We start from the raw sequence: 57,671 nt of genomic DNA on the forward strand, positions 1-57,671 counted from the left end.
ACGTGGCCGTCCGGCGAAGCCTCGGCGGGCAGCCACGCCTCATACTCGTCACGTCCCTCGATCACCACCTCGACACCGCCCCGCGATCCAAGCTCCTCTGCCTGGCGCCGGAATTCACTGGTGGCGACCAGAATTCGAGCGCCCGAGTGGCCGACGATGTACTCCATCTCCGGAATCGACAGTCGGGTGTTGATCGGGACGAGGACGGCGCCGCGCGCGGGAACCGCCTGGTGCAGTTCGAGCATGACGTGGCTGTTGGTGCACAGTGCGGCCACCCTGTCCCCGCGTTGTACACCGGAGGCGGCCAGTGCCGAGGTGAGCCTGCGGCACCGGTCCGCGAACTCGGCGTAGGTCAGTCTCACCCCGCCGTCGACGACGGCGAGGCGGTCCGCGAATGCCTGGGCGGACCGCTGCAGCAGGCTGCTCGGTGTCAGCGGTGCGAAGGTGAAGTCAGCCATGTCGAGTCCCGCCTCTTTCAGTGCCGGCCGGTGTGTGGGCCGCACTGAGGACCATCTTGCCCCCACGGCGGGGTCGTCACGCCGTTTGCTTCCAAGTTGCGAACAGGGGCCGGGCGCTTCTGCGCCCGGCCCCTGGTGATGATCGAGAACTACACCTGGTGGATCACTGCCGCCCGATCCGGGCGTAGATGTCGGGGCGCTTGTTCTTGAGCACCTGGGCGACGACCACACCGATGAGGAAGACGACGTAGATGCAGCCCATGACGACGTAGGCGAAGCCGTCGGAGGACCCGAGCAGCAGCGCGAAGTTCGTCGTCGTCAGGTACAGCGCCGCGAGCAGACCCACGATCGCCAGGCCCGGCGCGATCGTCGTGTGCCACACGGTCAGCCCCGGAATCTTCTGGCGTCGCAGCCACAGCGGGACCGCGAAGCTCGTGATGACGAGCAGCAGGATGAACGCGTACCCGAACACGCCGGACAGCTGGGCATAGAGGATGTTCGGATCGATATCGATGAACACGAACGGCGCCAGACCCAGCAGAGCTGCGAGGGAGACGGCCACCGATGCCTGGTGCGGCGAACCGTGGTCACCGTGCACCGACGCCAACCGCTTGGGCAGGATGCGGTCGACACTGAGGTTGTACGCGTAGCGCGCAGTGATGTTGTGGCTGGCCAGGATTGCCGCGAACACACCGCTGACCACCAGCACCGACACCAGAAGCTGGGCCCAGTTGCCGACGAACTGGCCGACGGTCACCGGAACGACACCGGCCGGATCGGCCGCGGCGGCTTCCACCGCCTTGGACGCGCCGAGGGCCTGAACGATCACCCAGGCGGCCAGGCCGTAGAGCGCTGTGACGGTGAAGATGAAGATGGTCGAGGCGAGCGGAATGGTGCGATCGGGATCCTTGACCTCTTCGCGGTAGATCGCGGTGGCCTCGAAGCCGCCGAAGTTCATGATCGCGAACAGCAGGGCCAAACCAATTGAGCCGGACAGGAAGTTGCTCGGCTCGAAGGAGGCCATCGACAGCCCCTCGGCGCCCCCCTGGAAGGTGACAGCCGCCGCGTACACCAGGGTCACCAGGATCTCGGTGGCCAACACCCAGGACAGGACACGCGCCGACAGTTCGACCTTGAGGTAGCCCAGCACACCGGTGATGACCATCAGGATCGCAACCCAGAACCACCACGGGATGTCGGGGCCGTTGAGGGTGTCGTGCACCAGGGAGTTCATCAACACGCCGTTGAACGCGTAGACGCCCAGCAGGATGAAGTAGTAGCAGATCAGCGCGACGAATGAGGCGCCGAGGCCGGGCAGCTTGCCCAGACCCGCCGTGATGAAGGCGTAGAAGCCACCGGGATTGGGAAGATGTCCGGCCATCTTGATGAACCCGACTGAGAACAGCCAGATCAGCACGCCGGTGGCGATGTAGGCCACCGGTGCGCCGAGGCCGTTGCCCATGCCGATGACGACCGTGATGTAACCGACCACGATGGTCAGCGGCCCGTTGAACGCCAACACGGTGAACAGGAGGCCGAACAGGCCCATTGATCTCCGAAGTGCGGGCTGTTCAGCGACTTCGCCCTCTGGCGCCAATCCAGGCGTGTTGTTCAACTCTTGCGTCACGTTCCTTCTCCGATTGATCTGACCCCACAACGACGATCCATAGTCGGTTGACATGATCATCTGACCAACTAGTGATGCGGATCATGGAACAACGGCGTCGGGTGCGCGTCAAGCCGAAACGCGAAATTGGCTGTTTTGGGATGCGGCGAAGGGGTGCGCGGTCAGCCCTGGGGCGGGGTCTCGGTCCGGTACACCCCGGCCTCAACTGCCGCGACCAATGCGGCCGCCGCCAGGTCCATGTTCGCGGCCAACCGGCTCTCGCCCGCGAATTGGACCTGCAGTGAGAAGCCGTCCGTGATCGCCAGGATGGCACGACTCAGCGCTTCGACATCGATATGACGATCGACGTCATCGTCGGTACCGGCGCATGCCAGTGTCAGGTACCCGGCCAAGCGCGAGATCCACAGGGCATAAACACCTTTTGAGGCTCGGTGCCGCTCTGGCGACCGCATGGCCCACGCATAGAACTCGAACTCGCCGATCTGCGCCTCGTCGCTCTCCGCGACGAACTCCGAGAACGACCGGAGAATCTCCTGGACGGCTTTGAGGACTCCCATGCCGGCGACGACATTGCGGCCGACATACGCTGTGCCGCCCTCGCCGAAAGTCTGCGACACCGCGACGAACAGATCCTCTTTGTTCCGGAAGCAGTAGTGCAGGCTCGCCAGCGGTGCGTCCGCCTCCTGCGCTATCCGGCGGGTCGTCGCTTTGGCCAGTCCCTCTTCACGGATCACCTTCGCGGCGGCGTCGATGAACTGCCGGCGCCGCTCATCCGAGGGCACATACGCCATTCATTCCACCTTCCGCGATCGGGCATATAAGGCCTGCGCACATCGGATATTACTCGGCCGTCGCCGACGTGCCGGGTCGGCGACGGCGGCCGCGGCCCCCCGATTGGGTCAATTGACCATCTTCTGCGCATGGGATCAGCGATCCAGACGCGTGCGCGCGACCTCGGCGGCACCGTTGCCGGTCAGCAGCCACAGCGTGGTGAGACTCTCGATGAGTTCGTCGACAGAGACCTCAGCCCGACCGTCGATGAAGGCCAGGATCGCGTCCGCGGTGCCACCGACAAGGAATGCCGGCGCAATCTGGGCCAGCGGATCCTTCTCCAGCGCAACGCCGTGCACCATACGCGCCTGGGAGACCAGCGCCCGAGTCAGACCGCGCATGACACCGGCTCGATGCTGTTGCAGGGTAACCGAACTCGGCACTCCCCCGAATATCACACGGCCGCGCCGGCCTGCTGTTCCAGCGCCGCGGTGGCGGTCCCGGCCACGGCAGTCAGTGCCGCGGTCCGCACCTCGTCGGCGATGTCGTCGACGACCGCGGCCGCGACGTCGTCGAGGTTCGTGAAGTTCTCGTAGAAGTAGCGCTTGTTCAGACCCGCGGCGGCGCACAGCTTGTCCACGGTGACGGCACGCCACTGGTTGCCCGCCATCGCGTCGAGGGCCGCGTCCAGGAGGCTGGGACACCGGGCCAACTCCGGCCGACGGCCTCCCCGTCAGGTTGGGCCGGTTGACCTGAGGTCCGCAGACGCCGATACTTTGGGCTGATTACTCCGCAAATGCGGTCCGACTGGCCTGGAGGAAGCGCATGTCCGCGATACGGATCAAGGATGCTGCCGCAGTCCTGGGGGTCAGTGACGACACCGTGCGCCGGTGGATCGACAGCGGGACCCTGCCGTCATTCAAAGACGAATCCGGGCGGAAGGTGATCGCCGGTGAGGTGCTCGCCGAGTTCGCCCGCGAACATGCGACACCGCCGCCGGACCCCACCGGCGTCGGGAGTTCGGCACGCAACCGCCTCGTCGGCCTGGTCACCAAGGTCACTTCCGATCAGGTGATGAGTGAAGTGCAGATGCAGTGCGGGCCGTTCACCATGGTCTCGCTCATGAGCACCGAATCCGTCCGGCAACTCGGCCTGCAACCCGGCGTCCTGGCGGTGGCCGTTGTCAAGGCCACCAACGTGGTCGTCGAAACCGGACGGCCATGAAGTCGATCGTCGCCCTCGTGGCGCTGAGCCTCGCGATGCTTGTCGCGGGATGCTCTTCCTCACAGCAGGATTCGTCGTCGATCACGGTGTTCGCGGCCGCGTCGCTCAAGTCCACCTTCACTGAACTCGGCAGCAGGTTCGAGAAGGACAATCCGGGCACGGCGGTAATCTTCAACTTCGCCGGCTCCTCGGATCTCGTCACCCAACTCACGCAGGGCGCACCTGCCGACGTCTTCGCCTCCGCAGACACCAAGAACATGACCAGGGCCGCCGAACTCGTGGACGGCGAACCCGTGGACTTCGCGACCAACACGCTGACCATCGTCACCGCACCCGGAAACCCGAAGGGCATCAAGGATTTCAGCGACCTGTCCAAGCCCGGCACCCACGTCGTGGTGTGCGCACCTCAGGTGCCGTGCGGATCGGCCACCGAGAAGGCCGAGGAGGCCACGGGAGTCACCCTCACCCCGGTCAGTGAGGAGTCGGCGGTCACCGACGTGCTGGGCAAGGTCACCTCGGGCCAGGCCGACGCCGGACTGGTGTACGTCACCGACGCCGCAGCTGCCGGGGGCAAGGTCACCGCCATCGCCTTCCCCGAGTCCGCCGACGCGGTGAACACCTACCCCATCGCCGTCCTGAGGGATTCGACGAATCCCGAGGCGGCGAGGAGGTTCGTCGACCTCGTGACGGGGCCTGCCGGTCGGGAAGTGCTGGCAGCAGCGGGTTTCGCGGCACCATGACGAGTGCGCGCCGACCCATCCAGGTGGGGATGCCCGCCTGGGTCTACGGGCCTGCCCTGCTCGGCGCACTGTTTGTCATCGTGCCGCTGATCGCGATCCTGCTGAGAATCGACTGGGCCCACTTCATTCCACTCGTCACCTCCGAATCTTCGCGGGCTGCACTGGTTCTCAGTCTCAAGACCGCAGCCGCGAGCACGGTGGTGTGCGTCCTGTTGGGCGTCCCGATGGCACTTGTACTGGCACGCGGTCAATTTCGGGGACTGCCCGTCCTGCGCGCACTGGTCCTGCTACCGCTGGTGCTGCCGCCCGTCGTCGGCGGCATCGCCCTGCTCTACACCTTCGGGCGCCAGGGCCTGATCGGTCAGGAACTGGACCTGCTGGGCATCCGAATCGCGTTCTCCACCACTGCAGTCGTGCTCGCGCAGTCTTTCGTCTCGCTGCCCTTTCTGGTGCTCAGCCTCGAGGGTGCCCTGCGTTCGGCTGGAACCGGTTACGAGCACATCGCGGCAACCCTCGGCGCCCGCCCGACGACCGTGCTGCGGACCGTCACGCTGCCGTTGGTGCTTCCCGGTCTGCTGTCGGGTGCGGTGCTGGCGTTCGCGCGCTCGCTCGGTGAATTCGGGGCGACGCTGACGTTCGCCGGGTCCCTGCAGGGTGTGACACGCACGCTGCCGCTGGAGATCTACCTGCAGCGCGAAACGGACGCCGACGCCGCGGTGGCGCTGTCCCTCGTGCTCATCGTGGTTGCGGCAGCGATCGTCATCCTCTCGGCCAGCAGGCGTTTGACGGGACCGCTGTGAGCAGCCTGCGGGTGCGGGCCCGACTCGCACAACGCGGTGTGGACCTCGACATGGCACTGGCCGACGGCGAGGTTCTCGCCGTACTGGGCCCCAACGGCGTCGGCAAGTCCACCCTGCTGATGTTGATCGCCGGACTGCTGTGTCCCGACGACGGCCGGATCGACCTCGGTGACACGGTGGTCACCGACACCGCCGCCGGGACGTTCGTGCCCCCACATGCGCGCGGGGTGGCCATGCTGTCCCAGCAGGCCATGCTGTTCCCGCACATGACCGCCCTGGCCAATGTCGCGTACGCACCGCGCTGCCGGGGCCAGTCCCGGCCACAGGCGAGAGCCACCGCACGACGCTGGCTCGACGCCGTCGGCGCCACAGACCTCGCCGACCGCAGGCCAGCCCAGTTGTCCGGCGGTCAGGCTCAGCGGGTGGCCGTCGCCCGCGCCCTGGCCGCCGAGCCCCAGGTGCTACTGCTGGATGAACCCATGGCGGCCCTTGACGTCACCGCCGCCCCAGCGTTGCGGCGACTGCTGCGTGAAGTGCTGCGCGAGGCGGGCCGCACCGCCATCATCGTCACCCACGACCTGCTCGACGCCCTGGCGATCGCCGACCAGGCCGTCGTGATCGACGACGGCCGCGTCGTGGAGAGCGGACCGGTGCGCGACGTCCTGGCCGCCCCGCGCAGCGAGTTCGCCGCACGGATCGCCGGCATCAACCTGATCCCGGGTCTCGTCTCCGAGCCGGGGGCGCTCCGAACCGATTGGGGTGAATCGATTTCCGGTGTCGGCGATGTCACGGTGGGCAGCGGCGCGGTCGCACTGTTTCGCCCCGCCGCCGTCGCCGTGCACCTGTCGCCCCCGCAGGGCAGCCCTCGCAATGTCCTTCCGGTGACCATCGCCGAACTCGACATCCACGGCGGAGGAGTGCGGATCCGCGGTGCCGAGCAGCCTGACGGCGGTGTCGGCCTGGCCGCGGACATCACCGCAGCGTCAGCGGCCGATCTGGACCTCGAACCCGGTCAGACCGTGTACTTCGCGGTCAAGGCACAGGAGGTGCAGCTGCATCCGGCATTGCCCGCGGGCACATAGCGTCAGCGCCGGAACAGCGGATTGCGTTTCGGCGTCGGCGGTTCGGCCCGGTCCGAGCAGGTGCACCAGTCCGAGGCGGGCACCGAACGCCGGACGTCCGCGACGTGTTGGCCGCAGCCGTCCCAGGTGGTCTTGCCGCATCGGTGACAGGTGGTGGGGTAGCACATAACGAATCCCAACTGGTGTGAATGTTCTGGTGTGAATGTTTACGCCGTGGCGGCTTCTCGGGCGGCGATCGTGGCGCGCACAGATTCCATGTCGAGCCCCTTCACCCGCGTGATGAGGTCCTCGAGCGCTGCGGGGTGCATCGCTCCGGGCTGGCTGTGGACCAGGACGCCGTCGCGGAAGGCCATCACGGTCGGAATCGATCGGATCTGCAGAGCCGAGGCGAGGTCGCGCTCATGCTCGGTGTTGACCTTGGCGTGCACGACGTCGGGATGCACGGTCGAGGAGCGTTCATAGACCGGACCGAAGGCCCGACATGGTCCGCACCATGACGCCCAGAAGTCGACGAGGACGACTGAGTTGTCGGCGATCGTGGACTCGAAATCGTCGTAGGTCAGGTTGATCGTGCTCATGGTGCGTTCCTCCGCTTCCCTCTCTTGGGGTCCCGGCCGGGTGATTGCCCGGCGCTGCAGGCCACAACAAATATACCCCCTAGGGTATTCCACTGGCCCGAGTCAGGCCAGGCCTCGACGGCGGGATGGACGCGCATCGTTGGCAGCAGGCCCTTGGCCGCGACGACTGAAGCGGTCTACCGTCAAACCAGGGACATGGAGGTTCTCATGATCGAAGAACTGCAGGACATGCCCGCCGGCGTCGTCGGCATCCGGGTGTCGGGCCGGGTCACCGCCGAGGACTTCCACCAGTTCAAACCCACCCTCGATCGGATGCTGGACGCTGATGAGATCCGCTTCGTCGAGGTGGTGGCCGCTGATTACGAAGGCTTCGGCCAGGGCGGGCTGATCGCCGACGTCAAACAGGGCTTCAGCACCATCAAGCACCTCCACGCGTTCAAACGCACCGCCGTGGTCACCGACAAGGAGTGGATCGGCCACGCCATGCACGCGCTGGCCTGGATGATCCCCGGCGAGGTGTCCCTGTTCGGCCTCGACGAGTTGGACGCCGCCAAGCAGTGGGCGGCGAGCTGAGGCGTTTCGCGCGTACTGCACTGTGACGCGGCGCACCTTTTCGGTATGAAATCGACTGAGCTGTACCCAATCTCACACCCACGTTTTTTGCGTTACACGGAATTAACATAGACACTTGTTGTGTTGCACACATCGGGTGATCCTCGATCCGTGGATGCCACCAAACAATGAGCTCCCCCGCGACCCGGGGGTCTACAGAGGAGTGAGAGAAATGTCCTTCGCGCAGTTCCGCGACAAACAGAAGCGCGCCATCGGACGTCGGCGCCTCTACGCCCGCATCAACTCGATGCCCGCCTCGACCGTGCGCGAAGAGCTGATCGCCATCGCGCAGCGTTATGAGCGTGAGAACGCCTGACGCGACGCCTCCCATTTTCAGAGCCGGCGGCCCCTAGGGTCCCGGCTCTGTTGTTTTCTGGGCCGAGGTCAGAGGCCGACGGCCTGCCCGTCCCGACGCGGGTCACTGGCTCCCAGGTAGCCGTCGGGCAGACGCCAGATCGCCTGACAACTGCCGAAGGTGTCGGTGTCGCCGACGACGGCCACGTCGTGACCGCGTGTGCGCAACCCGTCGACCGTCGCCGCTGAGAACCCGGACTCGAGGCGCACCCGCATCCCGTGTTCCCACCGGAACCGCGGCCCGTCGCACGCGGCCTGAGGGTTCTGGCCGTGGTCGGCGATACGCACCACCATCTGCAGATGCCCCTGTGGCTGCATGAATCCGCCCATCACCCCGAAACTCATCACCGGAACGCCATGGCGGGTGAGGAAGGCGGGAACGATGGTGTGGTACGGGCGCTTTCGTGGCCCGACGACGTTCGGATGCCCTGGGACCGCGCTGAATCCGGTGCCGCGATTCTGCAGCGAGATCCCCGTGCCCGGCACCACCACACCCGACCCGAAACCGTCGTAGTTGGACTGGATCATCGACACCATCATTCCGGCGGCGTCGGCCGCGGTCAGATATACGGTGCCGCCCTTCGGGGGCCTGCCAGCCGTGACGGGCGTGGCTCGCGTCGGGTCGATCAGCGCCGACCGCTGTCGCAGATAGTCGGGGTCCAACAACCGGTGCGGCGGCACCGACATGTGGTCGATGTCGGCGACGCAGGCCTGCGCATCGGCGAAGGCCAGTTTGATCGCCTCGATCTGCAGGTGCACGCTGTCGGCGGAATCGACTGGGAGCGAGTCCATGTCGAAATGCGCCAGCATGCCGATCGCCATCAGCGCGACGATCCCCTGACCGTTGGGTGGGATCTCATGCAGCGTGTAGCCGCGGTAGTCGACGCTGATCGGGTCGACCCAGTCGGCACGGTGCGCGGCCAGGTCGGTGGCCTGCATCGCGCCACCGTTGGCGGTTGAGTGCGCCTCCATCTTCGCCGCCAACTCACCGCGATAGAAGTCCTGTCCGCCGGTCTCCGCGATGGTCGTCAGTGTGGCCGCATGCTCGGGCAGGCGGAACAACTCCCCCGGCGCCGGTGCTCGCCCACCGGGAAGGAACGCTTCGGCGAACCCGGGCTGTGAGCGCATCGCGGGCACCTGACGGGCCCACTGGGCGGCCACCGTCGGCGACACGAGAAAACCGTTGCGGCCATAGTCGATTGCGGGTTCGAAGATCGAAGTGAACGGCAGTCTGCCGAACCTGGCGTGCAGTTCGGCCCAGGCCGACACCGCGCCCGGCACGGTGACCGAGTTCCACCCTCGTGACGGGATCAGGCCGTCGTGGAAGTAGGACGGCGTCCACGCCTGTGGGGAGCGTCCCGAGGCATTCAGACCGTGCAGACGCTCGCCATCCCACACGAGGGCGAACGCGTCCGACCCGATGCCGTTGGACACCGGTTCCACCAGGGTCAGGGTGATCGCGGTGGCCAGCGCTGCATCGATCGCGTTTCCGCCCTGGGCCAGCATGGCCAGACCCGCCTGCGCCGCCAGCGGCTGGGACGTGCAGACGACGTTGCGCGCCAGAACGGGTGTGCGGGGCCACGCGTACGGCAGATCCCAGGTGAACGGCGGCCCCGTCATCGGTGCAATTCTAGAACCGGTCGCGGCTGGAGGCCTGGGCATCAGACCCACGGCAACCAGGGCTGCCACAACGGAACGCCGTAGAAGCCACGGGGATAGTCATGGAAACCGCCGTACCCGTGGAAACCACCGCCGTAACCGTGGAAACCACCGCCGTGGAAACCCCCATAGCCGTGACCGGCGGGCACGACGTCCCCGCCGGTGGCCGTGGTGACCACCGCAGGCTGGCCCGTGCCGGGGTCGGCCACGGCCACCGGTGCGGCAGCGATAGCGCACGCTGCGGCGCACGCCGCCAGTGCCGTTGTGATGTACCTGATTCCAGTACGCATGATCGAACTCCTTCGAGAATCCTTTGCAGGCTTGCTCTTTCCAGAGTTGCGCTCGCCCGTGGCAGCGCCATCACCGCTGGCCCCCATGGGGACTACCTGCTGGCAGGTACTAGGCGATGGCACGGGCTTCCTTCTCCACGTCGTAGTCGCGCACCCAGGAATGGTTCAGACTCACAGGTTGCGCGGAGTCGAAGAGATGCCCGTTGACCCGCGCGTCGTGCTGAACGCGCGCAGTGTGTTCGCGGCGCAGTGTCTGGTACCGCATCAGAGCGTCGGGGACGTCGGCGGCCGACACGCCGCGCAGCAGGATGGCCAGCGCCAGCGCATCCTCGATCGCCTGGTTGGCCCCCTGACCGAGGTGCGGCAGCATCGGATGGGCCGCATCGCCGAGCAGGGCCAATCTGCCGGTTGTCCAGCGAGGCAGCGGATCGCGGTCGTAGAGACCCCACCTGAACGTGGATTCGACGCGCGAAAGCAGGTGGGCGGTTTCCGGGGCCCAGTCGGCGAACTCGGCGGCCAACACCGCGGGATCACCTGGAGCGGACCATGATCCGAGCATCTCGTCGCCGGCCGGAACAAAGCCCACGTAGTTGACCAACTGACCGGCGCGCACAGGGTAGGTCAGCAGGTGCCGGCCCTCACCACCCCACGTCAGCAGCCCCGCAGGCCAGTTGTGCAGTCGCGCGGCCGGAATCAGGCCACGGTAGGCGACCATGCCGGAGAACACCGGGTCCGCGGGTTCCGCGACGTAGCGCTGCAGCGTGGAGTGAATCCCGTCGGCGCCGATCACGACGTCGGCATGCACGAGGGCGCCGTTGTCGAAGCCCACCACCGCCGAGTCCTCGTCCTGACCGAACAGCACGCAGCGATGTCCGGTGCAGACGGTGCCCGGAGGCAGGGCCGAGGCCAGGGCGGCCACCAGGTCAGCACGGCGAAGTGCGAGTGGCCAGGCACCGACGCTGTAGATCTCATGTGAAACGACGGTCCCGTCCGGGGTGAAGAACTGGAACTCGGGCAGCAGCGAGCCGAGGCGGCCGACCCGCTGGCCGACACCGAGTCGATCGAGAACCCGCTGGCTGTTGTGCTGCAGCGAGACGCCGGCCCCGATGTCACCGAGTCGATGCGCCCGTTCATAGACCCGTACGTTCGCCCCGGTCCGGTGCAACGCGAGGGCCGTCGACAATCCGCCGATCCCGCCGCCGATGATGGCTGCCTTCAGTCTCTTCGTCACGTTCGTCCACCTGCCCGTTCGACGGCTGCTGCCCTCTTCAGGATCAGCAGCCCGCGCAGTGGGTGTCATTGGTGCTGGCACCCATTGCTGCTTCCGGTGAGCCGGAACTGCTGCGGGTGACTCGGGTAGCGGACTACTCGCGACCGGTACCCGTCGCCGTGCCTAATCTCGGTCCACGAACACGCGACGCAGCCTGCGTCCCGGACCGGGGGGATCCGATGACATACATCAGTTGCAGCATCAAGACACTGCCGACCGAACTCGCGGAAGAGGCGGCGGCCAAGGCGATCGAACTCAACCCGGAGAATGCGCCGTCGGCGCAGGACCGGGCCGCGCTGGGCCCGGACCTGCCCTTGTCGGCGATCACCGCACGGCGCTGGCCGAAGTCCGGTGTCCGGTTGAGCGTCAGCTTTCTCGACAATCCCGGCGCCGACCTGCGCGCCCGCATCCTGTCCCACATGAACGCCTGGGGGGCCTGGGCGAACGTGCGGTTCACCGAGACCGCTGGCACCGGCCAGGTCCGCATCGCGCGGAAGGCCGGCGACGGCTATTGGTCCTATCTGGGCACCGACGTGCTGTCAATCGCGACCAACAAGCCGACGATGAACCTCGCCAGCTTCAGCATGAACACGCCGGAATCGGAATTCCACCGGGTGGTGCGGCACGAGACCGGGCACACGCTGGGCTTCCCCCATGAGCACCGCCGCAAGGCGATCGTCGACCGGATCGACCGGGAGAAGGCCATCGTCTACTTCATGCGCACTCAGGGCTGGACCCGGGCGGAGGTCATCGAGCAGGTGCTGACCCCGTTCGACAACTCGGCCCTGATCGCGAGCGCGGCCACCGACCCGACCTCGATCATGTGCTACGGCCTGCCCGCCGAGATCATGAAGGACGGCATCGCCGTCCCCGGCGGTCCCGACATCAACAACCTCGACGCCACCTTCGCCGGACAGTTGTACCCCGGCCCAGTGTCGCCGACGTCGATGTGGCCCAACGGCAAGGTGTATCTGTTCAAGGGATCTCAGTACGTGCGCTACAACGTCGCCGCAGACAAGGTCGACGCGGGTTACCCGCTGCCGATCGCGGGTAACTGGCCCGGGTTCCCAGCGGACTTCGCCAGTGGGATCGACTCCGGCGTGCTGTGGACGAACGGCAAGGCCTACTACTTCCGCGGCAACCAGTACATCCGCTATGACGTGGTCAACGACAGAGTGGACGCCGGCTACCCGCGGCCCATCTTCAACAACTGGCCTGGGTTGTGGGCCGGCGGCATCGACGCCGGTGTGGTGTGGCCCAACGGCAAGGCCTATCTGTTCAAGGGATCTCAGTACGTGCGCTACGACATCGCGGCCGACCGCGTGGATCCCGGCTATCCGAAGCCGATCGCCGGGAACTGGCCCGGCATGCCCGCGGCGTTCGCGCAGGGCATCGACGAGATCGTCGTGTGGCCCAACGGCAAGGCGTATGCGTTCAAGGGATCTCAGTACGTGCGCTACGACATCGCGGCCGACCGCGTGGATCCCGGTTATCCCCTGCCGATCGACCCGCACTGGCCCGGCCTGTGGAGCAGCGGAGTAGGGACACGATGAGCATTGAGCACATCAGCGGGCCCAGCCTGGAGACTCCGCGGCGACGTCGGTTGCGGACGTTCGCGTTCGACCCGATGTCCACGCGCCTGTCGGGCCGGCACCTGACGGTCAGCGTGCCCTACGAGACGGGGTTGGAACCCGGCCCGCGGGGTGAGGCGGTGGAGGTCGTCGACTACAACCCGGTGCACGACACCTGGGCGGCGATGATCGATCTCGACGATCCGTTCGTCCTGGCGCAGGACGGCATGGAACCCGCCGAAGGTGATCCGCGGACACATCAACAGATCGTCTATGCCGTCACCACCGGCGTCCTGGAGCGCTTCGAGCGCTATCTGGGACGCCGGTTCCGGTGGCGCGGGGAGAAGCAACTCCGCCTGGTGCCGCATGCGTTCGAGGGACGCAACGCCTTCTTCGACCCGAAACGGAAAGCCGTGCTGTTCGGCTACTTCCGGGCCGATGCGAACGATCCCGGGGCGAACCTGCCCGATCAGATGATCTTCACATGCCTGTCCTCGGACATCATCGCCCATGAGGTGACGCACGCGATCGTGCACCGGTTGCGGAGGTACTTCTCCGAACCCACCAACCGGGACGTGTTGGCGTCACACGAGGCCTTCGCCGACCTCATCGCCCTGTTCCAGCACTTCAGTCATCGCGACGTGGTGTTCGACGCGGTGACCACCACCGCGGGCGCCCTCGACAAGGGCGGTGTGCTCTTCGACCTGGCCGACGAGTTCGGCAAGTCGACGGGTCGCGGCGCCGCGCTGCGCAGGGCCATCGATCCCGCCGTCCCGCGTGAGGAGCAGCGAACCCCCGAGAGGTTCCGTGCCGCAACCGAACCACACGAGCGCGGGGCATGTTTCGTGGCCGCGGTGTTCGACGCCTTCCTGGATCATTTCGAGGCATCGGTGGCCGATCTGAAGCGGATCGCCAGTGGCGGCACCGGCATACTGCCGCCGGGACGTCTGCATCCGGACCTGGTGAACCGGGTGACCACCGAGGCCGTGCGCTCGGCAGACCGGCATCTGGCCATGGTGGTGCGCGCCTTCGACTACCTTCCGCCGCTGGACGTCACGTTCGGTGACATCGTCCGAGCGGTCGTCACCGCCGATCATGCGCTGTACCCAGAGGATTCACTGCGGTTGCGGGCCGGTCTGGTCGAGTCGCTGCGCCGGCGCGGAATCTGGCCGGCGCAGGTCGCCTCGCTCAGCGAGGAGGCGCTCGTGTGGCCGGGCCCGATCCAACCGCTGAGCCTGTCCCCCGACGTCCCGTTGGCAGATCTCGTCCTCGAGGCGACGATGAACCTCGACACCGACAGCAGACCCGGTAAGCGATGCCCGGACTTCTATCGCAGGCTCCATGCCTGGGCTGCGGGCAACGCGGTGGCATTGGGACTGGACCCGGATTCGGGAACACCCATTGCGGTCGAAAGCGTGCACGTCACATTTCGGCTCGCCGACGATCGGCAGCCCCGTCCCGAGGTGGTGATCCAATTGGTCCAGCGCCGTGAGGATCTCGAGGTTCAGCTGCAGCCGGGGCTGCCGGAGGATGCGCGCACTCCGCTGCGCGCCGGCACCACGCTGATCGCGCGTGTCAGCGGTGAGGTGATCCACGTGGTCAGCAAGCCGCTGCCGTTCACGGTCCCACCGACGGGCACCGACGCTCAGCTGTTCCACTACCTGGGCGCCGAGCGGTTGCACAACCTGCAGAACTGGTTCGGCCAGGTCGATGACGACGACCCGCTGGCCCCGTGGCTGGCCGAACCCGCGGTCAGTCGGCTGACCTTCGCCAACCTGCACGGCAACGACTGACGGGGGTGGGGATGATGGGGAGTAAGACAATCGAAATCCGGATGTACAACGTGGGTTTCGGCGACGCCTTCCGGATCACGGTCCGCGACGACACCGACGTGTGGCGGATGCTGGTCGACTGCGGCAAGCATGCGCACAGCAGTGAGGCACCGCCGATCGCCGACAGCGTCCGTGCCGTGATCGCGGACCTCACCGAGGACTGCGGCGGCACACCGCATCTCGACGTACTGGCCGCCACGCATCGGCACCAAGACCACATCTCCGGGTTCGCCTGCGACGAATGGGCGGACGTCTCCGTCGACACGGTGTGGCTGCCCTTCGTCGAGGACCTCGACGATCCGGACGCCACGGCACTGCGCACCAAGCAGGACAGGGCGGTGAATCAGTTGGAGGCGTTCATCTCCACGCGACTGGCTCTGGCCGTCGGGCGCTCCGGTGAGTCCCGTCGGCTGAAGGAAGCGCAGGCGTTCCTGGTGAACTCGCGGGGCAACGCCGCGGCCGCCGACCGGTTGTTGGGTTGCAACGGCAGCGGATTCGCGGGACCACACGAGGTGCGGTTCTTCCCGAAGCCGGACACCCGCGACGACGTCGTGGAGGTCGGGCGATGTGGGATCGTCGCGCATGTGCTGGGCCCGTCACGTGACCCGGCGATGCTCACACGGATGGACCCGCCCTCGAGCGCGGGTTGGCTGCGCCTGAATCTCGACGACGACACGACGCCTCCGGTGAACAACGGCCGCCCCCTGTTCGCATCCCAGTACACCGTTGCGCGCGAGAGCGTTCCGGCGGAACTGCTGGCCGCGCAGCAGTCCCTCAAGCTGTCCTCGGTCAGTGACGACATGGGCCTGCTGGCCGCGGCGTCGGTGCTGGAGCGGTCGGTCAACAACACCAGCCTGTTCTTCGTGCTCGACGTGGACGGGTTCCGCATGCTCTTCCCCGGCGACGCGCAGCACGGGGCCTGGGAGCACGTCCGCAGCGATCCCGACGCCGACGCGCTGATCAACAGCGTCGACTTCTACAAGGTGGGCCATCACGGCTCGCACAACGCCACCCCGAAGGATTTCGTGCTGGGCGACTGGCTCAACAAGGGTGACGCGATGGTGCCGTGGGGAATGGTCAAGCGTTGGCAGGACACCATTCCCAAGCGGGAACTGCTCACCGCGCTGAAGGACACCCACCACGCCGTCGTGCTGCCGACGCCCGTCGATCCCGCGGTCGACGACGTGCCGCCGCGAGGGAAGCTGGAGCGCAGCGAGCGCTGGGCTCAGTTGACGTTCACTGTGTAGCGGGTTCCTGAGCCTTCTCCGCCATCTCCGTGAATTCGCGCTGGACATCGTCGTCCTCGCGTGCGGTCATGAACGACACCGCGACAGCGAAGACCAAGCAGGCGATGAAGCCGGGGACGATCTCGTACATCGTGTCCGACAGCGCGTCGATCTGGCCCCAGAAGCCGACCACCACGGCACCGGCGATCATGCCGGCGATCGCGCCGGCGGAGGTGAGCCTGCGCCAGAACAGCGACAGGAGGATCAGCGGGCCGAACGCGGCGCCGAAACCGGCCCATGCGAAGCCGACAAGGTCGAGGATCGTGTCATCGGGGTTGAGCGCCAACAGGACCGCCACCACCGCGACCGTCAGCACCCCGAGCCGGCCGTAGGTGACCAATCTCTTCGGGCTGGCCTCTTTGCCGAACGCGCGGTAGATGTCCTCGACCAGAGCCGACGAGCACACGATCAGCTGCGACGAGATGGTCGACATGATGGCCGCCAGCACCGCGGCGAGCACGATTCCGGCGACAAAGGGATGGAACATGATCTGCGCCAGCTCGAGGAACACCGTCTCGGGGTTGTCCAGCGTCACGCCCTCGCGGAAGAAGTAGGCCAGACCCGCGAAACCGGTGGTGATCGCGCCTCCGGCGGTCAGCACCATCCAGCTGATGCCGATACGCCGACCGGCCTTGGCATCAGCCGAGGAGCGCATCGCCATGAACCGGACGATGATGTGCGGTTGGCCGAAGTAGCCGAGCCCCCAGGCGGCCGCCGACACGATGGCGAGGAAACTTCCGCCGAAGAACAGTGAGGTGCGCTGTATTTCGTCTCCGGGGTTGGCCGCGTTGTGTGCGGTGTCGGCGGCTTGGACCAGGTTGACCATCTCACCCGGTCCGCCGGTCGCGATGATGGTGACGACGGGAATCGTGACCAGTGCGGCGAACATCAGCAGTGCCTGCGCGACGTCGGTCAGCGACGCTCCCAGAAAACCACCGAACAGCGTGTAGCACAGGGTGACTCCGGCGATCAGCAGCATGCCCACCAGATACGACGAGCCGAACGACGACTCGAAGAACACGCCGCCGGCGACCATGCCGGACGACACGTAGAACGTGAAGAAGACCAGGATGATCGCGCCTGCCGCGATCCGCAGGACATGCGAGGAGTCCCGCAGCCGGTTCTCGAAAAAGCTCGGCACGGTGATCGAGTTGTTGGCGATCTCGGTGTAGGCCCGCAGACGCGGTGCGACGAACTTCCAGTTGAGCCAGGCGCCGATCACCAGGCCGATCACGATCCACGACTCGACCAGGCCGGAGGCGTAGATGGCGCCGGGGACGCCGAGCAGCAGCCATCCGGACATGTCTGATGCGCCCGCGGACAGCGCGGCGACGGTCGGGGTGAGCTTGCGGCCCCCGAGCATGTAGTCGTCGAGGTCGCTGGTTCGGCGAAAGGCGTAGAAGCCGATCGCGAGCATCCCGGCGAAGTACAGGCCGATCGCCACCAACTGAAACGCGGTGTCGGACATCGAGGTCTCGTTCCGTCGAAGGTTCCGGATGTGCTCGTCGGCTTCGGTATGAGAACGGGACGGCAATCAGGACTTCTGGGCCGATCGTAGGGGAAATGGGCTCGCGCTTTGTCCGGTTCGGCAGAGCGCCCTGTGAAGCCTGCTCAGCCAACGAAAACGGCTCCCGGAGTTGCCTCCGGGAGCCGTTTTACCTTAGTAGCGGGGACAGGATTCGAACCTGCGACCTCTGGGTTATGAGCCCAGCGAGCTACCGAGCTGCTCCACCCCGCGACGGGTGAACACTAGGTTACTGATGCCGCGCCAATGCTCCAAATCGTCTGGTCAGAGCCCTTTTCTGCCCGCGAGGGGCCGCATTTGTACGCACCCCTCGGTGTGTTTGCGTACAGACACGGCCTCTCGTGAGACAGGAATCACAGTGCTACAGCGGGTAGCGGGCCACCTGGCCGGTCCGCAGCACGCCGGCGGGGTCGTAGCGCTCGCCGAGGGCGGCCAACTGGTACAGCGTGTCCTCGTCGTAGCAGCGCGCCAGTCGGGCTGCGTCGGCTGCGGGCGCGAAGTTCGGCAGCTGCCCACCCGTGGACCACTGCCCCACCGAGGCGACCACCGCGGCCGCATGCGCGGCGCCGGGTTCGGCGATCTCGGGGACCGCGGCGCCGATCGTCGTCAGGGTGAACGCGGCGTCGCGGTGGCACAGTGCGCTGCGGTGCGGCGGCGTCTGCGCGAACGCCCCACCGAGTTGGCGCAGTTCCACGATCACCTGCATGCTGCCGGCGTCCGGACCCGCGACGGCCAGCAGCGCATCGACGGCCTCGGCGGGCAGTTCCCGCAGCAGCGCGTGATTCTCGTGCGTCGGCATCGGGTCCACTGGGTCGGCGTGCACCGCGGCGATCGCCGCATAGGGCATCACGCTGACGGCGTCGATCAGCGGATTGGCGGCCTCCCGCATGGGCATCAGCAGGCGCTGCGCCTCCTCGGTGTCCCCGAGGGCCACGTAGCGCACAGCGATGGTGAACCGACCGGCCAGCGGCGGGGGCACATCGGGCGCGTCGGGCAGTTGCAGCAGCGCCACCGAGGTGGTCACGGTCTGCGGGAGGTCGGCGCACCAGCGCCGCCACTGGTGAAGCACCGCGGCGGCATCGGTGCCGTCGAAATACAGTGCACCGCCATAGAACTGCGGGATGGGCAGCAGATCGAACTCGACTTCGGTGACTATGCCCAAGGTCGCCTTGCTGCCGCGCACACCCCAGAACAGGTCGCTGTGTTCCTCGGGCGTCACCCGCAGGATCTCGCCGGTGCCGGTGACCAGCTCGAAGGCCCGGATGTAGTCCGACGACGCCCCGACGCTGCGCACCAGCGGGCCGATCCCGCCGCCGGTGAGGAAGCCGACCACACCGACGCCCGGCGACGAGCCACACAGCGGCGCAAGACCATACGGCGTGGCCGCGTCGATCACCTGCTGCCAGCGCACCCCGGCGCCGACCCGGGCGTATCGGTTCAGGGCGTCGACGGTGCAACTGGTCAGCTCGCCCGTGAGCACCATGATCGCGTCCTGGCCAACGGGCAGCGCGCCGTGTCCGGTTGACTGCACCACCACCTTGAGGCCCTGCCTGGCGGCGAACCGCATCACTTCGGCCACGTCCTGGGCCGACTCGACGAACACCGCGGCGCGCGGTGTCACGGGCACCGCCACATTCCAGGGCTGGATGCGCTGATAGTCCGGGTCGCCGGGCACCGCGACGGTGCCGGCGACGCGGGTCCGCAGGTCGTCAGCGAGCGCGTCGTCGGTGACGGACGTGAGGGTCATTGGTCACTCCAGAAGTCGGGGGAACGAATTGCCCCCACTCTGGCGGTCAGGCCTTGGTGAACCCTTGGTCCGCGGGCGCCAAGAATTCTCCAAGTGCCTCTAAGCGAGGGCGCGGGCCAGCACGGCCACCGACTGCATCCCGATCCGGTCCGCCTCCGAGGCGATCTCCGCCAGCCGCCCGGCAACGGGCTCCCCGGCCACCGCATCCATTTCACAGAGCAGGAGTGCACAGCGCAGCAAAGTGGGTGCACCTCCGCTGAGTTCCGCGATCTGCTGGGCGCGCGCGACATCGGCGCGTGCCGCGGCGGTGTCACCGAGCAGGGCGTGCAGACGTGCGGTGGCCAACGCCACGGGCCCCACATTGCCGACCTGCCCGATGGCGGCGACGCGGCCGGCATAGGGACGCAGGGCATCGAGCAGTGTGGGCGCGAACTCCGGCAGTCGGTGGTCCGCACAAAGGTGCGCGAGCAGTGTGGTGTGACCCAGGTGGGTCCAGACGTGCGGACCGACGTCGACCCCTGCCGCGAGGATCTCGGCGGCCTCGGCGCGGGCGGCCTCATCGCGGCGCAGCGTCAGGAGCATGCCCCTGGCGACTCTGATCATGTCGTCGGACCCGAAGTCGGCGTACGGCGCGAGCAGGGCCCCCTCGTCGATGACCCCGCCGCGCTCCCGCAGCAGCGAGGTCGTCGCGATCAGGCCGCTGCCGGCCTCGTAGAGTTCGGTCTGCTCATGCACGTGCGCCGCGATGGTGTGGTGACGGTGCGCCTCGGTGAAATCCCCTCGCCACACCGCGAGCACAGCCTCCATCCACCGCAATTGGGCGCGCAGCACCGGAAGCCGAAGCTTCTCGCTGCCCTCGATACCGGCCCGCAGATGCCTCTCGACAGCGTCGACGTCGCCGAGGTTCATCGCCGCCATCGTGGCCACCGAATGGGCGATCACAGTGTCCTCGCGACTTCGGCTGTGCCGCAACGCGAGCAGCGTGTCGACCGCCTCCAGACTCGACGCACTGTGCTCGGCCACACCGGAATAGGTGACCAGACGCCCCAGCAGCGTATCCGCGAGCACGTCGGGGTCGCCCGCTTCGGCCGCGAAATCCGCTGCCGCCGAAAGCAGTCCGGCCACCACCGACGGGTCCGGGAGGTAACACAACCCGATCGCGAGTGCGGTGCGGACGCGTGCCGCCGCTCCCCTGTCATCCCGGATCTCCTCGACGGCCCGCATCAGAAGTCCGATCAACTCGGTTGGGTCGCTGCCCGGTGCGAGCCACGGCCATCCGCCGCTGACCCGGATCAGCGCGGCGGCCACTCGGCCCGCGGTGGCCGACCGGGACGACTCAAGCGCCTCGGCCAAACCCGTTGCCGCGGTGTCCAGGACGGTCTGACCTCGGCCGGCCCGACCGAGCGCCTCGAGCATCGCCACCGTCAGCGCGTCGCGTTCGGAATCATCCCTCTCGGCCGCGGGCAGCAGGTCATAGGCGTCCAGCGCACCACGCCACCATCCCGCGGCGGTGTCCGAACTCCACTGTTCCGTGGCCTCCTGGGCGGCGGCGCGGCAGGCCGCGACCACCACCGCGGGTTCCACCAACGGCAGGGCGGCGATCAGATGCTGCGCCCGCCGGCTCACCGCATCACGGGAAGCACTGTCGGCCAGCACTTCCGCGACCTTCGCGTGCAGTCGTTGCCGGCGCAGGGCGGGCATCGAGATCAGCAACTGCTCGCGCAGCAGACCGTGGGCGAACTCGTAGCCGGTGCTGTCGTGCGCGGAGATCAGGATGCGCTCGTCGGCCGCCTCGTCGAGGTAGTCGGCCAGGGTGTCGAGGTCCAGTCGCGTGGTCTTGGCCAGCACCGCGACCGCGGACCCGTCGAGCGTCTCGGCGATCACCGCGGCCGCGCGAAGCACCTGCAGCACAGCGGGATCCAGGTTCGCCAGGCGGCGTTCCAGCACTGACTTGACCGCCGAGGGGATGTCACCGGCCTCGCGCTCCTCGCGCGGCAGGCGGGCGTACTCGGAGACGAAGAACGGGTTGCCGCCGGTACGGTCGGCCAGGACTTCCGCCTCGGCGTCGCTGAGTCTGTCCTCGGGCGACTCCGCGACGTGGTTGGCCAACGTCGCCACCTCGCGGGCCGCCAGTGCGGGCACGTCGATGCGGCGGTTGCGGTCTCCGCGAGCGACGGTGGCCAACAGCCGGCTCAGCTCAGTCCCGTGGTCCCCGTCGCGCACCGTGACGATCACGGCGACGGGCTGATCCCGCAGTGCGCCAGCGATATACGACAGACAGCTCGCCGAGCTGGAATCCGCCCACTGCGCGTCATCGATCACGACCGCGAGCGGGCCCTGGTCACGCAGCAGGGTGTGGATCTTCTCGTAGATGCTGAACCGGGCACTGTCCGGGTCGACACCGTCGGGGACCTGCAGCACGTCGTCGGCGTCGGCGCCCAGCCCGCGCACCAACTGGCGCATGGGCCACCACGGCGGGGTGCCGAGTTCATCCGGACAGTTCACCCACACCACGCGCCCACCCGTGGCCGCGAAGGTGGCCGCGGCCTCCTCGGCCAGACGGGTCTTCCCGATTCCGGGCGGTCCGGTGAGTACCAGCCACCTCGTGGCGCCCCGGATGGCTTCTGAGACCAGCCTTTTGACGACGGCGACCTCGCGGTCCCGCCCGACCAGCAGCGACTGCGGTCCGACGGGCACGGGGGCCTCGACGGTGCTGCTGCTCGGTGTGACGACGGCATCGGCGCCGGACCAGGCCGGCGGACGCGGCCAGGCCGCCAGTTCAGGTGACTGCCGCAGCACCGCGGTCTGCAGGTCACGCAGTTCGGTTCCGGGCCGCAACCCGAGTTCGGCGTCGAGGTGTGCCGCGTGCTCGGTGTAGGCGGTCAGCGCGTCGGGTCCGCGGCCCGCGCGGTACAGCGCAAGCATGTGCAGCCAGCAGGCCCGCTCCCGCAACGGTTCGTCGGCGCGCAGTGCAGCGGCGTCCTCGAGTGCCGCGGCGATGCTCCCGAGCGCCAACAGCGCGGTGACGCGGTTCTCGCGGCACTCGGTGTGCAGTTCGCCGACGCGGACGGCTTCGTCGCGCACCCAGGGTTCGTCGCGCAGATCGGTCAGCAGGCCGCCGCGCCACAGGCCGAGTGCGGCAGTGGTGGCGTCGGCCGCGGCATGCCACCGCCCGTCCGCCACCGCGTTTCGGGCGGCGACGCAGTGGTCGCTGAACTCCGCCAGGTCGAGGTTCTCGGTGGCGAGGTAGTACCCGGGCGCCTGCCGCACGATCGCCGCGGCAGCCCCCTCCTCGCTGCGCAGCGCCTTGCGCAGGTTCGAGATGTAGGCCTGCAGGCTCGCGGTCGCGCTGCCGGGCACGTCGTCGCCCCACACCGCGTCGATCAGGCGGTCGGTGGACACCACCGCGCCACGCGCGAGCAGCAGGACGGCCAGCACGGCGCGCTGCTTGGGCGGGCCGATGTCGATGCGACGCCCGTCGTGCACCACGTGCAGCGGACCGAGCAGGAGGTAGCGCACCCGCTGAGTCTAAGGACCCGCCCCGTGCCGCGCCGAGCGTCCGCGTTTGTACGCGTTCGACGGCGTGTCAGCGTACAAACGCGGGCGCTCGCGGGGGTTTGAAAGCCCCGCCCGCTCGCGGGAACTCCTACTTGGCGTTGTCGTACTTGTCCATCGCGTCGTTGAGCCGCTGCAGCGCCTCACCGTAGTCGGCGAAGTTGCCGCTCTGCTGCGACTGCCGCACCGCCTCCATGGCCGACTTGATCTCCTGCAGGGCCGCAGACTTCGGTCCGGAGAGTTCCACCGGCCCGCTCGGACCTGGCACTGCCGCCGCCGGAGTGGGCACCTCAGGCACATTGCCCTGCGGCACATCGGCGTTGGCCGGTGACGCGGGCTTGTCTGCGGGAGGAGTGCTGCCGGGGGCGGGTGCGGGACCGGTCGCGGTCACGCCCGCGCCCTTGCCGAAGATCTCGTCAAGCGCGTCACGGACCGTCGGCCCGTACCCGACCTTGTCGCCGTACAGCATGGCCACGCGGATCAGGCGGGGATACGACGACGCGGCGTCGGTGTTGCCCGGCGAGGCGTAGACCGGCGCGACGTAGAGCAGACCGCCCTGGCCGACCGGCAGGGTCAACAGGTTGCCCCAGCGGATCCGGTTCTGGTTGTCACGACCGATGACACCCAGGTCCTGGGTGACCGCGGTGTCAGTGCTGATCGCGGTGAAGGCCAGCTTGGGACCGCGAACCGCGTCACCCGGAATGGTGAGCACGGTGATCCTGCCGTACGTCTCCGGGTCGGAACTCGCGCTCATGTAGGCGGCGAGGAACTCGCGGCGGAACCGGTTCATCGCGCTGGTCAACTGGAAGGACTCCGAGTTGTTGTCCAGCGCAATGTTCCTGGCCACGATGTAGTACGGCGGCTGATAGCTCGAGGCCGTCGGGTTCGGATCCAGCGGGACGTCCCAGAAGTCCTGCGCCGAGAAGAACGTGATCGGGTCGTCGACCTGATACTTCGCCAGCAGCGCACGCTGAACCTTGAACAGGTCCTCCGGGTACCGCAGGTGCTCCTGCAGTTCCTTGGAGATGTCCGCCTTGGGCTTGACGGTGTCGGGGAAGACCTTCATCCACGCCTGCAGCACGGGGTCGGTCTCGTCCTGTGCGTACAGGGTGACCTTGCCGTCGTAGGCGTCGACCGTGGCCTTCACCGAGTTGCGGATGTAGGACACCTGCTTGTCGGGGATCAGGCGGTTGACCGCCACCTCGTTGGAGTCCACCGTGGTGTTCGACAGCGAGGTCAACTCCGAGTACGGGTAGTTGTCCAGCGTGGTGTAGCCGTCGACGATCCACACCATCCGCTTGTTCACGATCGCCGGGTACACGCTGGTGTCGGCGGTCAGCCACGGCGCCGCGGCCTTGACGCGCTCCACCGGGTCGCGGTTGAACAGGATCTTGCTCTCCGGTCCGATCACATTGGAGAACAGGAAGTTCCGTTCGGCGAACTTCGCGGCGAACACCGATCGGGCCAACCAGTTGCCCAGCGGCACACCACCGGATCCGGTGTAGGTGTAGTTCTTGGTCTCGGTGTTGGTCTCGTAGTCGTACTCGCGGTCGGCCCCGTTGCTGCCGACGATCGCGTAGTCCGACGGTGCGGCCGCGATGATCGGGCCGAAGTAGACGCGGGGCTGATCCAGCGGGGCGGGTCCGGGTGACACCACACCGCCGTTGGCGCCGACGACGCTGGCCAGGAACTCGGGGTAGCCGCCGTTCTGGTTGGGGTCGTTGGCGATTCCGCGCACGGTGTTGGCCGGCGAGGCGATGAAGCCGTTGCCGTGGGTGTAGACCGTGTGGCGGTTGATCCAGTCGCGCTGGTTGTCGGTGAGCCGCTCGGGGTTGAGTTCACGTGCGGCGACGACGAAGTCACGCAGTTCACCGCCGGGCAGCGAGTACCGGTCGATGGACAGGTGCTCGGGGAAGCTGTAGAAGTTCTTGCCCTGCTGGAACTGCGTGAACGCGGGGCTGATGATCGTGGGGTCCAGCAGTCGGATGTTGGAGATGGTGGCGCGGTCGGACGCGATCTGCTGGGCCGACGTCGGCGCGTCGCCACTGTAGTTGCGGTAGGTCACGACGTCGTCGGTGAGCCCGTACGCCTGTCGCGTGGCGCTGATGCTGCGACTGATGTACTCGCTCTCCTTCTGAGCGGCGTTGGGCTTGACGCTGAACTGCTCGACGACCAACGGCCATCCCGCGCCGACCACGAGCGACGACAGCAGCAGCAGCACCAGGCCGATCGCCGGGATGCGCAGATCGCGGAGCACCAGCGCCGAGAACACCGCCACGGCGCAGATCAGTGCGATCGCCAGCAGGATCAGCTTCGCCGGCAGCACCGCGTTGATGTCGGTGTAGCCCGCGCCGGTGAACGGCTTGCCCCCGCGCGTGTGGCTGAGAAGTTCATAGCGGTCCAGCCAGTAGGCGAGCGCCTTGAGCAGCACCATGACACCGACGAGCGCGACCAGTTGGATGCGGGCGGCCTTGGTGACCACACTGCCGCGGTTGGCCAGCCGAATGCCGCCGAAGATGTAGTGCGCCACCAGGTTGGCCGCCAACGCGAGGAACACCGCGAAGAACAGCAGGGACAGGACCGTCCGGTAGAACGGCAGGTCGAAGGCGTAGAACCCGAGGTCCTTGCCGAACTCGGGGTCGGTGACACCGAAGTCGCCGCCGTGCAGGAACAGCTGGATCTGCTTCCAGTTGTTCTGCGCCACGAACCCGGCGATCAGCCCGACGAAGGCGGGGACGCCGAGCCCGATCAGCCGGAGCCTGGTCAACACCGTCGTGCGGTAGCGCGCGACGGGATCGTTGGGCCCGGCGGCCGGGACGAACACCGGCCGGGTGCGATAGGCCAGCGCCAGGCCGGCGAACACGATCGCGCCCATCAGCAGGAATGCCGCGAGGAACAGCACGAGGCGGGTGACGATCTCGGTGGTGAACACCGAGCGATACCCCAACTCGCCGAACCACAGCCAGTTGACGTAGGTGTCGATCAGTCGTGGACCGAGCAGCAGCAGCACCACGGCCACAACTGCGATCGCTATCAATACTCGACTACGCCGAGTCAGGTTCGGCATCTTTGCGGCCGGCCGCATTCCCACAGGTGGACTCCCGGTCAGTGCTGATCAGACAGTGCCCCAACTGTACGCAACGTCCGCACGCACCGACCGAGGCGCCCGACTAACAGCGCGGAGGTTCGCCACCGGCTGAAAGGGTGTTCAACGCGTCGACCGCCCCGGCGAGCGTCTCGACCTTCACCAGTTCCATGCCGTCCTGGGCACCTGAGCGCGCCTCGTCGCAGTTCTCCGCCGGTGCCAGGAACACCGTCGCGCCGGCCTCCTTGGCGGCCAGCATCTTGTGCGTGATGCCGCCGATGCCACCGACTTTGCCGTCGCCGCCGATGGTCCCGGTGCCCGCGACGAACTCCCCGTGGTTGAGATCTCCGGTGGTCAGCTTGTCGACCACGGCGAGGCTGAACATCAGCCCCGCCGACGGACCGCCGATGTTGGCCAGGTTGAAGTCGATCGAGAACGGCGCCCACGGCGCGTCCCGGACACCCACCCCGACGTAGCCGTAGTCCCGGTCGTCGTTGGATCCCAGCGTGATGGTCGCGGTCCCGGGCGCTTCGTTCTTGCGGCGGAAGTCGACGACCACCTGATCGCCCGGTTTGGTCTTCTTCAGCAGTGACGTGAAGGCCTCGACGTCGGCGACGGGCGTGCCGTTGACGGCGTCGATCGCGTCACCCGAGGACAGCTTGCCCTTGGACGGGCCGTCGTCGTTGACCGTCTCGACGGTGACGGCCCGCGGGTAGTCGAGGAAGCCCAGCGCGGCGTACTCGGCGGTGTCCTCGGAGTTCTTGAACTCCTCCTTGTTGGCCTTGTCGACGTCGTCGCGGCTCTTCTCGGGCGGGTACACCAGATCGCGCGGGACGAGCTGTTCGCGGCCCGACAGGTACATCGTCAGCGCCTGGCCGAGCGTCAGCCCGTCGCGCTGCGACACCGTGGTCATGTTGAGGTGTCCCGAGGTGGGCTTGACCTCGGTGCCCTCGATAGCGACGACCTGTTTGCCGTCGTACTCACCCAGAGTGTTGAACGTGGGTCCGGGCCCCAGCGACACGAACGGCACAGTCACCACCGCCAGCAGCGCACCGAACACCACGATCGGCACCAGCGCGACCACCAACGTCAGAATCCGCCTGTTCACGCCGCCCAGATTAACCACGCGGGTTCACTGAGAGCGTGACCGGCGGGCGCGCAACCCGTTGAACCGGTGAGTACCGTTGAAGCCATGTCCGACCAGCCCTTCGGGTTCTCCCCCGGCGACGATCCAGACCGCGACAAACGCAAGAAGGATTCGGGCGGCCCCTCCGATCCGTTCGGGTTGGGCTCAGGAGACATGCCCGACCTTGGGCAGATCTTCACCCGGTTGGGCCAGATGTTCTCCGGTGCGGGCACCGCGATGTCCAGCGGCACCAGCAGCGGCCCGGTCAACTACGACCTGGCGCGCCAGTTGGCCAACAGCTCCATCGGCTTCGTCGCGCCCATCCCGGCCGGCACCACGGCCGCCATCTCGGACGCCGTCCGACTGGCCGAGACCTGGCTCGACGGCGCCACGGCGCTGCCCGCCGGCACCACCAAGACCGCCACCTGGACGCCGACGGACTGGATCGACAACACGCTCGACACCTGGAAACGCCTGTGCGATCCCGTAGCCGAGCAGATCTCCACGGTCTGGGCCTCAGCGCTGCCCGAAGAGGCCAAGACCATGGCGGGCCCGCTGCTGTCGATGATCTCCCAAATGGGCGGCATGGCGTTCGGTTCGCAGCTTGGTCAGGCGCTGGGCCGGCTGTCCCGCGAGGTCCTCACGTCCACCGACGTCGGCCTGCCGCTGGGCCCGGCCGGCACCGCCGCGCTGATGCCCGAGGCCGTCGAGGAGTTCGCGTCCGGACTCGAGCAGCCGCGCAGCGAGGTCGTGACGTTCCTGGCGGCGCGTGAGGCCGCGCATCATCGCCTGTTCAGCCATGTGCCGTGGCTGTCCAGCCAGCTGCTCAACACCGTCGAGTCCTACGCCAAGGGCATCAAGATCGACATGAGTGGCATCGAAGAACTGGCCCAGGGCTTCAACCCCGCTTCGATGACCGACCCGGCGGCCATGGAGCAGCTGCTCAACCAGGGCATCTTCGAACCCAAGACCACACCGGAGCAGGCCGCCGCGCTGGAACGGCTCGAGACGCTGCTCGCCCTGATCGAGGGCTGGGTGCAGACCGTGGTGTCCGCGGCCCTGGGCGACCGGATCCCGGGCACCGCGGCGCTCAGCGAGACGCTGCGTCGCCGTCGTGCCAGCGGCGGACCGGCCGAGCAGACCTTCGCCACGCTCGTCGGACTCGAACTGCGGCCACGCAAGCTCCGTGAGGCCGCAAGCCTGTGGGAGCGGCTGACCGAGGCCGCCGGCATGGATGCCCGCGACGCGGTCTGGCAGCACCCCGACCTGCTGCCGTCGGCCTCCGACCTCGACGACCCCGCGGGCTTCATCGACCATGTCATCGGCGGCGACACCAGCGGCATCGACAGCGCTATCGCCGAACTGGAGAAACAGCTTCGCGACGAGGCGGAGTCCAAAGACCCCAAGGATCCCGAGGACCCGCAGGCCTGACCTGTGGATCGCTGACCACGCGGCACCCGGTCCGCGTGGCACAGTCCGGCCATGACGCGCCGGATCAGCCTCGACCCCTCGATGCCCGTGCTGCTGCGGCCCGACGGCGCCGTGCAGGTCGGCTGGGATCCCCGGCGCGCCGTCCTGGTCCGCCCACCGCGCGGCCTCACCGCCGGCGGCATGGCCGGGGTGCTGCGCCACATGCGCTCCCCCGTCGAGGTCGGTGACCTCACGGCCGAAGCCACCCGCCTGGGCCTGACCGACGCAGGAGAACTGACCGCCCTGATCGACGCCCTGGAGTCCGCGGGCGTGGCCAGCGCCGACGCACCCCGCAGAACCGGACGCGCGGCCGCCATCCGTGTGCACGGTCGCGGTCCGCTGACCGACGTGCTGGTCGACGCACTGCGCGGCACCGGTGTGCGCGTCAGCCACAGCAGCCAGCCACACGCCGCGGTCCGGGCCGAGAAGACCGACCTCGTCGTCCTCGCCGACTACCTCGTCGCCGACCCGCGGATGGTGCGCGACCTGCACGCGGCGCAGGTGGCGCATCTGGCGGTGCGGGTGCGCGACGGCACCGGGGTGGTCGGACCGTTGGTCATTCCGGGCGTCACCAGTTGTCTGGTGTGCGCCGATCTTCACCGCATCGACCGCGATGCGGCGTGGCCTGCGCTGGCGGCGCAGCTTCGGGACACCGTCGGCATGGCCGATCACTCGACCGTGCTGGCCACCGTCGCGCTGGCGATGGGTCAGGTGCAGGCGGTCGTCGCTGCGGTCGACGGGTCAGCGACGCATGCCGCCGCCCCCTCCAGCCTGTCGGCCACCCTGGAGTTCGACGTGCGTGCCGGCAGCATCGCGACGCGCCGATGGCCCCGGCATCCACGGTGCTCATGTTGAGGCACGGCGGGTCCTTGGTGCCGCGAGCTCTCGCAGCGCACCCAGAAACAGCTCGTCCATCCGCGGGCTCAGTTCGGCCAGCGCCGCGCCGCTGGCATGGCTGACCGAGCCGAAGACGCGTTCCAGTGCCTCGGCCTCGGTGGCGGAGCCGACCGAAAGGCACAGACACGCAACGCCATCCATCCGGAGCTCTTCGAGTGCCCGGCGCGCGTCGGCCTCCGCGTACCGGCCCTCGTAGCCGTCGTCATACGGGTGCCCGTCGGAGAGCACCAACAGCAACCGGTTCGGGGTGCCGGCCTGTTCCTTGAGGATCTCCCCCGCACCCCGGATCGCCGCGCCGAGGCGCGTGTAGTCGCTCGGCTGAAGCTGGTTGAGCCGGGCCCGACTGAGAGCGCTGAACCGCTGCTCGAAGGACTTGATCGCGGGCAGGTGGACGGCGTTTCGCCCTTTGGAGCGGAAGGCGTAGACCGCGACCCGGTCACCGAGATCCTCCAGCGTCGCCGCGATCGTGGCGGCCGCCCGCCTCTGATGGTCGTGCACGGCAAGGCCTTCCGGGTCGGCATCGGTGGCCGATCCGGAGGCGTCGAGCAGGATCAGAACCCCGAGATTGCGGGCGATCCTGCGGTGCTCGGTGTACACGTGCTCCGGCGGTGAGCAGCCCGACCGGAGTTCGACGGCGAAGTCGGTGAGTGCCTCGATGTCGAGGTCGTCGCCATCGGGTCTGCGCCGCAACGCCTTCGGCCCCAGACCGACTCGGGACAGCCGTCGCCGCAGGACCTCGTCGTGCGCGATGCCTGCCGCGGAGACGTCCGCCGCCGCGGTGAACGGATAGTCGATGACGCGGCACCAGTCGGGCCGGTACTGCTGCTTGAAGACGTCCCACTCGGGGTGCAGAGCGCCGCCGACACCCACGGCGGCACCGGGATTGGCGTGGTCGGTGAAGTGGATGCGGGTGGGCGCCGGACGCGCATCGGGTCCGGCCGAGCGCCCGCGCCTGGCGGCGCCGACCCGCAACTCCGCACCGCCGGGGTTGTCCGCCGTCGAACCCGAGGAGGTGCCGAGCAGCTTTCGCAGGAAGTCGCCGACAGACTGGGAGTTGAACAGCGGATTGTCGAAGAGTTTGAGGATCCGGCTCTCCTCGGCTGGGCCATCGTCATCGTCATCGTCTTCGTCTGCGGCGGTGACGATCTCGAAGCGCAGGTCGGCCTCCGTTGGCGGCGTGCCCGCTGGCCCGGACGGTGACGACACCTGACCCGGCTTGAGGGCGCCGAACCACGCGGGTGGGTCGGGCACCGGCGTACGGCCGCGCGCCAGGTCGAGGGATTCGGCCGCCGAGGACGTCCACGGCGCGCCGCCGGGATGCACCTCGGCCGCCAGCGGCACCCGGGCGGCCAGGTCGGTGAGCACGCGGTGACCCTCGATCGCCAGGTAGCGACGGGCCCACGCGGCCCGAACCCGCAGGGGCCGGATCAGGGCAGGGTCGAGACTTCCGGCACCGAGCAGGCCGCTTTGGACCAGGACCTCGCGGCGCTGCAGATCCACCGACCCGTCGCGGGTGACGAACACGACCCGGCCGTCGGTGTGCGCGGGCTGCCCCGCGGGTGCCTCCGCGACGTCGACGGAGCGACCCGCGAGGTGCGTGGCCAGCAGTCGGAGGTGTTCGGGGCCCGGCGAATCGGTCACGGTCGTGGCAGCAGGGCCTCGACCAGTTCGCCGAGCGCTCGGACGACGTCGCGGTCGTCGGAGAGCGCCTCGACGATTCCGGCCCGCACGGCGCGGCGCAGGCTCAGACCTTCGGCGACCAGACCCCCGGCCAGGATGAGCATGCGCGTCGAGGACACCTCGCGCAGCGGTGACCCGTCGATGTTGCGGATCGCGGTGCCGATCGACACCAACACGTGCGCGGTGGCGGCGTCGACTCCGGCCTCGTGCGCGACGATCTCGGCCTCCACCTCCGGCGGCGGGAAGTCCAACTCGATGGCCACGAACCGCTGCCGCGTCGACTCCTTGATGCTCTTGAGCACGCTCTGGTAGCCGGGGTTGTAGGAGATCACCAACTGGAAGCCGGGGGCGGCGGACAATGTGGTGCCCAGCCGGTCAATGGGAAGCTCGCGGCGGTGGTCGGCGAGCGGGTGGATCACCACCGTGGTGTCCTGACGTGCTTCCACGATCTCATCGAGGTAGCAGATGGCACCGGTGCGCACGGCCCGCGTCAGCGGTCCGTCGACCCACACCGTCTCGCCGCCCTTCAGCAGGAACCGACCCACCAGGTCCGCCGACGTCATGTCCTCGTGCCCCGCGACGGTGATCAGGTCCCGGCCGAGTTCATGGGCCATGGCCTCGATGAACCGGGTCTTGCCGCACCCAGTCGGGCCCTTCAGCAGGACCGGTGACCCGCGCCGCGCGGCCGCCCGGAAGACCTCCGCCTCGTCACCGACGGAGCGATAGAACGGTGTACCAGTGCGGTTTTCGACGACGACGCCGTTATCGGTGAGCAACTCAGCCGCGCCCTTCATGCGGCACCACCGCCGGCATCTCCACACCGTCGGGCAGGACGAGTTCACCGTCGGTGTTGACGTAGCCGGAGTGCTTGGTGGGGATGGGCAGCGACGGGTCGGGGCACGGCCGGTCGGTGCCATCGCCGCAGATGCCGGAGGTGAAGTACGAGCGCTTCTGCACGTCCTCGGGCCACGGGTCGGCATGCGTGGCCATGAACTGCGCCGGAACGATGTAGAACACGAAGAACGAGGCACTGACCGCGGCGAAGATCGCCAGGAACCGGACGAACTGCTGCTTGGCGAAACCACCGCGGACGTTGTCGAGCCCCTTCTCGACGACCGTGCGGCCACGGTCATCGGTGAAGAAGCGCAGGCAGCACAGCGCGGCCTGCACGCCGCCCCACATGAGTCCCTCGTAGATGGGCCACTGGTAGTAGGTGCCCGCGTTGATGGACAGCGACTGGATGGCACCGGGGAAGGTGTACATGCCCAGCGGCATGAGGATCAGGCCCTCCATGATGAAGTCGAAGACGAACCCGAATGCGAACGCGACCCCGATCAGGCCCTTGGTGCCGATGTTCGGCCAGCGCTGCTGGGCCTTGCGCATGAACCAGCAGCCCAGAATCGTGCACAGCAGCACGCCGAACGCGTAGCCGGACACGTTGATCCCCAGCGGTTCGGCCACCTGCGCACCCGGCCGTTCGGGCGACATCCAGCCCGGGACGTGAGGCGCCCACGAGCCCATGTTGAAGGCCCAGGCGTTGTAGGTGCACCACGTGTTGATGTAGTTGAGCAGCGGGTCCTGGAAGAAGAACAGGCCCGTGGACACCATGATCATGCCGTCGAGGGTGATCCGCCGCTCACGTCGCCACGGCCGGATGATGAACCACCAGATCGCGACCGGGAACAGCGCCGGCGAGCCGATCTGCCACATCATCAGGGCGATCTTCATGAACGTCGGCGGATCCGTCGGCCCGGGATCCACCGGCGTGAAGTAAGGGCCGGTGATCCACCGGATCCACACATAGACCTGGAGGGCCAGGATCAGCCCGCCGGCCGTGGCCCAGATCTTGACCCGGCGCGCCGAACCGGTGACCGACGTCGGCCCATGGAGGTTGCCGACCGTGCTCAGGTCCTCCGAGATCGCAGGCTTCTTGTCCGACAGTTCACTCACACCGACCCCTCCATCCGTCGCGCACCGAAAGCGCGACCCCCGGAAATATACCCATGAGTATCTGGATGACTCAATGGGTTCTGAGAAACCTATGGCACACTTCGGTCATGACGGAGCGGTGGACACGCGAGCGGCGACTCGAGCACACGCGCAGCCTGCTGCTGGACGCCGCCGAGAGCGTGTTCGGCGAAAAGGGCTTCACCTCCGCCACTCTCGATGACATCGCGTATGCGGCGGGGTACACCAAGGGCGCCATCTACAAGCATTTCGCCGCCAAAGAGGACCTGTTTCTGGCCGTCAGCGACCGGTACTGGCGGCGCTACTTCGACAGCTTCGCCGAAGTGATGGCCTCGGCCAGTCGCGTCGGCGCGCACGAACTCGACGCCATCGCCGACCGCTGGCGACAGCTGAGCCTCGACCGTGGCGCCGAGCATGCCGCGCTTGGACTGGAGTTCACGCTGTATCTGCTGCGCAACCCGGAGGCCAGAGAACGGGTCGCCGAGAAGCGGTCGGAAGTCGTCGAGAAACTCGCCGAGTTCATCGTCGCGAGCATGGACAGGCTCGGCGCCACCCTGACCATCCCCGCGCTGACCTTCGCGCAGGCGCTGGTGGCCACCAGCGACTCGGTGATCCTGGGAAGCCAACTCGACCGAGTCGACCTGTACCGGCCCATGATCGAGATGTACACATCGGTGATCAAGCTCCCCGACTGAGCGACCGTCGACCTGGGATCCCATGTTGAAAACGTTTGTTGCCAGTTCGGTGTCATGGGCAGTGCTGCCGTGGTGGATGATGGTCTGGTGGCAGAGATCAAGCGCGGGAGTGTGGCACGAAACGCGAAGTTGGCAGGCCTGGCCGGCGGCATGGCAGGTCGCGCGGCGTTGGGGGTCGGCAAGCGACTGACCGGCAAGTCGAAAGACGAGGTCAACGCCGAGTTGGTGGAGAAAGCCGCCGACCAGCTGTTCAAGGTGCTGGGCGAACTCAAGGGTGGGGCGATGAAGGTCGGCCAGGCCCTTTCCGTGCTCGAGGCCGCGGTTCCCGAGCAGTTCGGCAAGCCGTACCGGGAGGCGCTGACCAAGCTGCAGAAGGACGCCCCGCCGCTGCCGGCGGACAAGGTCCACCGGGTCCTCGACGCCCAACTGGGCACCAAATGGCGGGACCGATTCCAGTCCTTTGACGACACACCCGTCGCGTCAGCAAGCATCGGCCAGGTGCACAAGGCGGTCTGGTCGGACGGGCGCGAGGTCGCCGTCAAGATCCAGTACCCGGGCGCCGACGAGGCCCTGCGGGCCGACCTCAAGACCATGCGGCGGCTGGTCGGCGTGTTCAAGCAGTTGGCGCCCGGCGCGGACGTCCAGGGTGTGGTGGACGAACTGATCGACCGCACCGAGATGGAGTTGGACTACCGCCTCGAGGCGGAGAACCAGCGCGCCTTCGCCAAGGCCTACGACGGCGACCCGAAGTTCCTGGTGCCGCATGTGGTGGCCAGCGCACCCAAGGTCGTGGTCGCGGAGTGGATCGAGGGCATTCCGCTGGCGCAGATCATCCGCGAGGGCACGCAGGAACAGCGCGACCTGATGGCCACGCGGCTCTTCGAGTTCTGCGACGACTCGCCGCGGCGCCTCGAGATGGTGCACGGAGACGCCCACCCTGGGAACTTCATGCTGCTGCCGGGCGACAAGCTCGGCGTGATCGACTTCGGCGCGGTGGCGCCCATGCCCGGCGGGTGGCCCGTGGAACTGGGTCAGATGCTGCGCTACGCGGTCGACAAGAACTACGAGAAGCTGCTGCCGACCATGGAGCACGTCGGATTCATCCAGAAGGGTGAGCAGGTCTCGATCAGCGAGATCGACGACATGCTGCGGCAGTACGTCGAACCGCTGCAAGTGCCGGTGTTCCACTACACCCGCAAGTGGCTGCAGCGGATGACCAACGTCAACTTCGAGAAGGTCTCCGGTCAGCTCAAGACGGCCCGGCAGATGGACATCCCGCCGAAGCTGGCGATCCCGATGCGCGTGCTCGCCTCGGTGGTCGCCATCTCCTGTCAGCTCGACGCACACGTGCCGACGCGGCAGATCGCCGACGCGATGGTGCCCGGGTTCTCCGACCCCGACGCCGTCTGAGTCAGACACGCGAAAGGCCCACCTTCACACGATGATTCGTGTGAAGGTGGGCCTTCTTCGTCGGTGGGTCAGGCGGCTCAGGCTGCGACGACGTCCTTGCGTGGACGACCGCGCGGGCGCTTGCGTGCCACCACCGATCCGCGCTCGACGATCTCACCGCCCCAGACGCCCCAGGGCTCTGCGCGGTCAAGCGCGGCCGACAGGCACTGCCGTCGGATCGGGCACTGCGCGCACAGCACCTTGGCGCGTTCCAACTCGGCGGGAGTCTCGGCGAACCACAGGTCGGGGTCACCGACATGGCACGGCAGCACCGGCAGTTTCTCCTCGCGGACTGTCAGGGCTGACATGTCCTCTCACCTGCTTCCTGGTCTCGTGGCTGACTTGCTTGTCCTCGAGATCCGGGCCGGCGGTGAGATGACACCAAAGAAATTGGCCACGGATCCGGGTGACTTCGGGTCCGTGGCCATGTGGCTGATTCGTGGGCTCCTAGCTGGAACCCCGATACACGGACGCGAATGTCGCGGCGGCGGGACGGCGCTTACGCGGTGCTGCGTGGGCCTGTCCCGCCCAGGCGGCGGCCGCCGCCTGGATGTGCGCTGCGGGAACGACGAAGGTCCCCTGGGCATGCGCGGGTACGGCGGCGGCTACGCCGACGTTCATGGCGGTGCTGATCATCGTGAGGACCTCCTTCCCAGCGCTCGCGTGCGTGAATGGTGCGGGTTCGAGGCTAGACCGTGGGCCGGTGGAACCACAAGCGATTTTCTGACCTGCGGTTTTTCAACTCCGGCCGTGTACCAACTCCAACACGTCCGCACCGAACTGCTCCAGCTTGCGCGCCCCGATGCCCGAGATCGACGTCAGCGCGGCATTGTCGGCGGGCCTGGTCTCCGCGATCGCGATCAATGTGTTGTCGCTGAACACCACGAACGCCGGCACCTTGAGTTCCTGCGCCGTGCGCAGCCGCCACTCCTTGAGCCGCGCGAGCAGGTCGGTGTCGATGTCGGACGCGCACGTCTCACACCGCCCGAGGATCGATGCGGCGGCCGTGGTCAGGTTGGCGTTGCAGACGCGGCAGCGCTTGCTCGCGGCGGACCGCTGGCGGCGCGGGGCGGTGGGCCCGGTGTCCCGGCTGGCCTGCGGCGCGATGCCGTTGAGGAACCTCGACGGTTTACGCGTCTGCCGTCCGCCAGGCGTGCGGCTCAGCGACCAGCTCAGGGCCAGATGCACCCGGGCGCGGGTGACGCCGACATAGAGCAGGCGCCGCTCCTCCTCCACGGCCTCACTGTCCGGGCCGTGCGCCAATGCATGCGAGATGGGCAGCGTGCCGTCGGTGAGCCCGACCAGGAACACCGCATCCCACTCCAGACCCTTGGCCGCGTGCAGCGACGCCAGCGTCACGCCCTGCACGACGGGTGGGTGCCGGGAGTCGGCACGAATCCGCAGTTCGGAGGTCAGCGCCCGCAGGTCCAGTTCGGGGCGGGCGGCCGCCTCGTCGTCGACCAGCTGCGCGAGGGCGTCCAGCGCCTCCCAGCGTTCCCGCACCCGCGCACCCGTCGGCGGCTCCGCCGTCAACCCCAGCGGTTCCAGCAGCGTCCGCACCACCGTCGGCAGGTCTTTATCCGCCCAATCCTGGTCGGCGGCACGCTGCAACACCACCAACGCCTGCCGGATCTCCTGGCGGCTGAAGAAACCCTCGCCGCCGCGCACCTGGAACGCGACACCGGCCTCGGTCAGCGCCTCTTCGTAGACCTCCGACTGCGCGTTGATCCGGTACAGCACCGCGATCTCCGCGGGCGAGACACCCGACTCGATCAGCTTGGTGATCGACTTGGCGGCCGCCTTGGCCTCCGCGACCTCGTCGGGGTAGTCCTGAAACGTCGGCTCCGGTCCGGGATCACGCTGACCCACCAGATGCAGCCTGCTGCCCGCGACCCGGCCGCGCGCGGCGGCGATCACGCGGTTGGCCAGCGACACCACCTGCGGGGTGGAGCGGTAGTCGCGCTCAAGCCGCACCACGGTGGCGTCGGGAAAGCGCCGGGAGAAGTCCAGCAGGTAGCGCGGGGAGGCGCCCGTGAACGAGTAGATGGTCTGGTTGGCGTCGCCGACCACCGTCAGGTCGTCCCGCGAACCCAACCACGCCGACAGCACGCGCTGCTGCAGCGGTGTGACGTCCTGGTACTCGTCGACCACGAAACAGCGGTACCGGTCCCGGAACTCCTGGGCGACGGCCGGATCGTTCTCGATGGCCGCCGCGGTGTGCAGCAGCAGATCGTCGAAGTCCAGCAGCGCGGTCTCGCCGCGGGCCTTGAGGTTCTCGTACCCGGCGTAGACCGCGGCCACGCGCTGTGCGTCCAGCGGGACGTCGCGGGACACCTTCGCGGTCTCGGCCGGGTAGGCCTCAGGGGTGATCAATGACGCCTTGGCCCACTCGATCTCACCCGCGAGGTCTCGCACGTCGTCCGTGCTGACTTTGAGCTTGGCCCGGTTGGCGGCTTGGGCGACGACGGAGAACTTGCTGTCGAGCAACTGCCAGCCGGTGTTGCCGACCACGCGCGGCCAGAAGTAGGACAACTGCCGACGCGCCGCGGCGTGAAAAGTCAACGCCTGCACCGACCCGATCCGCGGCCCGTCGGGATCGGCGGCCTCGATGCTGCGCAGCCGACTGCGCATCTCCCCCGCGGCGCGCGACGTGAAGGTGACCGCCAGGACCTGCGCCGGCGCCACCTGCCCGGCCGAGACCAGGTGGGCGATGCGGTGGGTGATGGTGCGGGTCTTGCCGGTGCCCGCACCCGCGAGCACGCACACCGGCCCGCGCGCAGCCAGCACCGCCTCACGCTGTTCCTCGTCGAGGCCGTCCATGGGCATGCCGATCATCATCCCAGGGTCGGGTGACAAGATGGCGACATGACCGTGAGTGAGACCCCGCTGATCATGTACTCGACGTCGTGGTGCGGATACTGCCGTCGCCTCAAGACCGCGCTGAAGTCGGAGAACATCAGCTACACCGAGGTCGATATCGAGGCCGATCCCGCCTCGGCGGACTTCGTGGCGTCGGTCAACGGCGGAAACCAGACGGTGCCGACCGTGAAGTTCGCCGACGGCACCACGATGACCAACCCGAACATCCGCGAGGTCAAGGCCAAGCTCGCGAGCTGAGCGTCCTCTCCCCTGTCCGCGGGCGGCCGGGTTTGTACAGGATTTGCGGCGTGTCGGCGTACAGACACGGGCGCTCGCGGGGGCACCGCAGGCCGCTCGCGGGGTGGGGGTCAGTCCGTCTCGGCCCAGGATTCGATGATCTCCCGGGCGATCGAAATCGAGCCCGGCAGAAGCAGTCTCGACTCCGTCGCGGCCGCGCTGGACCAGTCCCCCACGTCGAGCGCGGCGCGCACCTCGTCGCGGGTGAACCAGTGCGCCTCGGCGATCTCGCCGTCTTTGAACTCGAACTCCTGATCGGGGTCGGCGAGGGCATGGAAGCCCACCATCAGGGACCGCGGGAACGGCCACGGTTGGCTGCCGAGGTAGCGCACGTCGCGCACCGCGATGCCGATCTCCTCGGAGATCTCGCGGATCACGCACGTCTCGAAGGACTCGCCGGCCTCGACGAACCCGGCCAGCAGCGAGAACATCCGCTCGGGCCAGGCCGCTTGCCGCGCCAGCACGACCCGGTCCGCGCCGTCATGCACCAGGCAGATCACCGCGGGGTCGATCCGCGGGAACTCCTCGACGCCCGTGACCGGGTTGATCCGTGCCCAACCGCCCTTGATTGACCGGGTCGGCGCACCATCGACCGGCGAGAACCGGGCATTGTCATGCCAGTTCAGCAGGGCGGTCGCCGTCGACACCAGTTGTGCGCTGACGTCGTCGAAAACCCTTCCGGTGCGGCGGATGTCGAGGACGGTGGCATCGGCGGCCTCGCCTGGCGGCACCAGCGGGGAGCGGATGGCCCACACGTGCCTGCCGTCGTCGATGCGGCCGAGGAACACCGCATTGTCCGGAGGGGTGTCGCCGAGATCGGCGGTGCCGCCCAGCGCCACTCGGCCATCCACGATGAGCACCTGACCGCGGTTGTCGACCCGCAGGACCGCGGCCGACGCCCAGCCCTCGACCGCCGCGTCGACGTCGGTGCGCAGATGATCGGAGCGGTCGGCGCCCACCCTGGACAGCAGGGGTGTATTGCGCAGTGTGAAATCAGGCACGGTCTTCGCCTCCACTTCGGACATAGAGCAGTCGGTCGCCAAGCTCGAGCGCATCGACCTCGTCGACGCGGTGCAGGTTTCCGCCGCGCACCACACCCAGCACGATGTCGACCAGGTGCTTGGGTGAACCGCCGACCTCCTTGCGCTCCACATCGCGTTCGGCGACCGCGAAGCCCTCGTCGGGGGTCAGCAGGTCCTCGATGAGTTCCACGACGTTGGGGGTGCTGGTTGCGATGCCGAGCAGGCGGCCCGCGGTCTCCGAGGAGACCACCACCGAGTCGGCGCCGGACTGCTGCAGCAGGTGCTGGTTCTCTGCCTCGCGGATGGAGGCGATGATCTTGGCCGTCGGCGCCAGTTCGCGCGCCGTCAGCGTGACCATCACCGCCGTCGGATCGCTGTTGGTGGCGACGATGATCGACTTGGCGTGCTGCGCCCCGGCCAGGCGCAGGACGTCGGACTTGTTGGCGTCACCGTGCACCGTCACGAGACCGGCGGCGCTCGCGCGGTCCAGTGACGGCTGATCGGTGTCCACGACGACGATCTCGCCGGGCGGGACGCCGTCGCCGATCATCGCCGCGACGGCCGTCTTTCCCTTTGTGCCGTAGCCGATGACGATGGTGTGGTTGCGCACGGTGTTCCTCCAGCGCTGGATCTTGAGGGCCTGCCGCGACGCCGCGGTCAGCGTCTCCACGGTGGTGCCGATGAGCACGATCAGGAACGCCACCCGCAGTGGCGTGATGACCAGGACATTGATCAGTCGCGCGGTCGCGGTGACCGGGGTGATGTCGCCGTAGCCCGTGGTCGACAACGACACGGTGGCGTAGTACAGGCAGTCCAGGAACGACAGGCCGCCCGGCACCGGATCGTCGGAGATGTCCCGGTAGCCGTCACGGTCGAGGTAGACGATGAGCACGGCCGCGAACAGCGCGAGCAGCGCGTAGATGACGCGCATGAAGATCCTGCGCCCCGGGCTGACGAACTGCTCCGGGATGTGCAGATGTTCGACCAGCGCGGCGTCCGGCTTGGCCGTCAACGTCTCGTCGAGTCGGCGCAGGCGCCTGCGCATTCTGTTTTTAGCCACGATGCTCTGTCATCGACTCCGGCACTGCTCGCCGCACGTCATCATGTAACCATGACGTCCTTCCGTTCCGCGCCGGGAACCGCCCTGACCGACACCGACCGGCGTGCCGGAGAACGCGCCGCGCACCGGTTGGCCGCCCTGCTGGGCGGTGTCGGGGTGCTGCATTTCGTGGCCCCCGGGCCATTCGACTCGATCATCCCAGTCGAGCTTCCCGGCAGCGCCCGCACCTACACCTATGCCTCGGGGGTCGCCGAACTGGCGACTGCGGGCCTGCTCGCGGCCCCAGCCACCCGCAGGCTGGGCGCCACCGCCGCGGTGGCACTGTTCCTCGCGGTGTTCCCGGGCAACCTCAACATGGTCCGCCTGTGGTGGGACAAGCCCTGGATCATGCGGATCGCCGCCATCGCCCGGCTTCCGCTGCAGATCCCGATGATCACCGAGGCCCTCAAGGTGCGCCGGCTGTCGTAGCGGCAGGATCGGCGTCGCGCAGCATCTGTTCGAGTTCCTCGCGGGACGGCAGGTCCTCGGGCTCCACCGTCTGACCGCTGCGCACGTAGTGGAAGGCCCCCCGCACCGACGACTCCTCGCATCCGTTGAGCGCGGCCCAGGCCAACCGGTACACCGCGAGCTGGATCGCGGCCGTGCGCATCCCGTCGGCGTCGGCGGGTGGTGCACCGGTCTTCCAGTCCACCACCGTGAACCCGTCGTCGTCCGCGAAGACCGCGTCGATGCGTCCCCGCACGACACGGCCCGCGACGGTCATCTCGAACGGCACCTCGATGTCGATCGGCGTGCGGGCGGCCCATCGCGAACTCATGAATTCCGCCTGCAGATCCGCCAGTTCCTCGGCCTGCGCCCGGGCGTGTTCGCCGTCGACCGCGCCGGGCAGGTCGTCGAGGTCGAAGAGCCGGTCCGCTCCGTAGAACCGCTGCACCCAGTCGTGGAATGCCGTGCCGAGCAGCGAGTGTGGGTCCGGGCGCTGCGGCACCCGGCGATTCAGCCTGGCCAGTGCCGCGCCTGCATCCTTGCCGAGTTCGACCAGGGTGCTCACCGACAACAGGTTGGGCAGCGCCGCGGACGCCGCGGCGGGCTGCTCGGCACGTTCGGCGAGCAGCGCGTCGACGTCGGCGACCCAGCCGTACTGGTCGTCGTCCGCGACGATCTCCTCATCCATGGCCGCAGCGACCAGGGCGGCGCCACGCTCAACCTCGGAGCGGTTGCCAGCCAACGGGTCGACTGGCCAACTGGCTTCGACCACGTTGTCCCGCAACGGGTTCTGCTCCGATGACGGAGGATCGGCGGCCCACTGCACCACCTCGCCGCATGGCCGCCCCTCGGCCGCCGCGGTCTCGATGATGTCCTTGAGTTCGCACAGGAAGTCTGAGGGGCCGCGGGGTTTGGTCTCGGTGGCGCCCCAGTGGTGGCCGGACAGCAGCAGCGTGTCCTCCGAGCGGGTGATGGCCACGTAGAGCAGTCGCCGTTCCTCGTCGATGCGCCGCTGCTCCAACTGCGCGCGATGGGCGTCGATGGTGTCCGACAACTGCTTTCGATGGGTCACCGCGTCGGTGTCGAGGACGGGAACCCCGTGCGCGCCAAGTTCGGCGCGGTCACCGCGCAGCAGTGGCGGCAGGTCGGCCGGATCGGTCAGCCATGTCCGCGCATTCGCCGTGGACGGGAACACCCGGGCCGACAGATGCGGCACCGCGACGATCTCCCACTCCAACCCCTTGGCCGCATGCACCGTCAGGATCTGGATCCGGTCCGCGGACACGGACACCTCCGCGGGTGCCAACCCGTTCTCCACGTCCTCGGCGACCGTGAGATATCCCAGAAGTCCATGGATGTCCGTGCGGGCCAGAGGTGTTCGCGCGGCATAGGCATCCACCACCGCCGCGAACGCGTCCAACTGCTCGGCGCCGAGCGAGTCGGGGCCCACATGCTTAGCCCGCGCCTCGGTGTCGACGCCCAGCCTGCGGCGCACCTCGGCCACCAGGTCCGGCACCGGCCGGTCCAGATGGCCGCGCAACACCGTCAACTCCTCGGCCAGCGCACAGATGCGCTCGTAGCCCGCGGCCGAATACTCTTCGGCCGGACCGGGATCGCAGATCGCGTCGGCCAGCGAGGCGACGTCGGTGTCGGGACGCAGTTGGGCCAGCACCTGATCGACGGAACCGTCGTCGCGTGGGCGGTCGTCCAGATCGCGCGCCCGGTTCCACAGTGCGGTGAGGTCACGCGCACCCAACCGCCACCGCGGCCCGGTGAGCACCCGCATGGTCGCGGCACCGGCGGTCGGATCGGCGACCGTGCGCAGCATCGCGACCACGTCGGCGACCTCCTCCACAGCGAGCAGTCCCGCCAGACCGACGACCTCGACGGGAAGTCCGCGTGCCCGCAGGGCCTCCGCCATGGGAACCGCGTCGGCGTTGCGGCGCACCAGAACCGCCGCGGTGGGCGGGTTCTGCGGGCCAGCGTCGGCGAACGCCTGCGCCATCTGGTCGGCGACCCAGTCCCGCTCGACGGCCACATCGGAGCACAGCGCGCAGCGCACCGTCCCCGCGCCCGCGTCGGGGCGCGCGCGCAGTTCACGCACCTCGACCGACCGGCGCCGCGCCTCGGCGGAGATCGCATTGGCCACCTGCAGCGTGCTCGGCGGATTGCGCCAACTGGTGCGCAGTTCCAGCGTCGGGGCCGGTGTCCCGTCGGCGCACGGGAAGTCGGTGGCGAACCGCGGCAGATTGGTCGCCGAGGCGCCGCGCCAGCCGTAGATGGACTGGATCGGGTCCCCCACCGCGGTCAACGCCAACGACTCGTCGACGCCACCGCCGAACAGCGCCGACAACGCGACGCGCTGCGCGTGCCCGGTGTCCTGGTACTCGTCGAGCAGCACGACCCGGAAGCGCTGCCGCAGGGCAGCGCCGACGCTCGGAAAGCGCGTCACCAGTTGCGCTGCGGCCGACATCTGCATGCCGAAGTCCATCGCCTTCTCGGCCCGAAGCCGCTGATGCAGTGCGTCGATGAGCGGCACGAGTTCGGCGCGTTGGGTCTGGACGGCCAGCATCTTCAGCAGCCACTGGTTGGGCCCGCGGTCCCGCTGGTTCGGGCCCGGCGGCAGCGTGTGCACGAGCCGTTCCAGTTCCAGGTGGGTGTCACGCAGTTGGTCGGTGCTGACCATGTGTTCCGCCAACTGCGAGGACAGTCCCAAGACCATCTTGGTCACCGCGGCGGGTGTCTTGTCGGTCTCCAGATCCCCGGGGTGGGCGCACACGACGTCGAAGGCCAACTGCCACAGTTCGGTCTCGCTGAGCAGACGGGTGTCGGGCTCGACGGGCAGCAGCAGACCGTGGTCGCGCAGCAGCGATCCGGCGAAGGCGTGATAGGTGCTGACCGTGACGGGCTCGTGCGAACTGGCCTCCATCAGGCCCGTGCCGGCCAGCCGGGACAGCCGGGAGCGCACGCGACGCAGAAGCTGACCCGCGGCCTTGCGGGTGAAGGTCAGGCCCAGCACCTGGTCGGGTGTCGCGTAGCCGTTGGCGACCAGCCACACGACCCGCGCCGCCATGGTCTCGGTCTTGCCCGCACCCGCGCCCGCGATGACGACCAGCGGTCCCAGCGGGGCCGAGATGACGGCCGCCTGCTCGTCGGTCGGGGTCGGCAGGCCCAGGGCGTCGGCCAATTCGGCCGGACTGTACTGCGGCATGTCATACACCTTCCGGTGCGCTTGCGGGGCGGTTGTGAGCGGGGCAGCTGCGGCGGACCGGGCAGTGCGCGCAGCCGTCGTTGACGCGCGCGGTGAACTCCGGCCCGGCCGTCGCCGCCGCGGCCTGGTGCACATCGGTCCGCCACGTGTCGCGGGCCTCGGCACCCATCGGATCCTGTTCACGCTGAGCGGCTCCCGAGGCACCGGACTTGCCGATGTAGACCAGCCTGCCGCCGCCGGGCTCGATGCCCTCGGGCAGCAGGCCCGCCGCGACCGCGAGCTGATATGCCGCCAGTTGCGCGTGCTGCTGCGCATCGTCCTTGCTGACCGGGGTCTTGCCGGTCTTGACGTCGACGATCACCAGGCGGTCCTCGGCGTCGCGCTCCAACCGGTCGATGCGCCCGCGCAACCGGACCGCGGGATCGGCCGGGTCGGCCGCCTCCAGCACGCCGTCGACCTCGACCTCGGTGCCGACCTCGGTGAGCTCGCCTCGGGACTCCTCGCGCCAGCGGGTGAACGTCTGCACCATGGCGCGGTGCCGCGCAAGCTCATTGCGGGCGAACCACTGCGACTCGAACGGCAGTTGATCCCAGACCGCGTCGAGACGGGCCAGCATGGCCGTCTCGTCGGCGCCGGGCTCGGCGATCAGGGCGTGGACCAACGTCCCCAGCGCCGAACGGAGTTCACGCGCATCGGTGCCGCCGTGCCGCTCCATGAGCCAGCGCAGCGGGCAGTCCTGCAACTGCTGCAGCGTCGACGGCGACAATGTGACGGTGTGGGTCTCGCCGGGCTCGGCGGACCAGCGCGGCTCCTCAGTGCTCACCGCGGTTAAACCCTGCCACTGCGCGGGGTCGGCCCCCGGCACACCGGCCTTCGCGAGCCGGGCCAACTGCGTTGCCGCACAAGCCCTCTCATCAGCGTCGACGGCGGCGTCCGGGGCGCACACCACGGCCCGCAGCCGGCCCACCACCGCGGGAACCGACAGCACCGGCGGAGCCACCACGGGCGTCATCTGCCCCGGCACGGCCTCGTCGGTCGCGAACCTGGCGATGTCGCGGAAGAACGGTGACGGAACGCGCAGGCCGTCATCGGAGTCGGTGGCGGTGCCGTCGACCGCGGTGACGACGAGCCGCCTGCGTGCGCGGCCTACCGCGGTGATCAGCAGGCGCCGCTCGTCGGCGATCAGCGGCGCCCGGTCGGACACGTCGGCGCCGATCCCGTCGAGCACGTCCATCAGCCGCTGGGTGCCCAGCACCCCGCCGCGCGGAATCGTGTTCGGCCACAGGCCCTCCTGAAGGCCCGCGATCACCACGGTGTCCCACTCCCGGTCCAGCGCCTGGTGCGGGCTCAGGATCGCCACCTCCTCGGCCGGGTGGTCGGGTTGGGCCGCACGGATCGGCAGCTGCCATGCCCGCACGGTGCTCACCAGACCGGCCACCGTGGCGCCCGCTGTCCGCGACACGTACTGGTCTGCCGCCTCGAACAACGCGGTCACCGCGTCGAGGTCGGCGTTGGCATGCCGCCCCGCCTCCCCGCCGCGCTCGACGGCGTTGACCAGCCTGCGCTGCAGGCCACTGCGGTGCCAGGCCTGCCACAGCGTCGTCCGCGGATCAGCCTGCTGCCGAAGGGTTTTTGAGGCCGCGGCCAGTACGGTGTGGACCCGGCGGAGGGGGCGGGCGAGCGCGGGTGCCAGCGCCGCCGACGGTCCGTCGGTCAGCGCCGCGATCAGCAGTTCGGAGAAGTCCCGTGCCGGGTCGATCCGGCGCAGCGCGCGCCGAAGTTGGCGCAGTGTGACCGGATCGACCCGTCCGATCGGACCCGTGACGAGTTCCTGGGCATGCTCGGCGGTCAGGCCGTCGACCGCGGCCGACAACACCGTCAGCAGCGCACGCACGGTGGGGTTGTACGCCAGCGGCGGATGCGTGGCGCCTCCCGCGACGGGCACCCCCGCGTTCGCGAGTACGCGCGGCAGCATCGCCCCGACACCGCCCACCGACCGCGCGATGACGGCCATCTGCGACCACGGCACCCCGTCGATCAGGTGGGTGCGTCGCAGCGTGTCCGCGATGACCGCGGCCTCGGCCTGCTCGGAGGCGGCCAGCGTCGTGATCACCTGGCCGGGTTCTGAGGTGGCGCTGCCGAGTTCACGGATGGGCCCGGACCCCGGAAGCTGACGGGCCAACCCGTCGACCACGGCCGCGACACGGTCGGCGCAGCGGTGGGACGCGGTGAGGGTGACCGCGGGCCACTCGGATTCGAGCAGCAGCGCCGGGTCGGCGCCACGGAACTTGAACGCCGCGCGATTCGGGTCCCCCGCGAACACCGCGAGGTCGGCTCCGGCGGCCAGCACGCGCGCCAGCAGAGCGGCCTGCGGGTCGAGGTGCTGTGCGTCGTCGACCAGGAGCACCCGCACACGCGCCCGTTCGGCCGCCAACAGGTCGGGGTCGCCGCCGAGGGCCTCGAGCGCCGCACCGACCAGTTCGGCGGCGCCGAGTGCGGGCACCGTGGCCTGCGGAGCTGCGGTCCCGACCGCCGAGCGCAACAGCATGACCTGCTCGTACTGCTGTGCGAACCGGCCTGCGGCAACCCATTCGGGCCGTCCCGCGGACCGCCCGATCCGCTGCAGTTGCCGTGGGTCGACGCCGCGTTCGGTGCAGCGTGCCAGCAGGTCACGCAGTTCGGTGGCGAACCCCGCGGTGCCCAGCGCCGCGTGCAGCGTCGCCGGCCAGTACGCCGCGCCGTCCTCGAGGTCACCGGCCAGGAGTTCACGGATCACGCCGTCCTGTTCGGCGCTGGTGATCAACCGCGGCGGCGGGTCACCGACACGCTGGGCGGCCAACCGCAGCACGCCGAACGCGTACGCGTGCACCGACCGCACCAGCGGTTGCCGCACGACCGCACGACCCGACCCGGGGTCGGCCGCCGTGAGCAGCGCGGCCGTCAGCGTGCTGCGCACCCCGGCGCTGACCCGCCCCGAACCGGTGAGCAGCAGAACGGATTCCGGGTCGGTGCCCGCGGCGATCCGCGTGCTCGCGATGTCGACCAGCAGGCTTGAGGTGCCGGTCCCGGGGCCACCCAGCACACGCACGGTGCCGCGCCGGTCGGTGTCGAGGATCTGACCGACGGCGCCGTCCCAGTGCCGCGTTCCAGCCGAGGAGGCCTCGGCGGTGGCGGTGTGCGGTGTGACCATGCGGGAATGACATCACAGGCCTCCGACAAGCTGTCCCGCCCGCGGCGGCACCTGGCAGGATCTACAGGTCGTGAGCCCTCTGCATGTGCACCGACACGGACCCGCCGGACCCGCCCAGGTGCTGGCCGTCCACGGCCTGACCGGCCATGGTCAGCGCTGGCAGGTCCTCGCCGACACCCACCTCCCCGACGTCACGCTCGTGGCCCCGGACCTGCTCGGGCACGGTCATTCCCCGTCGTCGGCGCCCTGGACGATCGAAGCGAATGTCGCTGCGCTGGCACAGGTTCTCGACGAGACCGCCGAGGGTCCGGTGGTGGTGGTGGGCCACTCGTTCGGCGGTGCGATCGCCCTGCACCTGGCGGCCACGCATCCCGACCGGGTCAGGGCGCTGGTCCTGCTGGACCCCGCTGTCGGGTTGGACGGGTCCTGGATGCACGACATCGCCGAGTCGATGTTCGCCTCGCCGGACTACACCGACCGTGCCGAGGCCCGCCACGAGAAGAGCAGCGGTTCGTGGGGCGATGTCGACGACACGCAACTCGACGCCGAACTCGACGAACACCTCGTCGAACTGCCCAACGGCAGGGTCGGGTGGCGCATCTGCATTCCCGCGATGATGTCCTACTGGAGCGAACTGGCGCGCGATGTCGTGTTCGCGCCCAAGGGGATTCCGACCACGCTGGTGCGTGCCACCCGCACGTCACCGCCGTATGTGACCGCCGAACTGATCGAAGGCCTCAAGTCTGGCCAGGGTGCGCAGTTCACGCTGGTCGACCTCGACTGTGATCACATGGTCTCCCAGGCCAAACCTGCCGAGACCGCGCACCTGATCCGGGCCGCGCTGGAGTCCTGACATGCCCGCGGTGACCGATGAGCAGGTCGAACGCGTACGCGCGCTCGTCGCATCGATCCCGCCCGGACGCGTGGCCACCTACGGTGACATCGCCTCGGCAGCAGGGCTTTCCAGCCCGCGCATCACGGGGTGGATCATGCGGACCGACTCCTCAGACCTGCCCTGGCACCGCGTGATCTCGGCGTCCGGACGGCCCGCGGAGCACCTGCGCACCCGGCAGTTGGAACTGCTGCGCGCCGAGGGCGTCCTGGCCTCCGACGGCCGGGTCAGGCTGACCGGCCCTGACTCCGTGCGTCACGTGTTCGATCTCGCCTAAAGCGCGAGGCGCACCAATGCCGCCGTGCGGGCCAACCCGGGGAACGCCGAGGCGGTCGCGCGTGGGTGCAGAGCGTGCACGGCCAGCCGGAACATCAACGCGCGCAGCAGCATCTGCGGCCACTCGGGCAGGGCGCTCCAACGCTCGATCAGACCGTCGTCGGCGTCACCCCAGGCGAGCGCGTCGACGACCACGACGCCGGCGGCCCAGGACGGCGGCCGCCAGTATGGCGTGATGTCGGTGATGCCGGGCGCCGCGGTGCCGGCGAACAGCACGGTGCCGTGCAGATCTCCGTGCACCAGCTGGTTCGGACTCTTGGTGGGTCTGCGCAGCCCGGCGAGCTGATTGATCAGGTCGACGGAGCGCTGGCCGTCCGCCGAGCCGGGGCCCACCCTGGCCTCCGACGGCAGCGAATGCAGCGGACGCTCCTCCCACGCCGCGCGGTCGGCGGCGACGAACACGTCGACGTCGGCCCAGGGCAGCGCGGGCGGCTGGGTCAGGAAGCGCGGACGCTCGAGTTTTGCGGTGGCCTCGTGCAACCGGACCGCGGCCGAGACCACCTCGTCGTGACGAGGCTCCGGGGTGCCCGACACGTAGGTGTCGGCCCGCCAGCCCGAGACGACGTAGCGGCCGTCGGTGGATCGCACGGGCCGGGCCAGTCGCACGCCGTCGACGAACAGGGTCTCGCGAACCTTCGCCGACCATGCGGCGCGGGCGTGGTCGGCGACCAGCGACAGCACCACCTCACCGCAGCGCCAGCCACCCTCCCAGGCGGAACCCAGGGACGTCGGCGTCGATCCGGTCAGACCGAACGCCGCCAACACATGCTCGGGCGGCTGCTCATCGGTCACAGCAATCACCCTATAGTCGGGCGGCCCGCAAACCTGCACGCTGACCTGTTGTGTCGCGCAAGTTGCCGGATCAGTACATCACCATGTCGGGTTCGTACTGCTTGGCCCAGGCGGTGATCCCGCCCTGCAGATGCACCGCGTCGGCGAATCCGGCCTTCTTGACCGCGGCCAGCGCCTCAGCGGACCGAACACCGGTCTTGCAGTACAGCACCGCGAGCCGGTCCTGCGGCATCTTGGCCAGGCCCGCACCGGACTCCAGGGTCGACTTGGGGATGAGTTCGGCACCGGCGATGTGGTTGATGTCCCACTCGACGGGCTCACGCACGTCGATCAACGCCAGATTGCGGCCTGAGTCGATCAGTTCACGCAGTTCACGCGGCGTGATGGTGGAATCGGCCGCCGCGGCGGCAGCGTCCTCGGAGACCGCACCGCAGAACAACTCGTAGTCGATGAGTTCGGTGATCTTCGGCGTCGACGGATCCTTGCGGATCTTGATGGTGCGGTACGTCATGTCCAGCGCGTCATACACCATGAGCCGGCCCAGCAGGGTCTCGCCGATGCCCGTGATCAGCTTGATGGCCTCAGTGCCCATGACCGACGCGATCGAGGCGCACAGGATGCCCAGCACACCGCCCTCGGCACAGGACGGGACCATGCCCGGAGGCGGCGGCTCGGGGTAGAGGTCGCGGTAGTTCAGGCCCAGTCCGTCGGGGGCGTCCTCCCAGAACACTGACACCTGACCTTCGAAGCGGAAGATCGAGCCCCACACGTACGGCTTGCCCGCGAGCACGGCGGCATCGTTGACGAGGTAGCGGGTGGCGAAGTTGTCGGTGCCGTCGAGAATCAGGTCGTACTGCGCGAACAGATCGACCGCGTTCTCCGGTTCCAGCCGCAACTCATGCAGGTTGACCTGGACCAGCGGGTTGATCTCGCGGATCGAGTCGGCGGCGCTCTGCGCCTTGGACCGGCCGATGTCGGACTGGCCGTGGATGATCTGGCGCTGCAGGTTCGACTCGTCGACCACGTCGAACTCGACGATGCCGATGGTGCCGACGCCGGCCGCGGCCAGGTACAGCAGGGTCGGCGAGCCGAGGCCGCCGGCACCGATGACCAGCACTCGAGCGTTCTTCAGCCGCTTCTGTCCGTCGACGCCGAGGTCGGGAATGATCAAGTGCCTGCTGTATCGCGCGACCTCCTCGCGAGTGAGCTCGGCGGCCGGTGAAACCAGCGGTGGCAATGTGGACACGAAGTGACTCCTCAGGGATGGTGACCTTCACCAATTGTCTCAAAGCGCGTGACACATCAACACGGGAGGCGGGCAGGAACTTCCCAGCCGGGTGTGCGTCACACTCCGAGCGGCCCTCGCGGGTCAGGCGATGGGATACGGCCAGGGGTTGAACCGGCACGTCTTGTCGTCGGCCTTGATCCAGTCCGGATCGAACTTGGCCGCGTCGACGTTGGAGGTGGAGAAGGTCTGCTGCATCATCACCGGGGCCAGCGCGCCGTTCTCGTCGCACGCCTCGTGGTGCTGATAGCCGATGGCGTGCCCGACCTCGTGGTTGATCAGGTACTGCCGGTAGGACCCGATGTCGCCCTGGAACGGCACCGCACCGCGGACCCAGCGCGCCTCGTTGAGGAACACCCTGGGTTCCTGGGGGGCACCCGGCACGGGTCGATAGGCGGGGTTGTAGCACGAGGCCTCGAGTTGGATCTCGTAGCCACAGCCCTCGCGGATGGTGATCGGCGACGTCAGCGACACCCGGAAGTCCGGCTCCCCGGAGTCGATGCGCGTGAACGCGAACTGCGGGTTGTGGATCCAGCTCTTGGGATTGGCCAGCGTCTGGTCGACCATCCGGGCGAACGCGTCGTCGCCGCCGAAAGACGTTGTGTCGACGCCGTCCTCGACCTCGACGGTGTAGCGGAACACCTTGGCGCTGCCCGTCCCGACCTGCGGTGTGCCGCCCGGGATGACGCGCCACGTGCGCTCGCCTGCCTCGGTGTACGGACCGCCGTCGGGCAGGATTCCGGTGGGCAGGTCGGCGTCGAACTGCGTGAGCCCGCGCGGAGGCGCGCCGATGATCGCGGTGCCCTCCGCGCCGATCGTCGGAGGCCCGTGGACCTCCTCGGTGGCAACCGGCGTCCCACCGCTCGCGCCGGTGATCGTCTGATAGATCACCATCACCGTCACCACCACCAGCGGGGGCAGCGCATAGGCGCGCCAGCCGTAGGTGGACACGAACCGCCCGAGCCAGGTGCGTTTGCGCCAGCGCTGGTGTTCTTCGCGGTTGGCACGGCTGCGCCCGGAGTCGCTGGCCAACGGGTCGCGTTGTGCGCGCAGCGGCTCGCGCCACTCGTTGCGCAGCACAGGCACGCGATTTCCCCCGCGACGCCCCGGGTCGTAGGTCACCGACCAAGGATGGCACAGCGGGCAGCGGGCGGGCTCCCGGCGCGCCAGCAAGAGCGACGCAGGGGCGCCGTACCCAGGGTTTCGCAGTTCCGGGTAGTACTGTCGTTGCGACGAGCCATCATGCCGGGCGCTCCAGCCCGAGCAGCTCGATGAGGACAAAGACAGAGGATTTGATGAGCGATCTCGCCAACACAGGCGCACGGCGAGGTGCCAGAACGGCCAACACACAGCGAACTGAACGGGCCGCCGCCACGACGAACCGCCGCGGTAACCGGCTCCCCCGTGACGAACGTCGCGGGCAGCTGCTGATCGCGGCCAGCGAGGTGTTCGTCGACCGCGGCTATCACGCCGCGGGCATGGATGAGATCGCCGATCGCGCCGGCGTCAGCAAGCCGGTCCTCTACCAACACTTCGCCAGCAAGCTGGAGCTGTACCTCGCGGTGCTGGCCAAGCATGTCGAGAACCTGGTCTCCGGGGTTCGGCAGGCGCTGCGCACGACCACCGACAACCGCCAGCGCGTGCGCGCTGCCGTGCATGCCTTCTTTGACTTCATCGAGCATGACGGCCAGGGCTACCGGCTGATCTTCGAGAACGACTACGTGACCGAGCCTCAGGTGTCCGCCCAGGTCAAGGTCGCCACCGAGGCGTGCACCGACGCGGTGTTCGACCTGATCAGCCACGACTCGGGGCTGGATCCGCACCGTGCCCGCATGATCGCCGTGGGTCTGGTGAGCATCAGCGTCGACTCGGCGCGCTACTGGTTGGACAATGCCCGCCCCATCACCAAAGACGACGCCGTCGAAGGCACCGTCCAGTTCATCTGGGGCGGGCTGTCACACGTTCCGCTGACCCGGTCCTGATCGGAGCCCGGGTCCGGCCGACCTAGTCGGTGTTCGGCGGCGTCACCGGACCGGCACCGATTCCGAATCCCACCCGACGGCTGTCGGCGGGTCCCAGTTCGACATAGGCGACACGCGTTGCCTGGATCAGGAAGCGCCGGCCCTTCTCGTCGGTGAGGCTCAGCAGGCCGGCCCCCTCGGACAGCGCGGCACTCACCGACTTCTCCAGCTCATCAGGTGTCTGTGTGCTGTTGAAGACGAGCTCACGCGGGCTGTCCGTGACACCGATCTTGACCTCCACGCCGGACCCTTTCCGTTCAGATTCGCAGAAAACTGCGGCGCCCCGAGATACGAGCGCGCTGTACAAGAAGGCTAGTGCACGCTCGAGGACCCGCGCCGCACCAGGCGTTCGCGGTCAGCGAAGCCTCCCGGCGGACAGCGCTGACCTGCCCGGATGAACTTGGTCACCAAAGTCCGACACACCCCGCGCGCTGCGCCGCGGCAGATGCCCGCCCCGATACCATTCCCGTGAAGGATGTGACTGGAGTGATCAAAGTGATTTCGAGCGCCGAAGGCGAGGTGACCCGATGAGCAAGCCCTACTGGAGCGGTACGGGAACGCGGGGCGGTAACACCTACGCCGACGAGTCCCAGCACTCCACCGACTCCGATGGCCACAGCACCGAGTCCTACCAGTCGGCCTACAAGGCCGACGGGACCTACGACACGTACGACACCGGTGCGACCGAGATTCTCGACTACGAGGATTACGACGACTACGACGATTTCGAGCACGACCGCGACACCCGCTGGCGGTGGATCGCCGGCGCCGCCGCCGCAGTGCTGTTCGTCTCAGTCGTCGCGATCGCCACAGTGCTCGGCAACGACAGCGCCACGTCCACCGCGACTTCCACGCAGACCAGCGCGGCCGAGGCCCCGGTGCAGGACGCCGCGCCCACGTCGACCACACCGCGCACCGTCATCGCGACGGTGCCGCCCGGCCCCGGTCCGTCCGCACCGCTGGCGCCCGAGACCGTCGTGACCGTCACCACCACGCCGTCGGCCACGCATCCGTCGCCCGCCGAACTGCCGCCGCCCCCGCCGGTCGAGGGTGTCGCACCCGAACGCATCATCACCTACTCGGTCACGGGCAATCGGCAACTGTTCGACCTGGTCACCGTCATCTACACCGACGAACAGGGCTTCCCGCGCACCGATCTGAATGTGGCGCTGCCGTGGTCGCGCACGGTCGTGCTGAACCCGGGCGTGGAGACACAGTCGGTCACGGCGACCAGCGTGACCGGTCAGCTGAACTGCACGATCACCGACGCCACCGGAGCGGTCACCGTCGCCCAGGGCAACAACTCGCTGATCGCGACCTGCACCAAGTAGCCGCGGAACTCAGGCCAGGCCGAGTTCGGCCATCCGTGCCGCGTGGGTGTTCTGCAGCCTGTCGAAGAACTCGGTGATCTGGCCGAGCCCGCCTGTACCGGACACCACGAGGTCCACCAGCTCGTCGTGCTCGGCCAGCACATACTGCGCCTGGGTGATCGCCTCACCGAGCAGTCGGCGCGACCACAGCGCGAGCCTTGAGCGGTGCACGTCGCTGGCCGCGACCGCGTCCCGGACCTCGGCCACCACGAACTGTGAGTGACCCGTCTCGGCCAGCACCCCGCGGACCACGTCGGCGACCTCATCGGGCAGCACGTCGGCGATCTCGAGGTAGAAATCGGCTGCCAGCGCATCGCCGACGTAGGTCTTCACCAACGCCTCGAGCCACGTGCTGGGCGTGGTCAGACTGTGGTAGTCGTCGAGCGTCGGGGCGTACTCCGTCATCTTCGTGACGACGTCGACTCCCCTGCGCTGCAACGCATCTCGCAGGAGTTCGTAATGCCCCATCTCGGCGGCGGCCATGCTCGCCATGTTGATCCGCCCCGTCAGATTCGGAGCCATCCGAGCCTCGTCGGTGAGGCGGTAGAACGCCGCCACCTCGCCGTAGGCCAGAAGCGCGAAGAGCTTGTCGACACCGGGATGATCGGCGGGCACTCGGGGGGTCTGCGCAGACTCCTGCGGTGAGGACTCGGGGCCGGCCGCGGGCTGCGTCGAACTCATGGGGTCACTGTAACGATTGGCGGTTGCGGCCAGACGCGGGCGGCACCGTTGAAGTCACCGTAAGCCGCCCCAGCGGAGCCGACCAGTTACAATGGTTTGCGGAAGGCTCATATTCACCGCCTTCCGAGGAAATGTGCGTGCACGTGCACGGCCCGCCTCGAAGCTTTTTTCCAGCGCTGGGCCCAGCGGATTCGGTGTCCCGAGACACCGAGGTTGTCTCTCTACGACTCGTGCGCGCGAGATGACGCGACGAGAACTACAGACGAGCTGACACCTCGGAATTTGACTCGCAAGACACCGAAAGGTTGCACACCTCCTTTATGACTCAGTTACAGACTCCCGCCGACCACACGTTTGCCCAGCTCGGCGTTGATGACGCGATTGTGCGCGCGCTCGCCGAGGAGGGCATCGAGCACCCCTTCGCCATCCAGGAGCTGACGCTTCCGCTCGCACTGGCCGGCGATGACCTGATCGGCCAGGCGCGCACCGGCATGGGCAAGACCTACGCGTTCGGCGTCCCGCTCCTGCACAAGATCATCAGCGATCCCAGCCGCCCTCTCTCCGGCGCACCGCGTGCGCTGATCGTGGTGCCCACCCGCGAACTGTGCGTTCAGGTCTACGGCGACCTCGCGGGCGCCGGCAAGTACCTGACCGCCCCCGCCGCCGACGGCGACGGCACCCGCCCGCTGTCGGTGGTGTCCATCTACGGCGGCCGGCCCTACGAGCCACAGATCGAGGCGCTGCGCAACGGCGCCGACGTGGTCGTCGGCACCCCGGGCCGACTCCTCGACCTCGCGCAGCAGGGACACCTGCAGCTCGGCGGTCTGTCGGTGCTGGTCCTCGACGAGGCCGACGAGATGCTCGACCTCGGCTTCCTGCCGGACATCGAGCGCATCCTGCGCCTCACCCCGGACTCGCGCCAGTCGATGCTGTTCTCGGCGACCATGCCGGATCCGATCATCACGCTCGCGCGCACGTTCATGAACCAGCCCACCCACATCCGGGCCGAGGCGCCGCATTCGGCCGCCACCCACGACACCACCACGCAGTTCATCTACCGCGCCCACGCGCTCGACAAGGTCGAACTCGTCACCCGGGTGCTGCAGGCGGAGGGCCGCGGCGCGACGATGGTCTTCACCCGCACCAAGCGCACCGCGCAGAAGGTCGCCGACGAGCTCGCCGAGCGCGGCTTCAAGGTCGGCGCCGTGCACGGTGACCTCGGCCAGATCGCCCGCGAGAAGGCGCTGAAGTCCTTCCGCACCGGTGACGTCGACGTCCTGGTCGCCACCGACGTGGCCGCCCGCGGCATCGACATCGACGACGTCACCCACGTCATCAACTACCAGATCCCCGACGACGAGCAGTCCTACGTGCACCGCATCGGCCGCACCGGCCGCGCGGGAAAGACCGGTGTCGCGGTGACCCTGGTCGACTGGGACGAGCTGCCCCGCTGGACCATGATCAACAAGGCGCTGGGCCTGGACTGCCCGGAACCCGCCGAGACGTACTCGAGCTCGCCGCATCTGTTCGAGGAACTGGGCATTCCGGCGGACGCGACCGGGTCGATCGGGACCCCGCAGAAGAAGGTCACCAAGCGTCGCGAAGAGCGGACCGAAACCATCTCCAGCGGCGGGAGCGACAAGCCCCGCCGGAACCGTGAGCGCCGTCGCACCCGCGGAGGCAAGACGCTGACCGGGCACGTCGAGGGCACCACGGCCGACACCGACACCGCGGGCGCCGACGCTCCCACGGCCGCTGCCGGTGAGGACGGCGCCGAGGCCACGCGTGCACCGCGTCGCCGGCGTCGCCGCGGGCCCCGCAAGCCCGCCGCCGAAGCCAGCGTCACCGCCGGCTGACCGGCGCCGATGGTCAGACCGGAGCGCCGCACCCGCGGCGACATCGTTGCGGCCGTCGCGATCATCGCGATCGTCGCCGTCGCCGCCGTGGCGATCTGGTGGACCAGTGATGCCCGCGCAACACTGAGTCAGCCCGCGGCCACACCGTCGACCAGCGTCCCACCCGCAGGCGAAGTCCCCGACGAGCTGCGCGAACTCTGGGCCGCGCCGAGCGCCGCGACCACCATGCCCGTGGTGGCCAGCGGAACCGTGGTGACCGGCGACGGCCGCACGGTGCACGGCCGCAACCCGGACACCGGCGAGCCTGTCTGGACCTATGCGCGCGATCTCGACCTGTGCGGGGTGACCTGGATCTACCAGTACGCCGTCGCGGTGTACCCCGACGTTCGTGGCTGTGGGCAGGTCAGCACGATCGACGCGTCCACGGGTCGTCGCGGCCCGTCCCGCACCGGCTACGCCGACAAGCGTGTGGAACTGTCCTCCGACGGCACCGTCGCGCTGGCCACCGGCGCGACCAGGCTGGAGCTCTGGCGCTCCGACATGGTGCGGGTGATCGGGTACGGCGAGGTGGACGCGCGGGTCAAGCCCAACCACACCGGTGTCGGCAAGGGCTGCACAATCCTGTCCGCCGCGGCCAGCCCGTCGGCCGTCTCACTGCTGCAGACCTGTGCGGGTGAGGCGGACGTCCGGTTGACCCTGCTGCGACCGGGCAAGGACGACGACGAGCCCGAACTGCGCGATATCCCGCAGGCCGGCGTGCCCTCGAGCGCGGGACCGCGCGTGCTGGCGGTCTCCGACACCAACACCGCGGTCTACCTCCCGACGCCCAAGCCCCGCGTCTCGGTGGTCAACGACGTCGGCACGGAGACCTCGAGCACGCCGGTGAGCGCGCCGCCGTCGATGGCCGATCCGGAAAGCTCGGTGACTCGGGCAGGCAGCCTGGTCACGTGGTGGACCGGCCG

The 57,671-nt window shown here is 68.5% G+C and carries 50 protein-coding genes and 1 tRNA gene (2 of these 51 running past the window's edge); 21 read left to right on the forward strand and 30 right to left on the reverse strand.

Translation table 11 applies throughout. From position 1 onward, the window contains the following. The 5 genes from G6N34_RS16690 to G6N34_RS28075 form a co-directional block, all read right to left on the reverse strand. Window positions 1-458, reverse strand: the 5' end (the start) of a protein-coding gene (locus tag G6N34_RS16690; protein WP_085148570.1) for an acyl--CoA ligase family protein. The gene continues 1,087 nt to the left of window position 1, outside the view; only the first 458 of its 1,545 coding nucleotides appear in the window; its start codon is at window positions 456-458; the stop codon falls past the left edge of the window. Window positions 459-621: 163 nt separating this feature from the next. Next, window positions 622-2,085 (reverse strand): APC family permease, encoded by a 1,464-nt coding sequence (locus tag G6N34_RS16695; RefSeq protein WP_197746686.1) that lies wholly within the window; start codon window positions 2,083-2,085, stop codon window positions 622-624. A gap of 161 nt (window positions 2,086-2,246) precedes the next feature. Next, the gene (locus tag G6N34_RS16700; protein ID WP_085148573.1) at window positions 2,247-2,876 is read right to left on the reverse strand and encodes a TetR/AcrR family transcriptional regulator; all 630 of its coding nucleotides are present in this window, start codon (window positions 2,874-2,876) and stop codon (window positions 2,247-2,249) included. Window positions 2,877-3,011: 135 nt separating this feature from the next. Continuing rightward, entirely contained in the window at window positions 3,012-3,257 is a 246-nt protein-coding gene (locus G6N34_RS28070; RefSeq protein ID WP_109788280.1) for a transcriptional regulator, read from the reverse strand. A gap of 53 nt (window positions 3,258-3,310) precedes the next feature. Further along, window positions 3,311-3,526 carry a hypothetical protein gene (locus G6N34_RS28075; RefSeq protein ID WP_109788281.1) on the reverse strand — a complete coding sequence of 72 codons (216 nt, stop codon included), beginning with the start codon at window positions 3,524-3,526 and terminating at the stop codon, window positions 3,311-3,313. 155 nt (window positions 3,527-3,681) lie between these two features. Between G6N34_RS28075 and G6N34_RS16715 the strand changes: the two genes are divergently transcribed. From G6N34_RS16715 to G6N34_RS16730, 4 genes are read left to right on the forward strand one after another with little or no spacing between them, the layout of a single operon-like run. Next, on the forward strand, window positions 3,682-4,080 hold the full coding sequence (locus G6N34_RS16715; RefSeq protein WP_085148576.1) for a TOBE domain-containing protein: 399 nt from the start codon (window positions 3,682-3,684) through the stop codon (window positions 4,078-4,080). After that, on the forward strand, window positions 4,077-4,820 hold the full coding sequence (gene modA / locus G6N34_RS16720; RefSeq protein ID WP_085148579.1) for a molybdate ABC transporter substrate-binding protein: 744 nt from the start codon (window positions 4,077-4,079) through the stop codon (window positions 4,818-4,820). The genes G6N34_RS16715 and modA overlap by 4 nt, the downstream gene beginning before the upstream one ends. Beyond that, complete coding sequence (locus G6N34_RS16725) at window positions 4,817-5,620, forward strand: ABC transporter permease (RefSeq protein WP_085148582.1); 804 nt, start codon at window positions 4,817-4,819, stop codon at window positions 5,618-5,620. The genes modA and G6N34_RS16725 overlap by 4 nt, the downstream gene beginning before the upstream one ends. Further along, window positions 5,617-6,702, forward strand: a complete 1,086-nt coding sequence (locus G6N34_RS16730) for a sulfate/molybdate ABC transporter ATP-binding protein (protein ID WP_085148585.1) — start codon at window positions 5,617-5,619, stop codon at window positions 6,700-6,702. Before G6N34_RS16725 ends, G6N34_RS16730 begins: the two co-directional genes overlap by 4 nt. Before the next feature lie 206 nt (window positions 6,703-6,908). Here the strand turns inward: G6N34_RS16730 and trxA are convergent, their stop codons facing one another. Continuing rightward, window positions 6,909-7,280, reverse strand: coding sequence for a thioredoxin (gene trxA / locus G6N34_RS16735; protein WP_085148587.1), 372 nt, complete (start codon window positions 7,278-7,280; stop codon window positions 6,909-6,911). 207 nt (window positions 7,281-7,487) lie between these two features. Here trxA and G6N34_RS16740 point away from each other — a divergent pair, with 207 nt between their 5' ends. Together G6N34_RS16740 and G6N34_RS27625 are read left to right on the forward strand one after the other, a co-directional pair. Then, window positions 7,488-7,853 (forward strand): SpoIIAA family protein, encoded by a 366-nt coding sequence (locus G6N34_RS16740; RefSeq protein ID WP_179965772.1) that lies wholly within the window; start codon window positions 7,488-7,490, stop codon window positions 7,851-7,853. A 211-nt stretch (window positions 7,854-8,064) separates the two neighbouring features. Beyond that, entirely contained in the window at window positions 8,065-8,208 is a 144-nt protein-coding gene (locus tag G6N34_RS27625) for a hypothetical protein (protein WP_165763628.1), read from the forward strand. Window positions 8,209-8,276: 68 nt separating this feature from the next. Here the strand turns inward: G6N34_RS27625 and G6N34_RS16745 are convergent, their stop codons facing one another. The 3 genes from G6N34_RS16745 to G6N34_RS16755 form a co-directional block, all read right to left on the reverse strand. Continuing rightward, window positions 8,277-9,866, reverse strand: a complete 1,590-nt coding sequence (locus tag G6N34_RS16745; protein ID WP_085148590.1) for a gamma-glutamyltransferase family protein — start codon at window positions 9,864-9,866, stop codon at window positions 8,277-8,279. A gap of 41 nt (window positions 9,867-9,907) precedes the next feature. Further along, entirely contained in the window at window positions 9,908-10,195 is a 288-nt protein-coding gene (locus G6N34_RS16750) for a hypothetical protein (RefSeq protein WP_197746687.1), read from the reverse strand. Window positions 10,196-10,304: 109 nt separating this feature from the next. After that, window positions 10,305-11,426, reverse strand: coding sequence for an FAD-dependent monooxygenase (locus G6N34_RS16755; RefSeq protein WP_163645416.1), 1,122 nt, complete (start codon window positions 11,424-11,426; stop codon window positions 10,305-10,307). A gap of 218 nt (window positions 11,427-11,644) precedes the next feature. Between G6N34_RS16755 and G6N34_RS16760 the strand changes: the two genes are divergently transcribed. Genes G6N34_RS16760 through G6N34_RS16770 form a run of 3 tightly spaced genes read left to right on the forward strand, consistent with a single transcriptional unit; the run spans window position 11,645 to window position 16,115 of the window. Beyond that, a complete protein-coding gene (locus G6N34_RS16760) occupies window positions 11,645-13,018 on the forward strand; it encodes a hemopexin repeat-containing protein (RefSeq protein WP_085148596.1) in 1,374 nt (457 codons plus the stop codon). Next, window positions 13,015-14,829, forward strand: a complete 1,815-nt coding sequence (locus tag G6N34_RS16765) for a gluzincin family metallopeptidase (RefSeq protein WP_085148618.1) — start codon at window positions 13,015-13,017, stop codon at window positions 14,827-14,829. The genes G6N34_RS16760 and G6N34_RS16765 overlap by 4 nt, the downstream gene beginning before the upstream one ends. A gap of 14 nt (window positions 14,830-14,843) precedes the next feature. Continuing rightward, entirely contained in the window at window positions 14,844-16,115 is a 1,272-nt protein-coding gene (locus G6N34_RS16770; protein WP_133057706.1) for a ComEC/Rec2 family competence protein, read from the forward strand. Here G6N34_RS16770 and putP read toward each other — a convergent pair. The 6 genes from putP to G6N34_RS16800 all read right to left on the reverse strand — a co-directional run bounded on the left by putP (window position 16,105) and on the right by G6N34_RS16800 (window position 27,174). Beyond that, a complete protein-coding gene (gene putP / locus G6N34_RS16775) occupies window positions 16,105-17,622 on the reverse strand; it encodes a sodium/proline symporter PutP (protein WP_085148624.1) in 1,518 nt (505 codons plus the stop codon). The genes G6N34_RS16770 and putP overlap by 11 nt on opposite strands. Window positions 17,623-17,818: 196 nt before the next feature. Continuing rightward, a tRNA-Met gene (locus G6N34_RS16780) sits at window positions 17,819-17,892 on the reverse strand. Window positions 17,893-18,040: 148 nt separating this feature from the next. Continuing rightward, window positions 18,041-19,426, reverse strand: a complete 1,386-nt coding sequence (locus G6N34_RS16785; protein WP_085148627.1) for an FAD-binding oxidoreductase — start codon at window positions 19,424-19,426, stop codon at window positions 18,041-18,043. Window positions 19,427-19,525: 99 nt separating this feature from the next. Continuing rightward, a complete protein-coding gene (locus tag G6N34_RS16790; protein ID WP_234812727.1) occupies window positions 19,526-22,945 on the reverse strand; it encodes an ATP-binding protein in 3,420 nt (1,139 codons plus the stop codon). Between the two features lie 127 nt (window positions 22,946-23,072). Beyond that, window positions 23,073-26,072, reverse strand: a complete 3,000-nt coding sequence (locus tag G6N34_RS16795; protein ID WP_085148630.1) for a UPF0182 family protein — start codon at window positions 26,070-26,072, stop codon at window positions 23,073-23,075. A 79-nt stretch (window positions 26,073-26,151) separates the two neighbouring features. Further along, window positions 26,152-27,174, reverse strand: coding sequence for a YlbL family protein (locus G6N34_RS16800; protein WP_085148633.1), 1,023 nt, complete (start codon window positions 27,172-27,174; stop codon window positions 26,152-26,154). Window positions 27,175-27,258: 84 nt separating this feature from the next. Here G6N34_RS16800 and G6N34_RS16805 point away from each other — a divergent pair, with 84 nt between their 5' ends. Both G6N34_RS16805 and G6N34_RS16810 read left to right on the forward strand, forming a co-directional pair. After that, window positions 27,259-28,623 (forward strand): zinc-dependent metalloprotease, encoded by a 1,365-nt coding sequence (locus tag G6N34_RS16805; RefSeq protein WP_085148636.1) that lies wholly within the window; start codon window positions 27,259-27,261, stop codon window positions 28,621-28,623. Between the two features lie 51 nt (window positions 28,624-28,674). After that, complete coding sequence (locus G6N34_RS16810) at window positions 28,675-29,517, forward strand: bacteriocin biosynthesis cyclodehydratase domain-containing protein (protein WP_085148638.1); 843 nt, start codon at window positions 28,675-28,677, stop codon at window positions 29,515-29,517. On the opposite strand, the gene G6N34_RS16815 is transcribed toward G6N34_RS16810, so the two are convergent. Genes G6N34_RS16815 through G6N34_RS16825 form a run of 3 tightly spaced genes read right to left on the reverse strand, consistent with a single transcriptional unit; the run spans window position 29,509 to window position 33,189 of the window. Next, window positions 29,509-31,200 carry a nitric oxide reductase activation protein NorD gene (locus tag G6N34_RS16815; RefSeq protein WP_085148641.1) on the reverse strand — a complete coding sequence of 564 codons (1,692 nt, stop codon included), beginning with the start codon at window positions 31,198-31,200 and terminating at the stop codon, window positions 29,509-29,511. The two genes, G6N34_RS16810 and G6N34_RS16815, sit on opposite strands and share 9 nt — an antisense overlap. Beyond that, on the reverse strand, window positions 31,197-32,033 hold the full coding sequence (locus tag G6N34_RS16820; RefSeq protein ID WP_085148643.1) for a CbbQ/NirQ/NorQ/GpvN family protein: 837 nt from the start codon (window positions 32,031-32,033) through the stop codon (window positions 31,197-31,199). The genes G6N34_RS16815 and G6N34_RS16820 overlap by 4 nt, the downstream gene beginning before the upstream one ends. Continuing rightward, on the reverse strand, window positions 32,017-33,189 hold the full coding sequence (locus G6N34_RS16825; protein ID WP_085148646.1) for a spirocyclase AveC family protein: 1,173 nt from the start codon (window positions 33,187-33,189) through the stop codon (window positions 32,017-32,019). The genes G6N34_RS16820 and G6N34_RS16825 overlap by 17 nt, the downstream gene beginning before the upstream one ends. Before the next feature lie 107 nt (window positions 33,190-33,296). On the opposite strand from G6N34_RS16825, the gene G6N34_RS16830 reads away from it, so the two are divergent. Beyond that, complete coding sequence (locus G6N34_RS16830) at window positions 33,297-33,902, forward strand: TetR/AcrR family transcriptional regulator (RefSeq protein WP_085148649.1); 606 nt, start codon at window positions 33,297-33,299, stop codon at window positions 33,900-33,902. A gap of 72 nt (window positions 33,903-33,974) precedes the next feature. Further along, window positions 33,975-35,312, forward strand: coding sequence for a macrolide-binding ATPase MABP-1 (locus G6N34_RS16835; protein WP_085149973.1), 1,338 nt, complete (start codon window positions 33,975-33,977; stop codon window positions 35,310-35,312). Window positions 35,313-35,389: 77 nt separating this feature from the next. Here the strand turns inward: G6N34_RS16835 and G6N34_RS16840 are convergent, their stop codons facing one another. The 3 genes from G6N34_RS16840 to G6N34_RS16850 form a co-directional block, all read right to left on the reverse strand. Continuing rightward, window positions 35,390-35,659, reverse strand: coding sequence for a WhiB family transcriptional regulator (locus G6N34_RS16840; protein ID WP_085148652.1), 270 nt, complete (start codon window positions 35,657-35,659; stop codon window positions 35,390-35,392). A gap of 139 nt (window positions 35,660-35,798) precedes the next feature. Then, on the reverse strand, window positions 35,799-35,987 hold the full coding sequence (locus tag G6N34_RS16845) for a hypothetical protein (RefSeq protein WP_085148655.1): 189 nt from the start codon (window positions 35,985-35,987) through the stop codon (window positions 35,799-35,801). Between the two features lie 102 nt (window positions 35,988-36,089). Beyond that, window positions 36,090-38,186, reverse strand: coding sequence for an ATP-dependent DNA helicase UvrD2 (locus G6N34_RS16850; RefSeq protein ID WP_085149975.1), 2,097 nt, complete (start codon window positions 38,184-38,186; stop codon window positions 36,090-36,092). Between the two features lie 30 nt (window positions 38,187-38,216). On the opposite strand from G6N34_RS16850, the gene G6N34_RS16855 reads away from it, so the two are divergent. Next, on the forward strand, window positions 38,217-38,468 hold the full coding sequence (locus G6N34_RS16855) for a mycoredoxin (RefSeq protein WP_109788283.1): 252 nt from the start codon (window positions 38,217-38,219) through the stop codon (window positions 38,466-38,468). Between the two features lie 110 nt (window positions 38,469-38,578). Here the strand turns inward: G6N34_RS16855 and nudC are convergent, their stop codons facing one another. Together nudC and G6N34_RS16865 are read right to left on the reverse strand one after the other, a co-directional pair. Further along, complete coding sequence (nudC, locus tag G6N34_RS16860) at window positions 38,579-39,508, reverse strand: NAD(+) diphosphatase (protein WP_109788327.1); 930 nt, start codon at window positions 39,506-39,508, stop codon at window positions 38,579-38,581. Further along, window positions 39,501-40,589, reverse strand: a complete 1,089-nt coding sequence (locus G6N34_RS16865; RefSeq protein WP_085148661.1) for a potassium channel family protein — start codon at window positions 40,587-40,589, stop codon at window positions 39,501-39,503. Before G6N34_RS16865 ends, nudC begins: the two co-directional genes overlap by 8 nt. 51 nt (window positions 40,590-40,640) lie before the next feature. Here G6N34_RS16865 and G6N34_RS16870 point away from each other — a divergent pair, with 51 nt between their 5' ends. Continuing rightward, entirely contained in the window at window positions 40,641-41,057 is a 417-nt protein-coding gene (locus tag G6N34_RS16870) for a DoxX family protein (protein WP_085148664.1), read from the forward strand. Here G6N34_RS16870 and G6N34_RS16875 read toward each other — a convergent pair. Both G6N34_RS16875 and G6N34_RS16880 read right to left on the reverse strand, forming a co-directional pair. Continuing rightward, window positions 41,035-44,286 (reverse strand): ATP-dependent helicase, encoded by a 3,252-nt coding sequence (locus G6N34_RS16875; protein WP_085148667.1) that lies wholly within the window; start codon window positions 44,284-44,286, stop codon window positions 41,035-41,037. The two genes, G6N34_RS16870 and G6N34_RS16875, sit on opposite strands and share 23 nt — an antisense overlap. Before the next feature lies 1 nt (window position 44,287). Next, window positions 44,288-47,476, reverse strand: a complete 3,189-nt coding sequence (locus G6N34_RS16880; RefSeq protein WP_085148670.1) for an ATP-dependent DNA helicase — start codon at window positions 47,474-47,476, stop codon at window positions 44,288-44,290. 70 nt (window positions 47,477-47,546) lie between these two features. On the opposite strand from G6N34_RS16880, the gene G6N34_RS16885 reads away from it, so the two are divergent. Further along, window positions 47,547-48,329, forward strand: a complete 783-nt coding sequence (locus tag G6N34_RS16885) for an alpha/beta fold hydrolase (protein ID WP_085148673.1) — start codon at window positions 47,547-47,549, stop codon at window positions 48,327-48,329. 1 nt (window position 48,330) lies between these two features. Beyond that, window positions 48,331-48,645: an MGMT family protein gene (locus G6N34_RS16890; RefSeq protein ID WP_085148676.1), complete on the forward strand. Its 315-nt coding sequence runs from the start codon at window positions 48,331-48,333 to the stop codon at window positions 48,643-48,645. Here the strand turns inward: G6N34_RS16890 and G6N34_RS16895 are convergent. From G6N34_RS16895 to G6N34_RS16905, 3 genes are all read right to left on the reverse strand, one after another. Continuing rightward, window positions 48,642-49,496 carry a TIGR02569 family protein gene (locus G6N34_RS16895; protein WP_085148679.1) on the reverse strand — a complete coding sequence of 285 codons (855 nt, stop codon included), beginning with the start codon at window positions 49,494-49,496 and terminating at the stop codon, window positions 48,642-48,644. The genes G6N34_RS16890 and G6N34_RS16895 overlap by 4 nt on opposite strands. Before the next feature lie 70 nt (window positions 49,497-49,566). After that, window positions 49,567-50,733: an adenylyltransferase/sulfurtransferase MoeZ gene (gene moeZ, locus G6N34_RS16900; protein ID WP_179965836.1), complete on the reverse strand. Its 1,167-nt coding sequence runs from the start codon at window positions 50,731-50,733 to the stop codon at window positions 49,567-49,569. 132 nt (window positions 50,734-50,865) lie between these two features. Next, on the reverse strand, window positions 50,866-51,903 hold the full coding sequence (locus G6N34_RS16905) for a DUF3152 domain-containing protein (protein ID WP_085148685.1): 1,038 nt from the start codon (window positions 51,901-51,903) through the stop codon (window positions 50,866-50,868). 173 nt (window positions 51,904-52,076) lie between these two features. Between G6N34_RS16905 and G6N34_RS16910 the strand changes: the two genes are divergently transcribed. Continuing rightward, window positions 52,077-52,763 carry an HTH-type transcriptional activator FasR gene (locus G6N34_RS16910; RefSeq protein ID WP_085148688.1) on the forward strand — a complete coding sequence of 229 codons (687 nt, stop codon included), beginning with the start codon at window positions 52,077-52,079 and terminating at the stop codon, window positions 52,761-52,763. A 22-nt stretch (window positions 52,764-52,785) separates the two neighbouring features. Here the strand turns inward: G6N34_RS16910 and G6N34_RS16915 are convergent, their stop codons facing one another. Beyond that, window positions 52,786-53,043, reverse strand: a complete 258-nt coding sequence (locus G6N34_RS16915; protein WP_085148691.1) for a DUF3107 domain-containing protein — start codon at window positions 53,041-53,043, stop codon at window positions 52,786-52,788. Window positions 53,044-53,329: 286 nt separating this feature from the next. On the opposite strand from G6N34_RS16915, the gene G6N34_RS16920 reads away from it, so the two are divergent. Next, window positions 53,330-54,133: a hypothetical protein gene (locus tag G6N34_RS16920; RefSeq protein WP_109788284.1), complete on the forward strand. Its 804-nt coding sequence runs from the start codon at window positions 53,330-53,332 to the stop codon at window positions 54,131-54,133. 9 nt (window positions 54,134-54,142) lie between these two features. Here the strand turns inward: G6N34_RS16920 and G6N34_RS16925 are convergent, their stop codons facing one another. After that, entirely contained in the window at window positions 54,143-54,853 is a 711-nt protein-coding gene (locus tag G6N34_RS16925; RefSeq protein WP_085148695.1) for a ferritin-like fold-containing protein, read from the reverse strand. Window positions 54,854-55,173: 320 nt separating this feature from the next. Here G6N34_RS16925 and G6N34_RS16930 point away from each other — a divergent pair, with 320 nt between their 5' ends. Then, window positions 55,174-56,709 (forward strand): DEAD/DEAH box helicase, encoded by a 1,536-nt coding sequence (locus G6N34_RS16930; RefSeq protein WP_085148698.1) that lies wholly within the window; start codon window positions 55,174-55,176, stop codon window positions 56,707-56,709. A 9-nt stretch (window positions 56,710-56,718) separates the two neighbouring features. Next, window positions 56,719-57,671 carry the 5' portion of an Rv3212 family protein gene (locus G6N34_RS16935; RefSeq protein ID WP_085148701.1) on the forward strand. Its footprint extends 280 nt past the window's final position, so 953 of the gene's 1,233 nt are visible here — the first part of the coding sequence; it begins with the start codon at window positions 56,719-56,721; its stop codon lies beyond the right edge, outside the window.

Source organism: Mycolicibacterium confluentis (genome assembly GCF_010729895.1).
Lineage (GTDB): Bacteria > Actinomycetota > Actinomycetes > Mycobacteriales > Mycobacteriaceae > Mycobacterium > Mycobacterium confluentis.

What these genes read in the sequence shown, in the direction of transcription:
- G6N34_RS16700 (WP_085148573.1), bottom strand. Translation starts at nt 2,876, where the DNA reads ATGGCGTATGTGCCCTCGGATGAGCGGCGCCGGCAGTTCATCGACGCC.
- G6N34_RS28070 (WP_109788280.1), bottom strand. Translation starts at nt 3,257, where the DNA reads ATGCGCGGTCTGACTCGGGCGCTGGTCTCCCAGGCGCGTATGGTGCAC.
- G6N34_RS28075 (WP_109788281.1), bottom strand. Translation starts at nt 3,526, where the DNA reads ATGGCGGGCAACCAGTGGCGTGCCGTCACCGTGGACAAGCTGTGCGCC.
- G6N34_RS16715 (WP_085148576.1), top strand. Translation starts at nt 3,682, where the DNA reads ATGTCCGCGATACGGATCAAGGATGCTGCCGCAGTCCTGGGGGTCAGT.
- modA (WP_085148579.1), top strand. Translation starts at nt 4,077, where the DNA reads ATGAAGTCGATCGTCGCCCTCGTGGCGCTGAGCCTCGCGATGCTTGTC.
- G6N34_RS16725 (WP_085148582.1), top strand. Translation starts at nt 4,817, where the DNA reads ATGACGAGTGCGCGCCGACCCATCCAGGTGGGGATGCCCGCCTGGGTC.
- trxA (WP_085148587.1), bottom strand. Translation starts at nt 7,280, where the DNA reads ATGAGCACGATCAACCTGACCTACGACGATTTCGAGTCCACGATCGCC.
- G6N34_RS16740 (WP_179965772.1), top strand. Translation starts at nt 7,488, where the DNA reads ATGATCGAAGAACTGCAGGACATGCCCGCCGGCGTCGTCGGCATCCGG.
- G6N34_RS27625 (WP_165763628.1), top strand. Translation starts at nt 8,065, where the DNA reads ATGTCCTTCGCGCAGTTCCGCGACAAACAGAAGCGCGCCATCGGACGT.
- G6N34_RS16745 (WP_085148590.1), bottom strand. Translation starts at nt 9,866, where the DNA reads ATGACGGGGCCGCCGTTCACCTGGGATCTGCCGTACGCGTGGCCCCGC.
- G6N34_RS16750 (WP_197746687.1), bottom strand. Translation starts at nt 10,195, where the DNA reads ATGCGTACTGGAATCAGGTACATCACAACGGCACTGGCGGCGTGCGCC.
- G6N34_RS16760 (WP_085148596.1), top strand. Translation starts at nt 11,645, where the DNA reads ATGACATACATCAGTTGCAGCATCAAGACACTGCCGACCGAACTCGCG.
- G6N34_RS16765 (WP_085148618.1), top strand. Translation starts at nt 13,015, where the DNA reads ATGAGCATTGAGCACATCAGCGGGCCCAGCCTGGAGACTCCGCGGCGA.
- G6N34_RS16770 (WP_133057706.1), top strand. Translation starts at nt 14,844, where the DNA reads ATGGGGAGTAAGACAATCGAAATCCGGATGTACAACGTGGGTTTCGGC.
- putP (WP_085148624.1), bottom strand. Translation starts at nt 17,622, where the DNA reads ATGTCCGACACCGCGTTTCAGTTGGTGGCGATCGGCCTGTACTTCGCC.
- G6N34_RS16785 (WP_085148627.1), bottom strand. Translation starts at nt 19,426, where the DNA reads ATGACCCTCACGTCCGTCACCGACGACGCGCTCGCTGACGACCTGCGG.
- G6N34_RS16805 (WP_085148636.1), top strand. Translation starts at nt 27,259, where the DNA reads ATGTCCGACCAGCCCTTCGGGTTCTCCCCCGGCGACGATCCAGACCGC.
- G6N34_RS16810 (WP_085148638.1), top strand. Translation starts at nt 28,675, where the DNA reads ATGACGCGCCGGATCAGCCTCGACCCCTCGATGCCCGTGCTGCTGCGG.
- G6N34_RS16820 (WP_085148643.1), bottom strand. Translation starts at nt 32,033, where the DNA reads ATGAAGGGCGCGGCTGAGTTGCTCACCGATAACGGCGTCGTCGTCGAA.
- G6N34_RS16830 (WP_085148649.1), top strand. Translation starts at nt 33,297, where the DNA reads ATGACGGAGCGGTGGACACGCGAGCGGCGACTCGAGCACACGCGCAGC.
- G6N34_RS16840 (WP_085148652.1), bottom strand. Translation starts at nt 35,659, where the DNA reads ATGTCAGCCCTGACAGTCCGCGAGGAGAAACTGCCGGTGCTGCCGTGC.
- G6N34_RS16845 (WP_085148655.1), bottom strand. Translation starts at nt 35,987, where the DNA reads ATGATCAGCACCGCCATGAACGTCGGCGTAGCCGCCGCCGTACCCGCG.
- G6N34_RS16850 (WP_085149975.1), bottom strand. Translation starts at nt 38,186, where the DNA reads ATGATCGGCATGCCCATGGACGGCCTCGACGAGGAACAGCGTGAGGCG.
- G6N34_RS16855 (WP_109788283.1), top strand. Translation starts at nt 38,217, where the DNA reads ATGACCGTGAGTGAGACCCCGCTGATCATGTACTCGACGTCGTGGTGC.
- G6N34_RS16870 (WP_085148664.1), top strand. Translation starts at nt 40,641, where the DNA reads ATGACGTCCTTCCGTTCCGCGCCGGGAACCGCCCTGACCGACACCGAC.
- G6N34_RS16875 (WP_085148667.1), bottom strand. Translation starts at nt 44,286, where the DNA reads ATGCCGCAGTACAGTCCGGCCGAATTGGCCGACGCCCTGGGCCTGCCG.
- G6N34_RS16880 (WP_085148670.1), bottom strand. Translation starts at nt 47,476, where the DNA reads ATGGTCACACCGCACACCGCCACCGCCGAGGCCTCCTCGGCTGGAACG.
- G6N34_RS16890 (WP_085148676.1), top strand. Translation starts at nt 48,331, where the DNA reads ATGCCCGCGGTGACCGATGAGCAGGTCGAACGCGTACGCGCGCTCGTC.
- G6N34_RS16910 (WP_085148688.1), top strand. Translation starts at nt 52,077, where the DNA reads ATGAGCGATCTCGCCAACACAGGCGCACGGCGAGGTGCCAGAACGGCC.
- G6N34_RS16920 (WP_109788284.1), top strand. Translation starts at nt 53,330, where the DNA reads ATGAGCAAGCCCTACTGGAGCGGTACGGGAACGCGGGGCGGTAACACC.
- G6N34_RS16925 (WP_085148695.1), bottom strand. Translation starts at nt 54,853, where the DNA reads ATGAGTTCGACGCAGCCCGCGGCCGGCCCCGAGTCCTCACCGCAGGAG.
- G6N34_RS16930 (WP_085148698.1), top strand. Translation starts at nt 55,174, where the DNA reads ATGACTCAGTTACAGACTCCCGCCGACCACACGTTTGCCCAGCTCGGC.